This is a genomic window from Mycobacterium sp. URHD0025, assembly GCF_000426065.1.
In the GTDB taxonomy this organism is placed as follows: Bacteria; Actinomycetota; Actinomycetes; order Mycobacteriales; family Mycobacteriaceae; genus Mycobacterium.
The window spans coordinates 1-56014 of sequence record NZ_AUEQ01000020.1 but is presented as its reverse complement, the minus strand read 5'-3'; the positions used below and the strand labels follow the sequence as shown (position 1 = coordinate 56014).

Here is a 56014-nt window from a genome sequence, read left to right as displayed (position 1 = left end):
GCGGCGCCAAGGCATTGCGCAGTCCGATGACCGCGTTGCCCCACGCGAGGGATTGCCCGTCGAGGGCCTCTTGGATACCGAAGGAACCCGGAATCAGCGACTGGCTCAGCTCGTCGGTTGCGGCGTCGATCTTCGCTTTGGCGGACAAGATGGTGTCCAGATCGCCTTGACTTCGGATCGTCGCGTCGACGAGTCTACGCACGGATTCGGTGAGCGATGCGTAAAGCGCTTCTGGGACATCGGTTTCGCTGTGTACGGACAATGCATCACTCCGTTGTGGGATCGAGCCGTCGGCCAGCGAAGCCACCGTAATCACCCCGATAGAAAAGCAGCGGCCGCCCGCTGTGGGCTTCCAGTGCCGTGACATGGGTGACCACGATGGTGTGGTCGCCCGCGCCGTGCTCGTACTCAAGGTCGGCTTCGATGGTGGCCAACGTATCGTGCAGGCGCGGGGCACCATTCGTGGCCGGGCTCCAGTGGACCCCGGCGAACTTGTCTTCGCTCCTGCGAGCGAACTGTGCGCACAACGATTCCTGGTCGTCGGCCAGGACGTTGATACACATCCGGCCGGTGGCCCGGATCAGCGGCCAGCTCGAGGAGCTCCGGGACGGGCAGAACGAGACGTATGGCGGCTCCAGCGATACCGAGGTGACCGACTGGCAGGTAAACCCCAGCGGCCGCAGCCCGTCGTGACCAGTGATGACGGCGATGCCGGTGCAGAAGTGCCCGAGCACCGCGCGCATGTCCTGGGGTCCTGGTCGCGGAGGTGCCGTGCCGAGTATCGCAGCGTTCTCGAGTCCCATTGCGCTCCGTCCGGTGTCTGGTGTCGTGACCCAGATTCACCGAGTCGAGCACGTCGGTGCAATGCAGTCTCCCGGCCAGCGGTTCATCGAGAACGGCCTCGTGACCTGGATTGTTACCCTTGGGACATGGAAGACCCCGAGCAGACGGCCAAGCCGGCGTTGGCGGCCAACAGCTGGGCGCTGCTCGGGTTGCTGTCTTACGAACACGAACTCTCCGGCTACGACATCCGCAAATGGCTCGGCTGGAGCGTGCGTTTCTACTACGGTAGCCCCGCCTTCAGCCAGATCTACTCCGATCTGAAGAAGCTGGAGAAGCTGGGTTTGGTCACCTCCCGGGTCGATGGCACCGGCACGCGAAACCGCCGTCTCTACAAGATCACCCAATCCGGCCTGGATGCCGTCACGCGCTGGGCGCGGGAGACGCCGCCGGATCCCCCATCGTTGAAGCACCCAGCGCTCATGCGGGTGACGATGGGTCACCTCAGTGACCCCGCCACGCTGAAGCAGATGCTCCAGGAACATCTTGCCTATGTCGATGGGATGCAACGCGACGCCGCCAAGGAAGCCCGTTGGTCCGCGGCCGATCCAGCATGGGCATACGCCAAGATCGCATTGGATTGGGCGGATCGCTATTACGCGTCCGAGCGGGAACTGACCTTGCAACTGATCAAGGACCTCGACGAGGCTGAGGCCAACTTCCCGAAAGTTGGTGAAGGCGCCAAGATTCCATGGCCCGACCCTGCGTACTGGTATGAGATCGAGAAGAAAGCCGACGCCGAGGACATAGAAGGCACAGACTGACCTTCCGCCCGTTGCGCTTACCGGCCCGCTGCGTCGAGTGCGGCGATGTAGCCGTAGACCAACCCCTGTGCGATGGTGGCTCCTGCGCCCGGATAGGTGCTCCCGAAGGCGTTGGCAGCGGTGTTGCCGATGGCATATAACCCGGTGATGGCGGTGCCGTCTTCACGAAGCACCCGGGCGTGGTCGTCGGCTCGCAGGCCGCCGCAGGTCCCGAGGTCGCTGAGCACCATTTTGACCGCATAGAACGGACCTTTGACCAGTGGGCGCAGGTTCGGATTCGGGGTGATGGTGGGATCGCCGTAGTAGCGGTCGTATGCGCTGCGTCCCCGCCCGAAGTCGCGATCCTCTCCGGCGAAGGCGTTTTCGTTGAAGCGAGCCATGGTGGCAGAGAAGTTGTCCTCGGGCACTCGCATTTTGAACGCGAGCTCGGCGAAATTATCTGCCCGGACTGCGATTCCGGCGTCATACCAGGTCGGTGGGATCGGCATGCGGGGAAACAGTTCGGCGGCGAATACGTAGCTGTTGCGGTACTGCTGATCGAAGACGATCCACATGTCTTCCACCGGTGTACCAGCGGCCTCGAGGTTCAGCACGCGTTGCCCGAAGCTCATGTAGTCGGCCGATTCGTTGGCGAACCGGTGACCGTTCTGGTCGACGATGAACGATCCGGGCAACGACCGCTCAGCGAGCATCACGGCAGGAGCAGCTCCCGGCAGCGGCGCGACGGCCGGAAACCACCACGATTGGTCCATCGACGCGATATCCGCACCGACGTCCTGACCGATCCGAATGGCGTCGCCCGTATTGGATTCCGCCCCGAGGCTGAAATTGCGGCCGAGAGACTCGGATTGGAACTTCCAGCGCATGTCCATGTGGTGGTCGAAGCCGCCGGCCGCGAGTACGACACCGCGCCGGGCGGTGACGGTGAAGGTCTTGTCGCCGTGCTCGACGACGGCTCCGGTGACCCGGCCGCTGTCGGTGACCAATTCGGTAAGTGAAGTGTCGAGCCAGATCGGGATTCCAGCGCGAATCGCCCCTGCGAACAGTCCCGCCGCCAACGCCTGACCGCCTGCGGCATAACGCCTTCCGAGCACCAGACCGCCGAGGCCCTGCGCGAGCCGCTTGACGATGGTGTGCAGACCTTTGCGTGGTACCCGGCTCATCAGGTTGAGCCAGCGGTAGTCGGCCCCGGTGGTCGGCATCGGAAACTTGACTTCCATGACCCCGGGCCGCAGGTCGGGCAGATACTCACCGAGTATCGCGGTGTTGAGCGGGCGGCACTCACAGGTACGTCCCGCCGCGGATCCGCCGGGCGCCTCGGGGTGATAGTCGGAGTACTCCTTGGCCCAGAACAGCTTCATGGGTGCGGTGCGGCGCAACATTTCGACCGTCGCCGGCAGGTTGTCCAGGTACGCCGCAGAGCGCTCACGCGGCGCGGAATCACCGACGACCGACTCCAGGTAGGTGTGTGCCCGGGACACGGGGTCGTTCCCGCCGCAGTCCTCGATCACCGGGCTCGACGGCAGCCAGAGGGCACCACCGGATCGGGCTGTCGAACCGCCTACGTACGAGGACTTCTCGACGACGAGAACCGACAATCCCTGTTCGCGCGCAGCCAGGGCAGCGGCCAGGCCGGTACCGGACCCGACGACGAGAAGGTCTACTTCTGTCGCGGCAACGGTCAGGCCGACGGGGACAGTCTTGTGGCAGGTGGTGGTCACGCTCGCTGACGTTAGGGCTGTCGGCGGAAAAGTTGGTTCTCGCATCCTGTTGAGCGGAACACCGGTCTTCCCGAGCATCTGTCGGCGCAGTTCAATGGGGCCATGACTCACCCAGATACCGACGAAATTCGGTTGATCGAGGCCGGTTCGGTACCCACCAGGTTTGCCCGTGGTTGGCATTGTCTGGGGTTGGTCCGCGACTTCGCAGATGGAGAACCGCACCAGGTCAACGCTTTCGGCCAGAAGCTGGTGGTCTTCCGGGGCGAGGACGGTGCCGTCAACGTGCTCGACGGGTACTGCCGGCACATGGGGGGCGACTTGTCCCAGGGAACGGTGAAGGGCAATGAGATCGCCTGCCCATTTCATGACTGGCGCTGGGGTGGGGACGGCCGGTGCAAGATGGTGCCCTACAGCAAGCGCACTCCGCGTCTGGCTCGCACGGCGTCGTGGCCGACGTTGCAGCAGGACGGCATGCTGTTCGTGTGGAACGACCCCGAGCGCAAGGCGCCCCCGGCGGATGTCACCATTCCTCATATCGAGGGTGCGACCAGCGATGCGTGGACCGATTGGCACTGGTACACCACGGTGGTCAAGACCAATTGCCGCGAGATCATCGACAACGTCGTCGACATGGCCCACTTCTTCTACATCCACGGCTCGCTTCCGACGCACTTCAAGAACATCTTCGAACGCCATGTCGCCACTCAGTACATGAAGAGCGCGGGGCGACCCGATATCGGTGAACCCGGGGAAGCGAAGATGCTCGGTACGACCTCGCTCGCCTCATATCACGGGCCCTCGTTCATGATCGATGACCTGACCTACCACTACGAGGGTTTCGACCAGCGCACGGTGCTCATCAACTGCCACTATCCGATCGACGCCAATTCGTTTGTGCTGCAGTACGGCATCGTGGTCGAGAAGAATGCCGCCATGCCCGAGGAGCTCGCCATGCAGACGGCCGTTGCGCTCGGTGATTTCGTGAAGATGGGGTTCGAGCAGGACGTCGAGATCTGGCGGAACAAGACCCGGATCGACAACCCGCTGCTGGTCGAGGAGGACGGGCCGGTGTATCAGCTGAGGCGCTGGTACGAGCAGTTCTATGTCGACGCGGCCGACGTGACGCCGGACATGGTGGACCGCTTTGAGTTCGAGCTGGACACCACCCGCCCGTACGAAGCGTGGATGAAGGAAGTCGAAGCGAATCTGGCGGCGCGGGCCGCTGCTCCCGGGCCGGTGGGATGACGATGGCTGTCCGTACCGACAATCGTCTCGACGACGCACCGATGGTGCCCGTGCTGTGCGGGCGCTGCGGTGCGGATGTACAGGTACGCAAGAGCAGCTGGAATCAGACCAGTGTTCAGTGGACCGGTTCCGCGCTGCGGCGATGCGAGGAGCGCTGCACCGCAGAACAATTGCTCCCGCACGGGGGTAACGGACTGTTCCTGGGTTGTTCGGCGCTGCGCGGATCGATTGCCGATGCAGTGCGCTCCGGTGCCGTGCCTGTGGTCGATGAGGCTAACCCTTCAGGAGACCGACGGTACGGGTGAGCCGTTGTGACAGTTCTTCCAGCGCGATGCGCTGCTGTGCAAACGCGGCGATGTTGGTCATCCAGACGTCGGAAAGTATTTCGGCGGCGCCGATTTCCTGCGGCGCCGATGTGGCGCCTCCGACGGACTCGACGAAGATCCGGACCGTCTGCCGGCGGACAAGGTCGGCTTGGATCGCGGCCGTGCCGTCTGCGTAGAGATAGGGCCGAATCATGGCCTCGGCGAACCGTGGAGATGAGCACAGTCTGTCGGTGAGTGTCAGCGCAGCGCGCAGTAGGCGTTGGAACGGATCCGGATCGCCGGTGACGCAGTAAGTCTCCGTTTCGAAATCCCACAGCCACTCGTGAAAACATGCCAGCAGCAGATCGTCTTTGGACGGGAAGTATTGGTACACAGTGCCGGCCGCCACCCCCGCCGCTGTGGCGACGGAACGGATCTGGCAGCTGTCGTAGCCCTGGGTGGCGAGTGACATCGCCGCATCGACGATCCGGTCGCGCCGGTCGGTCCGGCCAGTCGCCTGTCTCAGGGCAGTTGTCGTCACAGCGAGAACACTAGATTCGGTTCAGGGCATTGAGCATGCATGGTCTCGCTCATCGGACGATTGTTGATTGCGGGTACAAAATCGTCTAGCTGCCAAAGATTTCCAATGGTCCCACGTAGGCGCGGTTGGCCTTGACTCGCTCGGTGATGCGCCATCGGCCGTCATCGTCTCGCCGCCAGGTGTCGTGGTAATCGCCCAGAGTGTAGAAGCGCATCGACGGGTCGGCGGCTGTGTTGAGATGAACGTCGCGGATGTAAGCCCGGCTGGTCGCGGTGTCGTCGGTGACATCCACGATGGCGTTGCCGAGCAGATGCTGGGTGGGGCCGCAATTGTCGAGATAGCCACGAATCATGTCGATGATCGCGGCGCTCCCCACCAACCGTCCGGTACCGAAGTCACCTTCGACGTCCTCGGCGAGAATCTCGGCCATCGTGTCCCAGTCACGATCGTCCATCGCACGGGCGAAGTGGTTCAGCCCGCGCTGGATCTCGCGTTCGTCCCACAAAATCCCCAAGCGATCTGAATCACGCATGTGCCCCGCCATCGACACGTATCTCGGTGCCGGTGATGAACGCACCGTCATCGGAGGCCACCATGGCGATGACAGCTGCGACAGCGCTTGGATCGCCGAGGATTTCGCTGTCTGTGCCGTGCAGCAGCGGAGTCTGTTTGCCCCACAGTCCGAGGTCATATCCCTCGGGCATCTTGTCCAGCGTGCTGTTGGCCAATGCCGTCGACACGCCACCGGGCTGGATGTTGACCGCGCGCAGGCCCTGCTTCGAGTACTCCAACGCCAGGGAGTGGGTGAAGCTGAGGATGCCGCCTTTACTGGCCGCGTATGCCGCCATGTACGGGTGGGCGAACGTCGCGGCGGTGGAGGTGAAATTCACCACGACACCCCGGCCCGATTCGAGTAACGCGGGCAGTGCTTGCCGGGTCATGAGAAAGGTGCCGGTCAAGTTCACCGCCAGGGTGCGGTTCCAGTCGTCGAGGGTGGTTTCGTGGGTGTGCGAACACGTCTGCATGGCAGCCACATTGACCAAGACCTCAAGCCCGCCGAGCTCCGTCACGGTCGTACGGACGGCGGCGGTGACATCGTCTTCGCGGGATATGTCGAGAACGGCGGTCGTGAGCCGTTTGGACGTGCCCGCATCTTCAGCAGCGGATGCTGTCGCCGCCAGGCCCTCGGCGGAGATGTCGTAAGCCACCACCGAGGCACCTTCATCGAGCAGCCGGGCCACTGTGGCCGCGCCAATACCCGACCCGGCGCCGGTGACGATGACACGGCGATCTGAGAAACGGTCCATTGGAAAAACCCCCGGAATCAAGCGAGTTGGAAGGCAGAGATAGGAGCCTCGTCCGGATAGCTGCTCGGACCACCGAGGTCGTAGGCGGCGTTCAGGGCACCGATGAACGCAGGGTCGTGCAGCGGTTCGCCGGGCACATCGAGCTTGATGCCCTTGCCCTTGAGGTCGTCGACCATCATTCCGATCGCCCGTTCGATCGTCAGGTCATCGGAGCCGTCCATGTTCTTCTTGAGTTCCTCGTAGTCGGAGAACACCTCGGCAGACCAGTGCACGAGGAACCGGAGTTCGTCGGTGTGGTGACGGGCGATGACGTCCTCGCCGTTCTTCAGCAGCCACCGATTGCGGTCGGCCGGGTCGCCGGTGAACACGGTGTCGAAGGCCAGTCCGGCCGGAACTTGTTGATCCAGCGGGCCGTTGGCCTCACCGCGGTGCATCATCATCTCGTTCTGCACGACGACGGCGCGGTTGTTGATCGGCGGCAACACCCGGGCGGGAGGCTTGAGCGGACCGTCGGGCCAGTAGGTGAAGCCCGAGCCTTCGTCGAGGGAGAACCAGGTGATCACCTGGGCCATCTTGATCAGATAGTCCGTGAACAGACCGGACTTGCCCATCACGCTGCACAACCAGGTCGGTGCGTTCTCATGGCGCACGCCGCGGAAGCTGGGGGAGTCCAGGTGACCGGGGTCGCGGTTGGCACACGGACCGTTGATGTTGAACAGCATCATTTCCGGCTTCGCGTATTCGGCATTCCAGTAGCTCTTGGCGTGCTCGATGAACGCGGAGTTGTAGAAGCAGTCGTGCAGTTCGGGGTAAAGGATGGTGCCGTAGTTGGCCAGGTAACCGCGGAAGGTCGGCGTGAGGAACAAGTCGAGCGACGGAGTGAACCCTTCGGGGAAGGCGCCGCTCATGGTGGCCATCAGCTCGTCGGCCGATGCGAAGTGCTGGGCGATGATGAGTTTCCAGGGCCCCTCGGTGCGTACGACGTCGAGGAGCCTCTGCTTCTGATCGTCGGTGTAGACGTCGGTGATCTCGCGAGGCGGGGCTGCGGGACGCAGGATGTCGGACAGCTCAAGGCGCCGTTCATCGGTGAGCATGGTGGTCTCCTTCGGTGATGAGGTGAGTGAACTTGGCGCGCAGCAGCGCGCCGATCTCGGCGATGGCCAGGCGGCCGCGTGCGGTGGCGTCCGAGCGCATCAGAAAGCCGTGGTACATACCGGGATAACGGGTGACCGTCGTCTGCACGCCCGCATCGCGCAGGCGAGCGGCGTAGCGCTCGCCCCAGTCCCGGATCGGGTCGCACTCGCCGGTGACGACGATGGCGGCCGGCAGGCCGCGCAGGTCGCCGGCGTATGCCGGAACCTGATATGGGTCACGCGGTGCTCCACCGGGATCGACCAATTCGTGCATGTAGACGATGTCTTCGTGGCGCAGCAACGGCGCGTCGGGCATCGAGGTGATCGATGCCGCTCCCATGTCGCGATCCAGGCCGGGATACAGCAGCGCCTGTGCACACAGTTGTGGTCCGGCGTGATCGCGGGCCGCCAAAGCGACTGCGGCAGCCAGTGAACCGCCCGCACTGTCGCCGGCGACCGCCAGCCGACCCGCGTCGAGGTCCAGCTCGTCGGCATGTGCGGCGATCCATTCGGTGGCCGCGTAGGAGTCGTCGAATTGGGCCGGTGGCGGCGATTCTGGTGCGAGCCGGTACTCGACGGCCGCCACCGCGGCGCCGCTGGCATGCGCGAGTTCACGGGCCAGCGGCTCGAAGGAACGGTTGGAGCCCATCACCAGGCCGCCGCCGTGCAGGTACACGAGCACGGGCAATCGATGCTCGGCGGTGGGGCGGTAGAGCCGGACGGGGATCGGCCCGGCCGGACCCGGCACCGTCACGTCTTCGATGCGCGCCATAGCCGGCATGTCGGGCAGGGGCGCCTTTTCGAGACCCTCGCGGACGGCGGCCAGGCCGCGGGCCCGCATGGGTGGGATGTCACCGAACGACGCGACTCGTGCGGCGGCGTCGGGATCCAGTGGTGGGTAGGTCATGTCAGTTCTTTGCCGGGTCGAAACGGCGCTGGGTCCGCAACCGCGGCGCCTCCTGGCTGCTCAACACGCGGGCTCGCTCCGCCATCGCCGATCCGACGTAGTCGGGCTGGGTGAGCAGATAGAAGCTGCCCTGGGCCGCCTGCTCGAACACCACCTCGGCCGCGGCCAGCGGATCCATCGCCTCGGCTTTGATGTCGAGCATCGCGGCGCGTTGTCCTTCGGCCGCACCGGCGTCCCCGGAGTCCACCCCGCCCGCTGATTCGAAGATCTCGGAAACCACAGCCCCGGGCAGGACCGCCTGGACATGCAGGTGGTGGTGATGGCCGGCGGATTGCACTTCCACATTCAGACATTCGGTCAGGGCGAGAACCGCATGCTTGCTCATGATGTAGGGCGCCTGCAGCGGCACCACGGCCACACCGCCGATCGAAGACAGGTTCCATACCCATGCCGGTGCCTCGGTGGCCATCATCTTGGGTAGGAACGCCCTGATGCCGTGGAAGACGCCGCTGATGTTGATGTCCACCACGCGTTGCCAATTGGCCACCGGGGTGTCCCACAGATATCCGAATTGTTCGATGCCGGCGTTGTTCACCAACAGCCGCACGGGGCCGAGATCGCGGTAGACGTCATCGGCCAGTGTTTGCATGGCATCGGCATCGCGCACGTCGCAGACCGCGTCCGTGGCCGCCCCTCCTGCGGCGCGGATCTCGTCACGGAGGTCCGCGATGGAATCGGCGTTGACGTCGACCAGCACCACCGTCATGCCCAAGCGACTGGCATGCCGGGCCAAGCCGGCGCCTATTCCGGCGCCGGCTCCCGTGATGACGGCGACTCCGCCGCCGAAGACTTCTCGTGCGCTCACGCGGACTGGGCGCCGGCGGAGGCCTTCGCGGTGTACTCCGCGAGCGGGATCGAGTCCTCGGCGTCGAGCACCACCCGCAGCGAGGTGAACACCAGACCGTCTTCCGACCGCCGGATCCCGGCATCCACGATGCCGCTGGAGACGGCGAACGGCACATTGTTGGTGATCTGGTTGACGTACAGATAGAAGCGGACGTTGGTGACCTCACCATCGACCCCGGTGCGGAACACGTTGGTGGCGTGATGGCGGCACGGATACGGGTTCTCGTTGCGGTGCTGGATCAGCCACGGCAGCGTTTCGTCCTTGCCGTGAAGCTCAGCCGCCAGCAGATGCTCGAACGGGCAGTTGCCGGAATCCGAGCGGCTCAGGTACTCCATCTCGGTCCCGATGCGGGTGCCCACCTCGTCGAAGTGGCCCTGGTCGTAGTGATACCAGAAGCCGGAGATGAATTCCTGGACGTCAGGCAGGGTGATCTCGTTGCTCATGGTTGGCAGTCAACCGGTGATGTGGCGCCGGTAACAGCACCGGTGACCGTTGAGCGGACACCCCGAACCGCTATCCGGCGGCGATCAACGGCCACAGGCCCTGCCCACCGGCAGCGACGGCAGCAGCGGCAACCCGGTCATCCCAAAAGCGCACCGAGCCGTATTCGGAGCGCCAGGCCAGCGCCGCGCGGGTGTACTCGTGCAGCCGATGCTCGTGGGTCGTACCGATCGCACCGTGTACCTGATGTGCGTTGCGGGTCACCACTGAGGCGGCATGTCCGGCGCAGGAGCGCGCCGTGGCGATCCGGAAGTCGAGAAGTGGTGATGTCCAGTCGGTTTCGATGGCATTGCGAAGCGCAGCCTCGGTGGCGGCGCGGGCGAGGGCGGCTTCTGCCGCGGCATCCGAGATCAGATTCTGGATGGCCTGGAACTTGGCCAGTGGTCGTCCGAATTGAACACGGGAAGCCACGTGCTCGATGGACAATGCGACGGCACGATCGAGCGCCGCGCACACCTGGATCGCCCGGATCATGGCCGACTTGCGGCCGAGCCGACTCACCAAATCCGTTGGTACGACCGTCCCGGCGAGCGCCGACGTGTCGACGTGGACTGTGTCGCGGGCCTCGCCGATCAGGTTGGTGCCTGCGGTGACGGACAGTTCCGTGGTGTCCAGATCTGCCAGCCGGTACCGGTCTTTGTCCTGCCAGAGCACGACGACGCGGTCCACGTCGCCCGCCCAGGGCGCGGGTACTGCGGCATGACCGTCGGCCGGCACGACGTACACCGTTCGGACCGCATCGTCGACCTGGAACCCGGCGGTATCCAGGAGCCAGCAGGCCAGCAGATCGTGCTCGGCCAGCGGGATGCGGACACCGTGACGCACAGCGGCACTGAGCAATTCGGCCGCTTCCAGCCAACCCGCACCGCTACCTCCGGATTCTTCTGCTCCGGTCAGGCGGACCAGTCCGAGGGAGTCGAGGCGCCGCCACAGGGCGCGGTCATACGCGATACGGGTTCCGGGAGCGGCGTCGACGTGGGTCTCACGTTGGTGGGCGAAGACATCGTCCATCATCGCCGCCAGGTCGGGATCCACCGTGTTCATCGCATGCCTAATCCCCGCGCGATGACGCCGCGCAGCACTTCGTTGGTTCCCCCGCGCAACGTGAAGCCGGGCCGCTGGTCCACCGCAGTGGCCACCAGGTCGGCCCACACCGCGTCCGGCGGCGTGTTGTCTCCGGTCTGCTGGTCGGCGAACTCGGCGATGTCACCCTCGACCGTGGTTCCGAGCACTTTGACCACCGCAGCGGACACATCGAGATTCTCGCCGCGTTGCAGCGCATCGGCCACCGCGGTCGACATGTGATGCAGACCGGCAACGCGTGCGATCAAACGCCCCAATCCCGGTTCAGCTGCCGTGTTTTCGACTGCGTGCGCCAGGAGCGGGAAGGTCGACAGGAATCGCTCGGGGCCGCTGCGCTCGAAGCTCAGTTCGGAGGTCACCTGCGCCCAGCCCTGACCGATCGTGCCGAAGACCATGGCGTCGGGAATGAACACCTCGTCGAGCACGACCTCGTTGAAGTGATGCCCGCCGTTCATCGAGATGATCGGCCGGACGTCCACCCCGGGTGCGTGCAGATCGACGATGAACTGACTCAGCCCGTCGTGCCGATGGGAAGGATCCACCGGTTCGGTGCGGGCCAGCACGATGAAGGCATGGGCCCGGTGCGCCCCCGACGTCCACACCTTCGTTCCGGTGATCGACCAGCCACCCTCGACGCGCACCGCACGGGTGCGCACGCTGGCGAGGTCCGATCCCGAATCGGGCTCACTCATCCCGATGCCGAAGAAACACTCTCCCCGCACGATGCGTGGCAGGAACTCCGACTTCTGCTGCTCGGTGCCGTAATTCAGCAGAGAGGGCACGATCTGGCGGTCGGCGATCCAATGGGCGGCCACCGGAGCCCCGGCGGCCAGCAGTTCCTCGGTGACGACGAACCGTTCGTGAAACGACCGGCCGTGGCCGCCGTACCGCACGGGAACCGTCATACCCAGCCAGCCGCGTCGCGCCAGGGCGGCCGTGAAGTCCTCATCCCACCCGCACAACCATGAATCGACCGACGGCCTGAACGCGCCGGCAGCCAACTGGCCGGCCAGGAATTCGCGGACCTCGGCGCGGAGCAGCCCCAGGTCCGGCCCGCTCACGTTGTCCGCCACTTCGCGATGCGCCGTTGATGCTCGACGTCGTGGTGCGCCAGCGGCTGCATGGCCGCCGCCATGGACAGCGTGGATTCCAATGAGCCCGTCACAGATTCCTGCAACAGTCGTTTGGCCATCCGCAACGCTCGCGGCGGGTTGACCGCGATTCGGTCGGCCAATGCTTGCGCTTCGCTCAGGAGGTCGTCGTGGGGTACCACCCGGCTGACCAGTCCCCACTCCAACGCGGTGGCAGCATCGATCCGTTCGCCGGTGAAGGTGAGCTCGGCGGCGCGGGCGTAGCCGATGGCCCGAGGCAGAAACCACGTGCCACCGTCGCCGGGGATGAGCCCGAGTTGCACGAAGCTCTCGGCGAAAGACGCACGCTCGGAGGCGATCCGGATATCGCACATCATCGCCAGGTCGCACCCGGCGCCGATAGCGGCGCCGTTGACGGCGGCGATCAGCGGCACTTCGAGACGGCCGAGTGCACGAGGAATCCGTTGGATGCCATCGATGTAGGCCCGCCGCTGGTCGATGGCCTCCAGGCCGAACATGCCCTGGCGGTCGGCCATCTCCTTGACGTTGCCGCCGGCGGAGAAGATCTTGCCGGCACCGGTGAGGATGACCGCTCCGACCGCGTTGTCAGCGTTGACCGCATCCACGTTGTCCTCGAACGCCGTGATGATGTCCTTGCCGGTGATGGCGTTACCGACGTCGGGCAGGGTGATCGTCCAGACCTGAACCGGTCCGTCGCTCTGGACGTGCAGCGGGGCCGTCACGCGCGCTCCTTGAGCTGGAGGGACTTGGTCTGCAGGTATTCCTCGAACCCGAAACGCCCCAGTTCGCGGCCGATTCCGGATTTCTTGTATCCACCGAATGGAGCGGCGGGGTTGTAGGCGCCGCCGTTGATGTCGAGCTGGCCGGTCTGGACCCTGCGCGCGAAGTCGATCGCTTCCTCGTCGGTGGCGGCCCAGACCGCGCCGGAGAGCCCGTAAGGGGTGCCGTTGGCAATCTCCAGCGCATCGTCGGTGTCGGTGTAGGGGATCACCGCGAGTACGGGACCGAACACTTCTTCCTGGCCGAGTTCGGAGCCAGGATCGACGTCGGCAAAAACCGTTGGTGCGACGAAGAACCCGGCGTCCCGGACAGGCTCGGCGCCGCCGGTCAGCAGGCGCGCCCCGTCGCGCTGGGCGCGCTCGATGAATCCGCGCACCGTGTCGAACTGCGACCTCGAGGCCAACGGTCCGAGGCGGGTGGCCGGGTCGCGCGGATCCCCGACGGTGTAGCGGGCCACAGCGGCTTCGATCAGCTCCAGCGTCTCGTCGTAACGGCTCTGCGGCACCAGCATCCGGGTCCACGCCATGCAGGTCTGCCCGCTGTTGAGAAACGCGTTGCCGACGCCGACCTTGACCGCGGTGGCCAGATCGGCACCGTCGAGAATCACGTTGGCGGACTTGCCGCCCAGCTCCAGGGCGACCTTCTTGATCGACCGGCCGGCCAGTTCTCCGACCCGGGCACCCACGCCGGTCGACCCGGTGAACGACACGAAATCGATGTCGGGGTGCTCGGCGAGGCGTTCGCCGATCACTCGGCCCGGGCCTGAGACGAGGTTGACCGTTCCGGGTGGCAGGCCGGCATCCTCGCAGGCTTCGATGAAGGCGAACACCGAAAGCGGGGCTTCGTTACTGGGTTTGAGCACGACGGGACATCCGGCAGCAATCGCCGGCAGCACCTTGGCGAGGACTTGGTAGAGCGGATAGTTCCACGGTGTGATGGCCGCGACGACACCATAGGGTTCACGCACGATCAGCGAATTACCGATTCGCTCTTCGAATTCGAAGGTCTCCAGCACATCGGCGAAACCGTTGGCCACCGCCAGCGGTACCTGGGTCTGTACCGTCTGCGCGATACGTGCGGGCGCCCCCATCTCGGCGGTGATGAGTTCGGCGATGTCGGGCAGCCGCTTCTCCATCGCGGCGATGACCCGCTGCACCCGACCCCGGCGCTCGGCAACATCGATCAGGGGGTCGAAGGCCCGCCGGGCGGCGGCCGCGGCGGCATCGACGTCGGCGGCGTCCCCGTTGGGGACGTGGCCGATCACGGCTTCGGTCGCCGGGTCGACGACGTGGATCACGCCGGCCCCCGATGGTGCGGTCCATCGGCCGTCGATGAAGAGTTCGGTGTGTTCGTAATTGGGCATGGTGGTCCTCGCTGTGGTCAGGGCGCTCAGGGAATCAGGCTGGCGCGGACGTCACGCTTGCCGTCGGCCGCGGTGAACGCATCATTGATGTCATCGAGCGAATACGTTGCCGCGGAAAGCCGCTCGAACGGGACCTGGTGCCGATGACGCTCCAGGAACGTCAGTGCGCGGGAGAGCACCGCCGGGTCGTACAGCGAGACACCGACCATGGTCTTGTTGGTGAAGACGAATCGGGAGGGGTCGAACTCGAAAGTCTTGCCGATGTTGATGTTGCCGATCTCGACATAACGACCGAACTGCGCGAGCATCTGCAGGCCCTCGTCGATGGCCGACGGGTGGCCGACGACCTCGACCACCACGTCGGCGCCCTGGCCGTCGGTCAGCTTGCGCACTGCCTTGGCACGGTCCTTGGGGGTGGCGACCTCGTTGAGGTCGATCACGGTGTCGGCGCCGAATGCTTTTGCCAACTCGAGCCGTTCGGGTACGCCGTCGATGGCGATGACATTGGCGGCGCCGCGTGCCTTGGCCACCGCCACCGCATACAGACCCAGCGCCCCGGCGCCCTGGACCACGACGTGCTCACCCAGTTGCAGGTCGACTCGTTCGAGCCCGTACATGACCTGTGAGAGCGCGCAGTTGGCGCCGGCAGCGATGTCGTCGCTGACGGTGTCGGGAACTGTGTAGACCACCGCGCCGGCGGGGACCAGGTAGTAATCGCCGTAGCCGCCGACAAAGTACGGCGGCTCGTCGGCGCGGCCGAGCATCGCCATCTTCAGGTTCAAACAGGCGTTGCGTCGCCCGGCGAGGCAATTGCGGCAGGTGTGGCAGCAGTAGAAGTACGGAAACACCACGCGGGTGCCCTGGGTCAGCGGTTTGCCGTTGGAGTCGGTGGTCACTCCGTCACCCAGCACCTCGACGGCTCCGACCATCTCATGGCCCAACACGGTGGGCAACTGCCCGCCCAAACCACGGGTGGCGAAGGTGCCGTGCCAGGCGTGGACGTCCGATCCGCAGATGTTCGCGCGGAGCACCCGTATCAGGATCTCGCCCGACCCGACCTCGGGCAAGGTGACCGTTTCGATCTGGAACGGTTTGCCGGGTTCGTCGAAGCGCGCAATGCGGCCCGTCCGAGAGTTGTTGGTCACCGAAATCCCTTCAGTTGCTGGTGGGTTCGAGGCTGAACTGCTGTCGCAGATCGCGTTTGAGCAGTTTGCCGCTGGGATTCTTCGGCAGTGAGTCGACGAAGAACACCTGTTTGGGCGTCTTGAACCCGGCGAGATGGTCACGGCAGTGACGCAGGACATCGCTCTCGGTCACGTCGGCGCCGGCACGAAGAACCACTGCGGCGACCACCGCCTCCACCCATACCGGGTGTGCGACACCGAACACCGCGGCTTCCTCGATGGCGTCGTGGCGATAGAGAACTTCTTCGACCTCACGGCTGGCGACGTTCTCCCCGCCGGTCTTGATCATGTCCTTCTTGCGGTCCACCACGTGAAGCAAGCCGTGCTCGTCGTAGAACCCCAGATCGCCGGAGTGGAACCAGCCGCCGGCGAAGGCTTGCGCGGTCTTGTCCTCGTCATCGAGGTAACCGAGCATCAAATGCGGGCTGCGGTGCGCGATTTCGCCGACGGTCCCCGGCGCCACCGGAACGTCGTTCTCATCGAGGATGACGGTCTCGACGTTGACCACCGGTCGTCCGGCCGCTCCCGCGTGGGCGTCCTGTTCATCGGGTCCGAGGGCGGAAGCCAGCGGAGCCATTTCCGTCTGGCCGTAGAAGTTCCACAGCCGGAGATTGGGCAGGCGCCGCCGTATCTCGTGCAGGATCTCGGTCGGCATCGCGGAGGCACCGTAGTACCCCTTGCGGAGGCTGGTCAGGTCCACCTCGTCGAACACCGGGCTCCGAAGCAGGCTGATCCAGACAGTAGGCGGCGCAAAGTAGTTGGTGACGCCGTAGCGTTCGATGGTGCGCAGCACCAGTTCCGGTTCGGGGCGGGGCAGGATGATGCTGGTCGCTCCCAGATAGATGTCGGTGGCCAGGAAGTTGTCCAGTTGCGCACAGTGATACAGCGGCAGGGAGTGGATTTCGACGTCGTCACCCGACATCGAACCGGCGACGACGGTGCTGATGTACTGCCACATCAAGCTGCGGCTGCTGTGCATGACACCTTTGGGCCGCGACTCGGTGCCGCTGGTGTACATCACCCGCAGTAGTTGATCGTCGTCGATATGGCAGTCGGGAACATCGGCTGTGGTGGTGAGCCATTCGTCGAAATCGGGCCAGCCGCTGGGCGCGGGCTGACCGGCGGGGACAAGTGCTGCCTTGGCGCGGACCGTCGTGCCGCGTGCCATGGCCTGCTGTGCGACCGCGATCAACTCGGCCTCGACGATGAAGCCTGCGGCCTGACTGTGGCCGAGGATGTATGAGATCTCGTCAGGTGTCAGCATGAAATTGATCGGCACCAGTACGACTCCGGCACGGGCCGTCGCGAAGGTCAGGACGGCGTATTGCCAGCAGTTGCGGGACAACAGCGCGACGCGGTCGCCGGGAAGCAACCCGTTGTCGTGCAAGGCAGCGGCCGCACGGTCCACCAGGTGATCGAACTCGGCGAAGCTCAGGGCGACATCGCCATCGATGATGGCGATCTTGTCGGGCTGTTTGCGTGCCGACCGGCGGGGGATGTCGGCGAGGCTGTGACTGCGGGCCCGGGCTATGACGGCGGCGAGGTCGTCGGAGTGCATAGACGGCAGAGTAGGCAGGTCGACTGTCGCCGCGGTGGTTCGTCTCCCGCTCAGTAGACAGGGTGGGGGCGGTGAGGGCCCGGTCCCTTCGATACTCGTTCCATGACCGCCACCACCGAATCCTCGTCGCTCGCGGATCGCGCTTCAGACCCTGACGTCCTGCGTGCTCATCTCCTGGAGGCTGATCCGGGAGTCCTCGTCGCGGTGTTGGCGCAGATGACCGGCGACGCGTCGGTGATCGATCGGTATGCACCGAAGATCGGTCACGTCCCGGACCCACCCGAGCGGGCCGGAAAAACCGACCCCCAAACCGCTGAGGCGCTGGCCGACGAGATCATTGCCGCCCTTGGTCATTCCCGTCCGGCCGGGGCGCTTCCCGTCGATGACCGGGAGTTCTTCATTCGACTGTTGCCGATCGCACTGGGCAGCGCCGTCGACGACGAACACGTCGACCTACTGCTCGAGCAGGGCGGTTTCCGCCCGTCGCAACCCACACTGCCGCGCACCACACCGATTCCCCAGGCCACCACCGTGGCGATCATCGGTGCCGGTATCGCCGGCCTGGCGGTGGCCTTGGCCGCGGCTGAAGAAGGCGTGCACTTCGAGATCTTCGACCGCAACGAGGAGGTCGGGGGAACGTGGCTGACCACGACCTATCCGGGCATCGGTGTCGACACCCCGTCGGCGTACTACTCGCTGTCGCGCGAGGTCAACCCGGACTGGTCGAACTACTACCCGCAGGGCGCGGAGTACCAGGCCTATCTGGTCTCGTTGGCCGACAAACACGATCTCCGTCGGCACATCCGCTTCGGCACCGAGGTCGAGGCGTTGTGGTGGGACGAGCAGCGCGGGCAGTGGGAGATCCATTCTCGCTCGGCCGACGGCACCCAGAGCATCGACCATGCCAGCGTCGTCGTCACTGCGGCCGGCTACTTGAATCGCCCGCGATTCCCGGACATCAAGGGACGAGACACCTTCGCCGGCACCAGCATTCACTCGGCCCGGTGGGACTCCTCGCTGGATCTGGCTGGCAAGAAGGTCGCGGTGATCGGTGCGGGCTGCACCGCGGTGCAGATCGTCGATGCCTGCGTGAACGAAATTGAGCACCTGACGGTGTTCCAGCGCCAACCGCACTGGGTGGCCCCCCGCAAACGTCTCACCGACGAGGTCCCTGAGCATCGTCGCTACCTGGGCCGGGCGCTGCCCTTCTATGCGAAATGGCACCGGCTCAAGTCGTACTGGGGCACGGCCGACAACAACTACCCGATCATCTTGCGAGACCCCGAGTGGTCCGAGACGCACCTGTCCATCTCGCCGACCAACGATGTGCTGCTGCAGATGTGCCTGGACTACATCGACCGGATGTTCGGCGCCGGAACCGAATTGGCACAGAAGGTGACTCCGGACTTCGCGCCGTACGGTAAGCGCATCATCCGCGATCCGGGCGGCTACTACGCCGCGCTGACGCGCGACCACGTGGACGTGGAGGCCAGCGAACCCGCGGCGATCAACGAGCGCGGTATCGTCACGGCCGACGGCCGCCAGATCGACCTCGATGTCATCATCTACGCCACCGGCTACCACCTGGATTTCCTGTCCACGGTCGATATCCGTGGCCGCGACGGCAAGACCCTGGCCAAGGAATGGGGCGACAGCCCGCGCGCATATCGAGGCGGTACGGTGCCGGGGTTCCCGAACCTGTTCATCACCTCGGCCCCGAATTACAGCCCCGGACATGGTGCCGGAGCCAACTTCTCGATGGAGGTGTTGGCGCACTACATCTTGGAGTGCCTGCAATTGATGGCATTGCGCGGGGCGTCCACGATGGAGGTGACGCAGCAGGCCTACGACGACTACGTCGCGGGGATCGACGAGGCGATGCAGGGCACGGTCTGGTGTCATACGCCCAATGCCCACACCTACTACCGCTCAGGGTCCGGCCGGGTGGTGGTGGCCACGCCGTATCGGCTCGTCGACCTCTGGCAGCAGCACCGCGCCCCGGTCGAAGAGGACTTCGTCCTCCGATGAGCCAGATACTTTCCGGCAGAACGGCATTGGTCACCGGCAGCAGCCGCGGGATCGGGCGTGCGATCGCGCAGCGGCTGGCGGCCGAAGGCGCGACCGTGGCAGTGACCGCACGTGCCTACACCCCGACGCCGTCCACGCGCGCCGGGGTCACCGAGGCGATCCCCGGCACGATCGAGGAGACCATCGCTCTCATCGAAGACGCCGGCGGATCGGCCTTCGGGGTCGCCGCCGATCTCGAAGACAGCGCCGCCCGCGACGGACTCGTCGAGGCTGTGCTCGAGCGCACCGGCCGGATCGACATCCTGGTCAACAACGCGGGCTACGCCGACTACTCCGTCGTCGAGGACATGCCGGTGGAGACCTTCGACCGCACCGTGGAGCATTATCTGAAGACGCCCTTTGCGCTGACGAAAGCCGCTGTGCCGCATATGCGTAAGCACGGAGCGGGGTGGATCGTCAACATCGGTTCGGTAACCGGCGTGCCTCCGGTCCGGCCGTACCGGGATTACAACAAGACCGCGGGTGACGTGATCTACGCGTCGTGCAAGGCCGCGCTGCACCGATTCACCCAAGGTGTGGCCGCTGAGCTGCTCGACGCCAACATCGCGGTGAACTGCGTCGGGCCGTCGACCGCGGTGCGCACTCCGGGCGCCGCGGCCCTGATCCCGGACAGCTTTCCGACCGAACCCGTCGAGTACCTGGCCGAGACGGTCCTGGCGATGTGCCATCTGCCCGCCGCGGAACGGACCGGGCTGGTGGCGTTCAGCCTGCACTATCCGTGGTCACAACGACTTCCGGTGCACTCACTCGACGGCGCTACGGTGTTGCCGCCGCTGGAGCCGCCGGGTTCGGCGAACCCGAACATCCTGGCTGGCGGGATCTAGCGGCGATCCTCGGCGCCGTGCCCCATCGAGATTGAAGCCAGGGACAGCATCGGCGCCGATCCTGTCCCTGGCTTCAATCTCGAGGTGGATAGGGCGCACGACGACGCTTGGCAGACATTGCCTAGTCGAGAATCGGGGCAGCCAATTCGCAGAAGCTGTGGCACACCCGGTCACGAACGATCATGTCGGTGGTCTCGGGGTCGAACCAGCGATCGACCACCGCCCAGTGGATCGGGTGCATGAGGTAGGGGCCCATCAGACCATCGACGTCGGTGAATTCCTGTTCGAAGACGTGGGTCCACTGGCTGGTGCCGATGGCCGTGTCTACTCGGCTCAGCTGCCAGGCGGCGATGGTCGGGACATATCGCGGCATCATCGCGAGCTCGCGCTCGAATGCCGCGACGGTCGCGGCCTCGACCTCGACGGGCACCCGCAGCAGCAGCGTGCGATACACGGTGCCGCTGTCCCTGCGGGCCGGCGTCCCGTGGTAGGTCGCTCCGTTGACGTGAGAGATCGCCGGGTCGGCCAACACGGCATCGAATTGGCTTCTTTCCCAAGCCTCTTGGTCGGCGAACCGCAGATGCAACAAAATGTCACCACCGTTGCGCGATCCCGGCAGCGTGGGTTGCACCAGTGATCTCAACGCGCCGCTGCGCTCGGCGGCATCGCGCAGTGCCTCCAGGACTCGATTGTGTTCGGACTCGGCTACGTCGACAAGTCGAGTGACCCCGAAGGTGGGGGCGCCGGACGACACGCCGGGCAGCGTGGCCGATTCTGGGGCGTCGACGTCATCGGCGGCGGAAGCGACACTGCGGTCGCGTTCGACGATCAGATCCGCGACGCCCGCCCACCACCGGGCCACGGATGGATCCGGACGACCCTGCCACGTCATCTCCCACCAGGCCTGGGCGCTGGGCAGTGTCCAGGTGATCGTGACGACGTTGGACCTGTCGTCGAACCAGATGGGTGGACTGACCATGACGTCTCGCAAGGCCATGCCGCGCTCACGGGCGCCGGGGGCATAACCGGACAGATACGCGTCGACGAACTTCTGCGCGCGGCCCGGTGCGGTGACCACCCGGTCGATGACGAAAACCTCGGCCATCACGCGAGATTACGGCGCGACGCCTCACGGGGATCGATGCATTCCCGGCCACCGGGAACCCACCGTTGACCCCTCCGTGCGCCACGACGATGGTGGTCGGATGACCGATCCGTCCAGTCCAGATCCGTTCGCTCCGGCCCAACTCGGCCCGGTGCGGTTGCGGAATCGCGTGATCAAGGCCGCCACATCGGAGGGCCGCTCACCCGACGGGCTGGTCACCGATGACCTCATCGACTTCCATCGCAGCTTCGCCAAGGGCGGCGTCGGGATGACCACCGTCGCCTACTGCTGTGTATCGCCCCAAGGTGCGAGCGCACCGGGTCAGATCGTCATGGACGCCACGGCGGTACCGGGTCTGCGCCGGCTCACCGACGCGGTACACGATGCGGGCGCGGCTATTTCGGCACAGCTGGGGCATGCCGGGGTGGTGGCGCAGAAGAGGCTGACCGGCGTGACCGCCGTGGCGCCGAGCCGATTCGTCAACCCGACCTCGTTCGCCTATTGCCGCGAGATCACCCGCACCGAAATCGACACGGTGATCACTCAGTTCGGTGATGCGGCCCGAGTCGCGGTCGACGCTGGGTTCGACGCGGTCGAACTGCACTTCGGCCATCTCTACCTGCCCAGCTCGTTCCTGAGTCCGCTGATCAACCGTCGCAAGGACGAGTACGGCGGATCCATCGACAATCGATCACGGCTGGTCCGTGAGATCGCCCAACACGTTCGTGGCGTCGTGGGCGATCAGATCGCGGTGATCGCGAAACTCGACATGGACGACGGCCTTCCGGGCAGCATCTGGATCGACGAGGCACTGAGAACGGCCCAGCTCCTCGACACCGACGCGACCCTCGATGCCATCGAACTGACTCAAGGGTCCTCGGTGTACAAGCCGATGTACCTGTTCCGTGGCGACGTACCGGTCAAGGAGTTCGCGAAGGTGATGCCGCCGGCATTGCGCCCGGCCATCAGGCTCTTCGGAAAGCAGACCATGGGCGTCTACCCGTACCGGGATCTCTACATGCTGGAGGCGGCGCGGCAGTTCGTCCCCGTCATGCGCAACACCAAACTCATTCTGCTGGGCGGCATCGCCGACCGCGAGCACCTGGAGACGGGGTTGCGGGAAGGGTTCGATTTCCTGGCCATGGGGCGGGCATTGCTGCGCGAGCCGGACCGGGTCAACACCATGATGGCCGCACCGGCGTCGCGCAGCCGCTGCAACCACAACAACAAGTGCATGGTGACGGTGTTCGGCCGCACGCACTGCGTGCTCGATCCCGAGCAGCGTTATGGGGCTGCCCTAGCCGCCGAGAAGGTCACCTAGCGCGCGGCTGGCCTCTCGCCGGGCCCGGTGTGCGATATCGAGCATCGGCATCGTCATGAAACCGTGGATACCACCCTCGAAGGCGCACCGAGTAATTGGCACTCCCGCCGCCTCCAAGGCGTCGGCGTAGGCGATGCCCTCGTCGCGCAGCGGATCGTGGCCCGCGAGCACGACGACGGCGGGCGGCAACCCGGTGAGTTCCCCCCGCAACGGCGATGCGTGCGGGTGCTGTCGATCGGCGAGGCTGGGGACGTACTGGTCCCAGTACCACTGCAGCGCCGGCCGCGGGTTGTAGAAGCCCCTGCCGAACAACCAGTAGGAATCGGTGTCGAAATCCGCGGCGATCACCGGATAGAGCAGAAGCTGCGCTGCCAGTGCTGGTCCGCCACGGTCGCGGGCCAGCAGCGTGGTCACCGCGGCGAGGTTCCCACCCGCACTGTCACCGCCCACCGCGACGCGTGACGGGTCGGCACCGAAATCGGCGGCGTGCTCGACGGCCCAACTGGCGGCAGCGTAGACGTCTTCGGCTGCTGTCGGCCAACGGTGCTCGGGTGCCAATCGGTAGTCGACCGAAACAACCACAGCCGGAATGAGATTGGCAAGGTTGCGGCACAACCCGTCGTGGCTGTCGAGATCGCAGAACACGAAGCCGCCACCATGGGCGTAGACCAGCAAGGGTAGGGGTGCGGCCGCGTCGGGGCGGTAGACCCGGACGCCGACGGATCCGTTGTCGATCGGCACTTGGTGGTCGGTGACCGAGGCGACCGGCTCAGGATGAGGGTTCGCGACGAAGCGTGCGCGGATCTCGGCGCGGGCTTGCGCGCCGGTCATCGTGTGGACCGGCGGGAAGCCTGAGTCGAGGGCCTCGATCAGACCCGCGATCTGAGGATCGAGGTTCATGCCGGCAGCAGAGCAGCTCGAGAACCTGCTGGGCTGCCGACACGGAGCGGCCGCAGCGGCTGCAAGGTCGGCGCCACTCGGTGAGGCCCGCCTTCGGCATTGCGCCAGATGCCCATCGCCGTCATTCGCACCGGTGCGATCAACCGCTGATCGAATGACATCCGGCTCATCGGACCACACACCGACACCGCGGCAACCGCAGCGCCTACGGGCCCGATAGGCGCTGCCACACAACCGAATCCGGCCAGCGATTCTTCCCGCTCGAACGCCACACCATGGGCGCGGACTTTCGCCAGCTCGGCGTCCAGCTGCCGTTCCGAGCCGATCGAGAACCGCGTCATCCGCGAGGAAAGGTTGACCTCGACCGAAGCATTGTCGGCCAGGATCGCCTTGCCGACGGCCGTACAGTGCGCGGGCTGGCGTCCCCCGATGCGCGTAGGAATGGCCGTCACCATCTGACCGCCGATCTTCTCCAGATACACCACGTCGGACCCGTCGAGGACCGCCAGGTGCACCACCAGTCCGGTGGCCCGATGCAGATCACGCAACAAGGGAATCGCTGCTCTATGGATGCGGTCCTGATGCAGAGCCAGCGAGCCCAGCTCGACCAGCCGCATACCCAACTCGTAGTCGCGGCCGTCGCGGCGGAGCCACCGCAGGTGCACGAGGCGCTCCAGGATGCGGTGAGCCGACGACCGGGGCAGCCCGGTGCGACGCACGATCTCGGCCAGCGTCAGACGCGCGCATCCGTCGAACACATCGAGGACCAGGGAAACCCGGTCGATCACAGCGTTCGGCGTCTCGACGGTCGCCTTTTTGTCGGTGGTCACAGGCTGTTCGATGATCGCGGTCATTGGGTCCTCCGGGCTACGGGTACTACCAGTCGCATATGACTAATAGTCATATGACTACCACAAGTATGTGTCGGCTGTCACTTTTCTGCGTGACCGTGAGCGTGACCGCTGCTCAGCCGCGGAATCACCTCGTCCGTGAACAGCTGAACCGACTTCCATGCCTCGTCGATCGGCATCCCGCCGATCAACGGGTGAAAGACCATCGCCCCGTAGTCAGGGCAACCTTCGGCCTCGGTGACCAGCTCGTCGGGCGTCAGGAATCGATACCGGCCCGACGCCCTGACCTCCTCGAGCGTCTGGACGCCGGGCAGATGCATCGACGACAGCGGTACGCCGTCGACCCAGCCGCCGTACGTCACCGCCTCCCAGAGGATGTGCCGACCCAGCTCGGCCCACGCCTTCTCGGGGTCCTCATGCAGAAAGACCATTCCTCGGTTGACGGCGGCCGGCATGATCAGGGCCGGTGCCACGTCCGCCTCCCGGCACAGATCGAGGTAATACCGGGCGAGTTCGGGAAGATGCGCCGGCAGGCTCAGCCCCAACTTGAACCGCACCGCGCGTCGGGCACTCGCCCGCACTCCGCCACCGACGAACAACGGTGGATGGGGTTGCGACCAGGTGCCGGCACCGATACGCGCGCCTGAGTCGCCATCCGCCGACCACACGGCGAGCATCGTCTCGAGCAGCCGGTCCATGACTGCGCCCCGGCGGTGGAAATCGACACCGAACCCGTCGTATTCCACCGTCCGGTACCCCAAACCGATGGTCGTCGAGAGTCGTCCGGCGCTCACGAGGTCGACGAAGCGAATGTCTTCGGCCAGTCGCAGCGGATCCCACAGCGGACCGAGCGCGCAGTCGATACTCACCATGAGATTGCTGGTCTTCTGTAAGACCAACGCTGCCGCCATGACCGGATTGGAGCTCCAGCCATGGCCGGTCAAGTGGTGTTCGTCGATGCTCACCGCGGCCACGCCTCGCGTATCGCCCCACGTGGCCATGTCGACCGCGGCCTGAATCGACTCCCGCTGCGTCGCCGGCTCCCCATTGGGCGAGGCGAAGTTGAACCTGAGTACGGGCAGCGCCATGTCAGCGGTTCCGATCGGCGTAGTGGGTCGCGGCAGTCGGGACATGTTGCACGATCAGGGAACTGGCCTTCTCGGCGAACTCGACGACACTGGTGCCGACGCCCCGTACTTCCTCGTGGGTCAGCCGCTTGTACGGCTGCGCGGACACCGACATCACCACATTGCCGTGCCCGTCGAAGATCGGCGCCGAGATCGTCGCGAGCGGGCAGTCGTCGATCTTGCTCAACTCGCCGGGCAGGACGTCGATGATCGTTAGATCGGCGACGGCCCCGGCCAGTCTCGCCGCCACGGGATCCGGCGTAGTGGCGTCGTCGAGGGCCATCAGCGCCGCGAACACCGTGAGCAGCGGGTCACTGAGTCGTTCGATGCCGTAGCCGCGTTTCTGGATCTCTTTGAGCACCTTGGGCATTCGTGCCCGATAGACGTCGTTGACAGGGCCCGCGGCGGCCATCCACTCATCGCCCACTGCCGCAGGCGCCCACGCGACGAACTCGCGGCCGAACGGCGCTACGAAGGGCAGGCGGACGCCGGCTTCCACGGGCGGCCGGTTGGCGCCAGGAGAGGCTGACTCGATCACCGCGATGGAGCCGTTCCTGAGCTCGGAGATGCATGCGGCCATACCGATGGCTGAACACAGTGCCCGCAGCGGCTCGCGCAGCATTCTCGACAGCGGCGCCGCGGATGGCGACGCCGTGGGCAGGCCCGCGCCGAGACTGTATCTCCCGCTGAGTGGGTCACGCAGCACCCAGTCGCACGAGCAGAGCGTGGTCAGGATCGCGTGTCCGGTGGATCGACTGATGCCCAGCTCGCGGCAGATTTCCGCGAGAGTCAGGGCGGTGTCTGCCCGGTCGGCGAGCAATTCGACGACCCCGACGACGCGACGGGTGGGCGGCGAAGGGTCTTGACCCTGCTCGTCGGACTGGCCTAGCTTGGCGTTCATATATTCGGACACTACATCGAATATTCGTCATTACAAGCCACTTAAGGAGCAGCGTGCCGGACAGCGCACTCGGCATCGAGGATTTGACCGTCCCCGTACTCAACCCGATGCAACAAGAGGTTCTCGCGCAACTGGAGAGCCTGATGGTGGACCTGAATCCTGAGCTTCTGATCGGTGAGGCGATCGAGAAGACGGGATTGGAGGACTTCGGGCCCGCCGATTTCCATCCACGGCTACAGGCATACGCCGAGGCTGTCGAGTCTGACAGTGGCAACACGAATCTCAACCGTCTGATCCTGCGCAACCGCATCGTCCGGTTGCTCTCACAGCGGTTGTTGTTCACAGACCTGTTGCGCCGCTATCCCGAGATCCATGACATCGAGATCGAGAGGCCGATCATCGTCGTCGGTCTACCACGCTCGGGGACAACGCATCTGGTCAACCTCATCGCCTCCGATACCAGGAGACGGGCGCTGCCCTATTGGGAGAGCCAGGAGCCCTTCCCGCAGCGTGGTGAAGGTCCCGACGTCAACGGTGTGGATCCACGGTTCGCCCGCAGTGTTTCCGAGCACGAGTCGTCGAAGGCGATGACTCCGCTGATACAGAACATGCACGACCGGTTTCCCCAGGCGATCGAGGAAGAAGTCGAGATCCTCGACCTCGACTTCGCCAGCTATGTGCTGGAGTGGCATGGCCGGGTGCCGCAATGGCGCGACTACTACCTCGGGCTGAACCAGGACCAGCACTATGGGTACCTCCGCACGGTGCTCAAGGCCCTGACCTTTCTGCGCGGCCCACGCCAGTGGGTGCTCAAGTCCCCGCAACACTGTGAGCAACTCGGACCGCTGATACGAACGTTCCGGGACGCCACTGTGGCGTTCACGCACCGAGATCCCGTCGCCGTCATCCAATCCGCCGTGACGATGCTGGCCTACGGAGACCGTATGCGGCGCAAGGAGATCGACCCCGAAGGCCTCGTCGAGTACTGGGTCGATCGCATCGAGCGGCTGCTGCGCGCCTGTGTCCGTGACCGGGAGCTGATCGGTTCCGACCGAAGTGTGGACATCGGCTTCCATCAGCTCAACGGAAACGAGATGTCGATTCTCGAGACGTTGTACGGCTACAACGGCACCACGTTGACCGATGGTGCCCGCGCGGCGTTCCGCGGTTACCTCGACGACAATCCGCGCGGGAAACACGGCCGAATGAGGTATGACCTCGAACGCCACTTCGGCCGCTCACCGGACGAGGTCCGGTCGCGCTTCGGCTTCTATTTCGACCGATTCGATGTACGGGAGGAATCATGACCAGCTATCAACCCGCCTACCTGAGCCGCCCCGGGGCCGACGACATCGTCGGTGCGGGTGCCCCGGCAGAGGAAGTCAGCCCCGGCATCTGGCTCTCCCCGGGTCTGTCGAATTCGTTCATGCTGACGACCGATGCCGGCCGCATCGTGCTGAACACCGGCATGGGCTTCGAGGGTCCGGTCCACCGGGCCAACTATGACGCGATAGACACCGCGCCGATCCGCTACGTCATCCTCACCCAGGGGCATGTCGACCACGTCGGCGGTATCGACACCTTCGCCGACCCCGACAGCGAGATCGTCGCCCAGGCCAACTGGGAAACGTGGCGGCGGGACAACGAACTGCTGGCAGAGTTCCGGGCCAGAAACTCCGCGTTCGCGTGGGTGGGCAAGGTGATGGACACCATCGAACGCAACGCTGCACGATTCGGTCCACCGCCACCGCAGAGTGTGCCGACCCCGACAGTGGTCGTCGACGACGAGCTCGTGATCGAACTCGGCGGGCGCCGGCTGGAGCTCTACGCCACCCCCGGCGGGGAGACCACCGACAGTCTGGTGGTGTGGTTGCCGGAGGAAGGTGTCTGCCTGTGCGGCAACGTGTTCGGGGCGCTGTTCGGCCACATCCCGAACCTGGTGACGGTGCGCGGCGACCGCTACCGCGATGCGCTGACGGTGGTGGAATCGATCGACCGGGTCCGTGCGCTGGGTGCCGAAACGTTGCTCACGGGGCACTTCGGACCGATCGTCGGCAAGGACCGCATCGAATGGGAGCTGACCCGACTGCGCGATGCGGTGACCTACATTCACGACCAGACCGTCGCGGGGATGAATGCCGGCAAGGACGTTCACACCTTGATGCGTGAGGTGGTGCTGCCGCCCGAGCTGGAGGTCGGTCAGGGCTACGGGATGGTGCGCTGGAACGTGCGCGCGATCTGGGAGAACTACGCGGGCTGGTTCCATCACCGCTCGACGGCCGAACTCTATGCCGAAAGCCCTGACGCGACCGAGGGCGATCTGCTCGAACTCGCCGGCGCAGCAGTGGTTCTCGAGAGGGCGCGCACACTGCTTGGCGCCGGAGAACCGGTGCGTGCAATCCGATTGGCCGAGATCGTGAACCGTGCCGAACCCGACGACCTGGAGGCCAAGCAGGTGTTGATCGCCGCCCACGAAGAGCTGCTGCGGGGAAGTACCAATTTCTGGGAAGCAGCCTGGCTGCGCGAGCAGATCAAGGAGCTGTCATGACAAACCGTGTGCTGTTCGACTTCACCGGTACCAACGCGCTGGTCACCGGAGGCACGAGCGGTATCGGTCACGCGACGGCATCGCTTTTGAGAGACAGCGGCGCGACGGTCACGATCACCGGCACGAGAGCCGGACCTCAGGACTATGACGTCGATCTGTCGGGACTGCACTATCGGCAGTTGGCGCTGACCGACTCGGACGGCATCGAGGCGCTGGCGGACTCGTTCACGGATCTTGACATCCTCATCAACAACGCCGGGGCCAACTTCCCGGGCGGGCTCGACGAATCGACCCCGGAGGGTTTCAGCGCGTCGGTAGACGTGAACCTGTTGGCGCCCTTCAGATTGACCGAGCGTTTACACGGCGCGCTGAAGGCCTCGAACGCTGTCGGGGGTGCCAGCGTGGTGATGCTCGCCTCCATGGCGGCGATCCGATCCGTACCTGTGGTGCCCGGCTACGGATCGGCGAAGGCCGGAGTGCTCGCCCTCACCCGTAACCTCGCGGCGAAATGGGCCGGCGACGGCATCCGGATCAACGCCGTCGTCCCGGGAGTCGTCGCCACGCGCATGACTGCGCCCATGGACTACGTGCCCGAGATCAAACAGGAACAGGTAGACCACATTCCGCTCGGGCGGTTCGCCACGCCGGACGAGATAGCCAGTCCAATCCTGTACCTGTGCAGCGGAAATGCCTCGTACAGCACCGGATCGGCGCTCGTCGTCGACGGTGGCTACAGCGTGCTTTGAGGAAATCGGACATCGAGGAGAGGGAAAACCCAAGTGAGAGCAGCCATCATCACCGCTCCGGAGAAAACGGAGATCCTAGACGTGCCAATGCCCACCGTGGGCGCCGGCGACGTTCTGGTGAGAATTCGAGCGTGCGGGATCTGCGGTTCCGACACCCTCTATATCTCCATCGGGGGTTTGCCGCCACGGCACGGCAGTATGCCGATCGGCCACGAGCCGGCCGGTGAAGTGGTGGAGGTCGGCCGCGACGTGCGCGGCGTAGCGGTCGGGGATCGCGTCGTGATCAATCCGATGGCGATAGCCGATGACATCATCGGCAACGGCGGTTCGACCGGTGCACTCGCTGACTACCTGCTCATCAAGGATGCGGTTCGCGGCCAGAGCCTCGAGGTCGTGCCCGATCACATTCCCTACGAGGTCGCGGCACTCAACGAGCCCATGGCCGTTGCCGCCCACGCGGTCAACCAGGTGGCTCCACGGCAGAGCGACCAGGTGCTGGTGCTCGGTGCCGGCCCTATCGGACTTGGTATCACCATCGCCTTGAAATCGCGAGGCGTCAAACACGTTGTGGTGGCCGACATCCTGCCTGCCCGGCTGGACAAAGCGCTGGAGGTCGGCGCGGACGCGGTGATCAACTCCAAGGACGAGGACGTCATCGCGCGATTGATCGAGCTGCACGGGCCCGGGGAGTCGATGTGGCCGAACAAGGCGGGCACGGACGTGTTCCTGGATGCCGCCGGCGTTCCTGCGGCCGTCGACACGGCTCTCGGTGCCGCCAAACGGGGCGCCAAGCTGGGCGTCGTCGCCGTCCACAAGGAGCCCATCAGCCTCGACTTGATGAATGTGATGAGTAATGAACTGACGATCGTCGGGTCAATGGGCTATCCGAGCGAGATCTTCGAGGTGACGAAAGACATCGTCGACAACTGGGAGACCTACCAGAAGATCATCAGTCACACTTTCGATTTCGACGACCTGGGGGAGGCGCTGCAGTGCGTCGCCACACCGGGAGCGGCCGACAAGGTGATGATCACGTTGGGTTCGAAGGCGAAGGCCGAATGATCGCCGATGTGATTCGACGCTATGTCTCGCTCCTCGCGACCGGTAGCGCAGATGATCTCCTGGAACTGTTTTCCGAGAACGCGACCGTGGAGGACCCGGTCGGGAGTGCTGTCCGCACCGGCCGGGAGCAGATCCACGAATTCTTCTCCACCTTGGAGGCAATGGACCGGCAAACGGAACTAGTCCTGCTCCGTGTCGTCGGGAACGAGGCGGCGTTCTCGTTCACCATCACCTTCAAGGTCGGTGATACCTCGATGTGCCTGCAACCGATCGATACGATGACGTTCGACGCCAACGGTAAGATCACCTCTGTGCGAAGCTATTTCGCGCCTGAGGACCTTGCCGAGTCATAGCGTCAGGCTCGTGCGGCGGCACCACCCGCACGGCGACCGTAGAAGCTGCCGTCGCCGAGTGACACGCCGCTGGCGTAACCCCACGCTGCCAGGCCGGCGGTGCAGCGCCCGGCGGCAAAGAGCCCGGGGATCGGCTCGCCGCTGACGTGCAGCACCTCGGCGTCGAGCGTGGTGTGCAGGCCGCCGAGAGTGAAGCCGCCGGTGGATTCGCGCAGATCGATGGCGCCTACCGGACCTTTGATCGGCTTCAGCCACTGCGGCTTCTTGTGCAGCAGTGGATCTTCACCCCGAGCGGCGCCGTCGTTGTACGCAGCGATCGTCGATTGCAGTGAGCCGGTGGGTAATCCGATCTCAGCCTCCAGGTCAGCGACGGTCTCGCAGACCCACGTCGGGGGCCGCATCATCAGCTGGGGCGTCAGCGAGGCCATCGCCTCCTCCTGTGCGTCGCCGTCGATGATCAGGTACGCAGTGTTGTTCTGGTGGTACAGCGTCAGCTGACCGGCTCGGCCGGGGTAGGTGTCCTCGGCGACATAGCGCTGACCACGTTCATTCACCAGGATTCCGCGCACCAACTGCTGAGGGTCGATGAACAGGGCCACCTCGGTGGCATCCATGTGTGCGAGATCGGCACCGAGCGCTTGCGCCATCCGGATGGCCTGTCCGTCGTGCTGCTCGATCGACGCGGCGGGACGACCGGCGATGCGCGGGGCGTACCGGGCGACCATGGATTCGTTGTAGGCGAAACTGCCCGTGGCCAGGACCACTGCCCGCCGCGCCCGAATGTCCATCGTGGTGCCGTAGCGCCGGGTCCGGATACCGACGACGCGGCCGTCGGACTCCACGATCAGCGATTGCACACGCACGTCGTACAGGGCGCGTGCTCCGGCGGCGGTCGCGGTGTCGACGAGTCCCTTCATCAGCATGAAACCCGCGCTGGACTCGCCCTGCTTCTTGTTCTGCATCTGCGGCACGTGCCCACGTGGGGCCGGGGTGGCGATGGTGTTGAACGGGTAGGAATTCTCGCCGCCGCTGTACATCAGTCCCTGATCGCCCATCGGCTCCCAACCGGGCTCGCCGAAGAACTCGGCCTTGAACGGAACTCCGCAGCCCACCAGCCAGTCGAAATGCGCGACGCTGCCCTCGCAGTAATCGGCGATGCGCGCGGCATCAGCGGCGGGACCCATGGCCGCGTTGAGAAAAGCGGCCATGTTGTCCACCGAATCCTCGAAACCGCACGCCTTTTGGATCTCGGTGCCACCGCCGAGGTAGATAAAGCCGCCCGCCATCGACGCGGCCCCACCCCATGACCCGGTGCGTTCCAGCACCAGCACGTCGGCCCCTGCACGCGTGGCCTCCACTGCGGCAGCCGCACCGGCGACGCCATAGCCGGCGATCACCACATCGGCCTCGTCGGCCCACTCGGTGATCGCGCTGACCGGAATCGGACGAATATCGTTGTCCGCCGTCATGGACGCATCGCCGCCGGAAGGTCCGAGACCCACTGGTGTCCCCAGTAGCTGTCGGCGGTGATTTCCTCAGCGATGTAGTAGGTTTCGTCGACGCGCATACCCTCGGTGCCGAACTCGATATCCCAGTCGCCCGGGGTGCGTACGTAGAAGGACACCATCTTGTCGTTGGTGTGCCTGCCCAGCGTGGAAGACAGTTGGAAGCCTTCGGCGTTCACCCGGTCGAGGGCCTGTCCGACCGCATCGAGGGTGTCGACCTCCACCATCAGATGGATGAGGCCGGGATCGCGAAGCGTCTGCGCGGGGCAGATCGCGAGGCTGTGGTGACGCTGGTTGACGCCCATGAACCGCACCCGGATCGGGCCGAACTCCGGTGGTGCCGGGACCCGGAATGCGCCGCGCGACTTGAAATCCAATACCTCGGTGTAGAACTCGAAAAGGCCGTTGACGTCGAGCGCAGGCAGCACCACGTGGCCCAAACCCTGCTCGCCGGTCACGAACTTCGCGCCGTGCGGTGTGACGACGGGGGAGTGGTCGAGGACCGCGCCGTGGAACACCTCCAGCGAGGTGCCGGCGGGGTCGTCGAAGGCGATGGCCTCCTCGACCCGGCGGGCATCCGCCTCTTCGAGTGACAGCTGTTTGAACGGCACCCCGGCCGTATCCAGCGCGGCCTTCACCTGCTCCAGGTCGGCGTGGTCACGCACCTCCCAGCCGACGGTGATGATCTTGTCGACATCTCCTGGTACCACGATGATGCGGGCGGCACGCTCGTCCATCCGCAGATACAACGCGGTGTCGTCGGTTCCGCTGCCCTGCGCGAAGCCGAGCACGTCGAACGCGAAGTGCCGCCAGCGTTCGATGTCGGAGGTGGCGACGGTGACGTAGCCCAGGCTCTTGATCAATCCCATGTGTGGTGTCCTCTCAGATCATCGCCCGCAGCGGGCCCTGCGGATCCACACCGAGCGAACTCAGAGCCGATGCGTGGAAGACCGTGCCCGGGACGTGGATGGCATGTGCCTGGCCGACGTGAACATCGCGCCAATACCGTTGCAGCGGTTTGTCCATCCGGGCGGCGTTGCCGCCGCAGCGGGCGAAGATCTCGTCGACCGCTGACACCGCACGCCACACGGCACGCACCTGGGTACGCCGGCCAGCGGCCCGGTCTTCGAAGGAAACCTCTTTGCCCGAGTCCACGATGTCGTAGACGCGGTCGACGTTGGCCAGCAACTCCTGGCGCGCGGCGTTGATGTCTGCGGCGGCCTCGCCGATCGCGTACATGACGTAGGGGTCGTCCTTGATCGCCACGCCGCTCGAGTTCACGCGCTCACGCTGGTAGTCGAGCGCGGCACCCAGCGCACCCTCGGCGATGCCGATGGTCGCCGAGCTGATGCCGAGCGGGAACATCGTCGACCACGGCATCAGGTACAGCGTCTCGGTCATCCCGGCCTCGCGCTGAGCCGTACCGTCCATGACCTTCATCGCGTCCATCGTCCGGTACGACGGCACGAACGCGTCCTTGACGATGACGTCCTTGGACCCGGTTCCGCGCAGGCCCACGACATTCCACGAGTCCTCCACGATCTCGTAGTCCTTGCGCGGCAGGATCATGTGCAGCATCTGCGGCGGCATGATCGGTTTGCCATCCGCGTCTCCGAGCATCGCTCCCAGGAAGATCCAGTCGCAATGGTCGGTGCCCGAGCTGAACTGCCAGCGGCCGTTGAAGATGTAGCCGCCGTCGACCGGCTTGGCCACACCCTGGGGTGCGTAGGGGGAAGCGACCCAGGTGTCGACGTCGTCGGCCCAGATCTCTGCGGCGACCCGCGGGTCGGCATAGGCCAACTGATAGGGGTGCACGCCGACCACGCCGTTGATCCAGCCGGCCGACGGGTCGAGCGCGGCGGTCGCCATCACGGTTTCGGCGAACTCGCGCGGATGGACCTCCAAGCCGCCGTGTGCCTTTGGCTGCAGCAGGCGGATATTGCCCGCTGACTTCATCAGCTTGACCGTCTCGTCGGTGAGCTTGCCGTTCTTCTCGGCTTCGGGGCCCTGGGTGCGCAGCTGTTCGGCGATGTCGCGCACTCGGTCGATTACCCGCTCAGTCATCATTTGGTCCTATCGTCGAGGGCTGCCACTGATGGTGTACCGCTTTGATGCCCGCGGCGGAGGCGAATCCCGGTCAGTGGAAATCTGTCGGACGCACCCGGCTCAGAACTCGATGTGGATGTCATCGGAGACCGGGGTGGCCTGGCAGCCGAGGATCACCCCGTCGGAGCGATCCTCGGGCTCGAGAATGTCGCAGGTGGCCATGTCCACCTCACCGGAAACGACCGTGGCCGCACACGATCCGCACTGGCCCTCCTTGCACGAGTAGGGCACGTCGACGCCCGCGGCGACCAGTACGTCCACCAGCGTCGCGGCACGGGGCCACCGCAACCGGTGACTGGTGCCATCCAGGTCGACCCGCACATCGGCGGCATCGCCGTCGGAATCGATTGCCGTTGACGGACCGTCGTCGAAAGGATCACCGGCCAGCGACTGAAACACCTCGAGATGGATCCGCTCATGCGGCACCCCGGCCCCGGCCAAGGTCTCCTTGATGACGGCCATGAACGGTGCCGGCCCGCAGATGAACGATTCGAAGCCTGCCGGGCCAGGGAAAACGGTCTGGGTGAAGCCGCTCAACTGCGCCCGAGTCGGCAGACCCTGGATCGATTCCAGCCAGTGCAGCACGGTCAGCCGGCCCGCATGGCGTGCGGCGAGTTCTCGGAGTTCGCCGGCGAAGATCACCGACCGCTCGTCGCGGTTGGCGTAGCACAGGACCACCCGTCCGGTGCCGGCTGCCAACACCGATTTCAGGATCGACATCACCGGCGTGATACCGCTGCCCGCCGCCCACAGGAGAAAGTCGGCGTCCAGGTCGGTGGGTGTGAACACCCCGGATGGGGGCAGGACCTCGATGGTGTCGCCCGCAGTGATGTTGTCGCACAACCAATTCGACCCGTAGCCGTCGACGGTTCGCTTGACTGTCACCTTGGGCGCCGGGTCGGTATGCGGTGAGCTGGCCAGCGAGTAGCACCGGGCCACCGAACCGGTCAGATCGCTGGGCACCCGCACCGTCAAGAACTGGCCGGGGCGATATTCGAACCGCTCGCGCTGATCCTCGGGAATGGTGAAGACCAGCGAGCGCGCGTCAGGACTCTCCTCGATGACCTCGGCCACCGTGACGAGCACGCTGCGCCTGGTCTGGATGCTCGCATCGGTCATGGACGGAGATTGTGATGGGAGCAGGCGGCGGCGGCACCCGTCAGTTCCGGTGGACGGGACGCGGGGCCGGGGCGCCCGGTCACCGGGAACGTGGGCGGTACGCGACTCGGCGAGCACCTACCGTACGCCTGGTGAGCAGTGGATCAATGAGCGCCGTGGATGTCCCCGTGCTGGATGTTGTGGTGGTGGGGGCCGGCTTCGGAGGCCTGTACGCGCTGCACAAGTTCCGGTCACAAGGTCTGTCCGTGCGAGTTTTCGAGGCTGCACCGGCAGTGGGCGGAACGTGGTACTACAACCGCTATCCGGGTGCACGTTGCGACGTCGAGAGTGTGGATTACTGCTACTCGTTCTCCGACGAACTTCAACAAGAGTGGACGTGGACGGAGAAGTACGCCACCCAGGGCGAGATCCTCGAGTACATCAACTGGGTCGCCGACAAGCTCGACCTGCGCCGCGACATCACCTTCGAGACCAGGGTGACCGCCGCGGTGCTCGATGAGGCGACGCTGCGCTGGACAGTCACCACCGACACCGGCGAGACGATTGATGCGCGGTTCGTGGTCATGGCCACCGGCCCGCTGTCGGCGGCCATGACTCCCGACTTTCCGGGGCTCGATACCTTCGGCGGACAGATCTACCACACGGCGCACTGGCCACATGAAGGTGTGGACTTCACCGGCAAGCGGGTCGCCGTGATCGGCACCGGATCTTCAGGGATCCAGTCGATTCCGATCATCGCCGAGCAGGCCGAACAGCTCCATGTGTTTCAGCGAACCGCGAACTACAGCGTGCCGGCCGGCAACCGCCCGCTCACGGCCGCCGAGGTCGCCGACATCAAGGCGAACTATGCGGAGCGGCGCCGGATGTCGTGGCGCAGCGGTGGCGGGTCGCCGCACGTCGCGCATCCCAAGCTGACCATGGAAGCCACGGCGCAGGAGCGGCGCGAGGCGTTCGAGAAGCGGTGGGAACTCGGCGGCGTGCTGTTTTCGAAGACCTTCGCCGATCAGATGGTCTCGCTGGAGGCCAACGACGAAGCACGCAAGTTCTACGAGAACAAGATCCGTGCCGTCATCGACGACCCGGAGCTGGCCGAGGTGCTGATCCCCGACGACCACCCGATCGGCACCAAGCGGATCTGCACCGACACCAACTACTTTCAGACATTCAATCGCCCCAACGTCGAACTCGTGAGCGTCCGCAAGACGCCGATCGAGTCGATCGACGAATCGGGTATCAACACCACCGACGGCCACTACGCCATCGACGCGCTGGTCCTGGCCACCGGATTCGACGCGATGACCGGAACCCTGGCCAAGATCGACATCGTCGGCCGAGGTGGCGAAAAGCTGGTCGACGACTGGTCGGCCGGCCCGCGCACCTATCTGGGGTTGGGCACCGACGGCTTCCCCAATCTGTTTCTGGTGTCCGGGCCCGGGGCGCCTGCGGTACTGGCGAACATGGTGCTCCATGCCGAAGCACACGTGAACTGGATCGCCGACGCCATCACCTATCTCGACCAGCATGGTTATGCCGCAATGGAACCGACGACCGATGCGGTGGACGGCTGGATTGCCGAGTGCGCGCAGCGCGCTGAAGCCACGCTGTTCACCAAGGCGAACTCCTGGTACATGGGGGCCAACGTGCCCGGCAAGCCACGAGTGTTCATGCTGTTCATCGGCGGCTTCGGGGTGTACCTCGACATCTGCAACGAAGCAGCCGCGGCCGGGTACAAGGGTTTCGAGCTGTGCAAGGCGCTGTAGTGCCCGTTGACGCCGGAAGTACCGCAGCCGCGTGGTGCTGGAAACTCATCGGGCGATCGCGGCGCTCATCGCGGGAGCACACTGACGGTGCGCTGGGTCTGTCGCCAGGCTTCGTGATATTCAGGAGGAGCAATGAGCACCGAAGATCAGATCCTCGCCCGTCTGCAACGCCTCGAGGATGAACTGGCCATCACGAAATTGCTTGCCTCATACGGTCCGTCGGTGGACGCCGGCAACGCCGACAACGCCGCCGCACTGTGGGCCACCGACGGTACCTACGACGTCGAGGATTGGCTGATGACCGGCCGCGACGGCGTGCACCAGATGGTCAGCTCGGCCGGCCATCAGGATCTGGTCGCCACAGGGTGCAGTCACTTTCTCGGGCCCGCGGTGGTCACGGTCGACGGTGATTCCGCCGTCGCCGTGTGCGAATCACTGGTCCTGCTGCGCGACAGCGGCGTTGATTCCGGTTATCGAGTCTGGCGAGCCACAGCCAACCATTTCGCACTGGCTCGCCTCGACGGGCGATGGCAGATCACCACTCGCACCAGCCGGTTGCTGAACGGGAACGCATTCGCGCACACGCTGCTCGACTCGGGCCTGTCCGGAAGTACTGTTCCCGAGCAGATCTGAGAGGTCGGCATGTCCGCTACCGAATGCCCGCTCGTGTTCTTCTCGTTCGTCGCTCTCGGCAGCGGAGGGGCAGAGGAACACCGGCGCTACAACGAATGGCATCAGCTCGATCATCGGCCGGAGAATCTCGCGTTGCCCGGAATCGCCTGGGGCGACCGGTGGAGCCGCCCGGAGGCGTGCCGCGCAGTGTCCACCGCCGAACCCGCACAGGCCGACACCGACTATGTCGCGATGTACTGGTTCCGTTCTCCCGTCGAGCAATCGGTGCGCGAGTGGGAGCAACTCGGTGCGGACTCGTTCCAATGGGGCCGGGGACCGATGATCCCCGGTGTGCGTCGGACGGTGCTGGCATTCTTCCGGCCGGTCAAGGGCTATGCGGCTGCCTCGGCGTTGGTGTCCCCGGGTGTCATCCCGTACCGGCCCAACCGTGGGTTGCACCTGAGCATGACCCGATTCCCAGAACCCTACGGCGCCGATGCCCATGAGCACCATCAATGGGAGGACCGGGTGGCGATTCCGGCCTTACTGGGACTCAACGGGGTAGCCGGGGCGTGGACCTTCACTCTGGATCACCACCAGCACAACGGGTTGGGCCTTCGTTCGGCGGAGGCCACGGATCCACCCGGCGGGCTGCGGATCCGCCTGCTCTACCTCGATGACGATCCGGTCAGCGTCACGAGCCGGATCGCAGACTGTCTGGAACGCAACGGTTCCGATGCGGTGGGCGGAGAATGCGTCATCGACACGCCGCTGAACACGATCATCGCTTGGCAGGACTGGTGACAATGGGTACGTACGCAGTGACTGGCTCGGCATCCGGGATGGGACATGCGACGGCGCAGCGGCTGCGAGCCGACGGGCACCGCGTCATCGGTGTCGACTTGCACGATGCCGAGGTGATCGCCGATCTTTCAACACCACAAGGACGTTCGAACGCGGCAGCGGCGGTGCTCGACTTGGCCGGTGGCCGCCTCGACGGCGCGGTTCTGGCCGCCGGCGTCGGCCCGCTGCCCGGCCGCGACAACGTCAGGCTGATACTGTCGGTCAACTATTTCGGTGTGGTCGACCTGCTGCAGGCGTGGCAGCCGGCCTTCGCGGCGAGCGGCAAGGCAAAGGTGGTCGTCGTCGGGAGCAACTCGAGCACCACGATGCCGATGGTGCCGCACCGCGCGGTACGGGCGCTGTTGCGCGACGATCTCGCCCTGGCGGCCCGCGTGCTGTGCCGATATCGTTCTGCCGCTTCACCGTTCGCCTATGGAGCATCGAAGATTGCCGTCTCGCGCTGGGTGCGACGCAACGCCGTTCACAAGGACTGGGCCGGGCGGGGCATCAGGCTCAACGTGATCGCTCCCGGCGCTGTCAGGACGCCGCTGCTTGACAAACAGCTCGCGTCACCCCGTGAGGCGAAGGCGGTGCGGTCCTTTCCGGTGCCCGTCGGCGGCTTCGGCGACCCCGAGCACCTCGCCGCATGGATGGTGTTCATGCTCTCGGATGCGGCCGAGTTCCTCTGTGGCAGCGTCATCTTCGTCGACGGGGGAACAGACGCTTACTTCCGGCGCGCCGACTGGCCACGACGGGTACCCACCGCTCGGCTGCCCGTGTATGCCTTCAGGTATCTGCGCCACTAGCAGCGTGTCACCGGCCCCCCACGGCTGCCATCGTGTTCTCGGCGGGTCGATGGACCATTGCCGGAGTCACCGCGCGGTGCGCGGCTCGTGCCTGACCGAGCCCGTTGGGCGGCACCTCCGACAGAGCATGCCAAATGGCCCACGACGCGCTGCGCACGGCGGCCGCCACGGGTTCGACCCGCATCGACTTGGCCGGCCCGCACAGCGATAGTGCGAACCGGTTGCCGGTCTCCGACACGCCGATGGCCGACGCCACGACGGTGATACCCAGTTCGCATCCTTCGGCATCGACGGCAATGCCGCCGCGGGCGCGCACAGTGGCGATATTGCCCTCCAACTCCGATCGGTTCCGGATGCCGTACGGCGAGGTCACCGCGTATCGCAATGTCGGCCAGGCGGACTCGTCGAGCTGCGCCAGCAGCGCGCGACCCGCCGCACTCTGTTCCACCGGCTGCCTGAAACCGACCTGCCAACAATTGCCGGCGCTGGGCCACGACCCGATGCGTTCGACGTGCAGCACGTGGGCATCCGCGAGGACGCTCAGATGCGCCGTCAGACCGGTACGCCGGTGCAGGTCCGCCATCACCGGCAGCGCCGCCTCGGGGACCCGGCGTTGCCGCACCGCCTGGCTGCCGAGTTCGAACATCCTCATGCCGAGCGCGTACTCGGCGCCCTGCCGCTCGACCCAGCCCAGCTGGACCAGACCCTGCAGGATGCGATGAGCCGATGAGCGGGGCACGTTCGAATGCCTGCTGATCTCGGCCAGCGTAAGCGTTTGTCGTGCACCGAAAACATCCAGGAGCGCAGCCACCCGAGTGAGCATCACTATCGGAGCTCCGTCGTCATGCGACGTTGACACACCACCCTCCATACCTGTCACACTATGTATATGTGGCACAAGATGACAGGTGTGAGTCTAGACACAACGCGGTGGCGAAGTAAAGCAGGTCAGGCTCAGGTCGGCACCTTGCGGCGACAATCGTCGAATGCCCAGAGGTAACGGGCCGACGCTCACGGAGCGTCGCGCAGAGGAGTTGCGGCTCAGCATCGCCAGGACCGCGCGCGACATTTTCATCGCGGACGGCGACACCACGGCGACCGTGGAACGCATCTGCGCCGAAGTCGGCATCGCGACGCGGACGTTCTATCGCCACTTCCCGGTGAAGGAAGACGTCCTGGGGCCGCTGTTCCGGCGGAGCGAAGTTCACATGCGCAGCCTGTTGACCTGTGCCGCAGCGGATTCCGATCCGATAGACGTCCTGGTCGACATGTTCACCGTCGAGGTCCGGCGCCGGCAGGCAGTTGAGACGCCGCACCTGCAGCCGGTCGAGATGGCCCGGAAACTCATGTCGCTCGTTGCCGATACCCCGCAGTACCGCTTGCGCTGGATGGAATGGAGCGAAGGCCTCGCCGAGGCCATCACCGAATTCCTGTCAGGTCATTTCGAATTGGCTGACGACGCGTTCGCCCGGTCGCTGCCGAGCAGACTCGTGGTCCATGCCAGCAGCAACGCCTACATCTGGTGGGCCGACTCCAAGGAACCGCATGAACTCGATGAGTTGGTAGTCGCACACACTTCCGGAATCGGCATGGTGTTGGCCGGTTTACAGCCGCGCAGCGCTGGGCGGTAGCCCGGTTGGCCTAATCTGTCCGATGCAGGAACGCGGTGACCACCGACTCGAACGCGCTCTTCGCCTCGATCATCGCCCAGTGCCCACAGTTGGGGAACACGTGTAGTTCGGCGTTGGGAATGGTGCGCATCGGAATGAGAGCCATGTCCAGCGGACTGACGCGATCATCGCGGCCCCAAGTCAAAAGTGTTGGGGCGGAGACCTTGTGCATCCGTGCCCACGGCATGGGCAGATCGGATGCGGCCATCGATGCCATCATCGCGGCGAATGCGGCTTTCCCGTACATCCGGCGGGCGGCCGCCAGCGTCTCGGGATCGGTTGCCAGCGTCCAACGCTCTTCGATGAGCTGCTCGGTGACGAGCGCCTGGTCGTAGACCATGGAGCGCAGCCAGTCGACCAGACGCTGTCGGGTCGGATCCTCCGTGAACTCCTGAAGCAGGCGGATGCCTTCGCTGGGCCCGGGGGAGAAGATCGTCGTGCCGATGCCACCGATCGTGACCAGGCGACCCACCCGCTCGGGTGCATTGATCGCGGTGTTGATGCCGACACCGCCGCCCATGGAGTTGCCGACGATGTCCACGCGCTCGACATCGAGGGCATCCAGGAAGGGAGCCACGGCACCCTGCGCGGTGACCATGGGGTGCCCACCCCAGTCGTCTGAGACGCCGAAGCCCGGGAATTCCAGGACGAGACACCGGAAGCGTTCGGCGAACGTAGGTAGCACGCCTCGGAAGTTGCGCCAGCCCGTGACGCCGGGCCCCGATCCGTGCAGGAACAGCACGGTGGGACCGTCGCCGACGTCGTAGTAGCGCAAAACGCCCGCGCTCGTGTTGATCTCACGCAGCGAGTCCGCCGCGCCGGCATCGTCGATGATCGCCGCAGGATCTGACATGCATCTTCCTTCATGTTGGCGGGGTCGATGCATCCACCCTCACATGCTCTCGCAAGGCAGGCAATGGCGTGTCCCGCTCACTGGTGACGAGTCACGACGTGGGCGGCGGAGCGGTATTCCCGGTAGGTGGGACATCCAATGGTGCGCTCGGGTGTGAACTGCGATGGTTCCCGGTCTAGACGTGTTCCAGGTCATACCGGCGCCCCGGGGTGACTCTCATGCGGAAAAGGAGAGCCCGATGTTGCAGCGACAACTCGCCGGCCCACTCGAGGGGGTGGGTGGGTTGTTCGCCATGTCGGTGGATGCCGCCAGATTCGTGGTGCGCAGACCATTTCAATGGCGCGAGTTCCTTGACCAATCCTGGTTCGTGGCACGGGTATCCATGGCGCCGACCCTGTTGGTGGCGATCCCGTTCACCGTCCTGGTGTCGTTCACCTTGAACATCCTGCTTCGCGAACTGGGCGCGGCAGACCTTTCCGGGGCGGGCGCGGCATTCGGTGCGGTCACCCAGGTCGGGCCGATGGTGACGGTGTTGATCGTCGCCGGCGCCGGAGCCACGGCGATGTGTGCCGATCTGGGATCGCGCACCGTGCGTGAAGAGATCGACGCCATGGAGGTGCTGGGCATCAATCCGATCCAACGCCTGGTCACTCCGCGGATGCTCGCCTCGGGCCTGGTTGCGCTGCTACTCAACAGCGTCGTCGTGATCATCGGAATCCTTGGCGGATACCTGTTCTCGGTCTTCGTCCAAGACGTCAACCCCGGCGCATTCGCAGCCGGTATCACCCTGCTCACCGGCATTCCCGAGGTCGTCATCTCCTGTGTCAAGGCCGCACTCTTCGGCCTGATCGCGGGCCTGGTCGCGTGCTACCGCGGGCTGACCGTCTCGGGTGGCGGTGCCAAAGCGGTGGGCAACGCTGTCAACGAAACGGTCGTGTACGCCTTCATGGCATTGTTCGTGGTCAACGTGGTGGTCACCGCCATCGGTATCCAGATGACGACCCGATGACGGCGTCGACGGCGGTACTCCAGTCCACCTACCCGCGTCTGTCCCGGGCGGTTCGACGGCCCGGGGCCGTGCTGAGCGGTATCGGTGACCATGTCCTGTTCTACGGCCGAGCCCTGGCGGGCGTGCCCTTTGCGGCCGCGCACTACCGCAAGGAAGTCATTCGTCTGATCGCCGAAATCAGCATGGGCGCAGGAACGTTGGCCATGATCGGCGGCACCGTCGTCATCGTCGGGTTCCTGACGCTGGCCACCGGCGGGGTCCTGGCCATCCAGGGTTACAGCTCACTGGGCAACATTGGCATCGAAGCGCTCACCGGATTCCTCGCGGCATTCATCAACGTCCGGATCTCGGCGCCCATCGTCGCCGGCATCGGTCTGGCCGCCACCTTCGGTGCCGGTGTCACGGCGCAGCTCGGCGCGATGCGGATCAACGAAGAGGTCGACGCGTTGGAAGCGATGGCGATCCGGCCTGTCGAGTACCTGGTGTCCACCCGCATCGTGGCCGGGATGGTCGCGATCACTCCGCTGTACTCGATCGCGGTGATCCTGTCCTTCCTGGCCAGTCAGTTCACCACGGTCGTGCTGCTCGGGCAGTCGGGCGGGCTGTACGACCACTACTTCAGCACATTCCTCAACCCGATCGACCTGCTCTGGTCGTTCCTGCAGGCGCTGCTGATGGCGTTGGCGATCCTGTTGGTGCACACCTACTACGGCTTCTTCGCCACCGGCGGCCCGGCCGGTGTCGGGGTGGCGGTCGGCAACGCGGTCCGGACGTCGCTGATCGTCGTCGTCTCGATCACCCTGCTGATCTCGCTGGCCGTCTACGGCTCCAACGGCAACTTCAACCTCTCCGGCTAGAGAAGGCATCTCATGTCTCGTGACGCCAAGCGTCAACTGAGCGGATTGATCACGGTCGTGGTGATCGCCGCGATAGTCACCGGCGCCATCGTGCTGTTCCGCGGTGGGGTCGCGCCCACCGCCTCGGTGACCGTCATCTCGCCGCGCGCCGGCCTGGTGATGAACGCCGACGCCAAGGTGAAGCTGCACGGTGCGCAGGTCGGCAAGGTGGTCGCCATCGATCCGCTGCCCGACGGGCAGGCCGCGCTGCGGTTGGCGATGAATCCCGGTGATCTGCAATTGATTCCGGCGAATACCGGTGTAGAGATCGCCTCGAGCACAGTGTTCGGCGCCAAGTTCGTCCAACTGGTGCCGCCGCCGGACCCGTCGTCGAAATCGATGTACGACGGCCAGGTGCTCGACGCGACGCACACCACCGTCGAGATCAACACGGTGTTCGAACAGCTGGTGTCGGTGCTGGCGCAGATTCAACCGGAGAAGCTGAACGAGACACTCGGCGCGATGGCCCAGGCCATCGACGGCCGCGGCGACAAGCTGGGGCAGACCTTGGTCGACCTGGACGCCATGCTGGCCAAGTTCGCGCCCAGTCTGCCGACGCTCAGCCACGAGATGGCCGTCGCGCCAAAGGTGTTCAACGCCTACGCCGACGCCGGTCCGAACTTGATGGACACCGTCCGCAACGCGACACAGCTCAGCGACACCATCTCCGATCGCCGAAATGATCTGGACGCGTTGCTGATCAGCGCGATCGGCCTGGCCGATGTCGGCAACGACGTCGTTGCGACCAACAGTGCCGGGATCACCGATGCCATGCGCCTGCTGGTGCCGACCACGAACTTGCTCGGCCAGTACAACCCGGCGCTCAACTGTGCGCTCAAGGGGATGGAGCCGTTGGCCCTCGGACCGCCCCAGCCGCTGCCGGGCGTCATGCTGCTGGACTCGTTCCTGCTGGGTACCGAGCGCTACCGCTTCCCGGGCAACCTGCCGAAGGTGGCCGCCACCGGTGGCCCGCAGTGTCAGGGCCTGCCCGAGGTCGGTTTCGAGAAGCGGCCGCCGTTCGTGGTGACCGATATCGACGCCAACCCGGCGCAGTACGGCAACCAGGGAATTCTGTTGAACTCCGACGCACTCAAGCAGGCGCTGTACGGCCCGCTCGACGGCCCGCCACGCAACACCACCCAGATAGGACAACCGGGATGACGCGCAGCCGCGGGACCGCTGTCAAGTTCGGCGTGTTCGGACTGACGATGCTGCTCCTGACCGGAGCACTGTTCGCGATCATGGGCCAGTACCGCACCGGTGCGACCAACGGTTATTCGGCCGTGTTCACCGATGCGTCGAGTTTGAAGGCCGGCGACTCGGTCCGAGTGGCCGGTATCCGCGTCGGTACGGTCAACGATGTTGCCCTGCAACCGGATAACACTGTGATGGTGCGCTTCGACTCCGACCGCGAAGTCGTCATGACGACGGGCACGAAGATCGCGGTGCGCTATCTGGATCTGGTCGGCAACCGCTACCTGGAGCTGCTGGAGGGCCCGGGATCGACCAAGATCCAGCCGCCCGGTTCACAGATTCCGGTCAACCGGACCGAGCCGGCACTGGATCTCGACCTGCTCCTCGGCGGGCTCAAACCGGTCGTCCAGGGGCTCAGCGCCCAGAACGTCAACGCCTTGACCAACTCGCTGATCCAGATCCTTCAGGGACAGGGTGGAACGGTCGAATCGCTGATGGCTCATACGACTTCGTTCACCCAGGCACTCGCCGACAACGGACAGACGGTGCAGCAGCTGATCGACAACCTGAAAACCACTGTGGCAACAGTTGCCAAGGACGGCGACAAGTTCTCGGGCGCCGTCGATCAACTTCAACAACTCATCACGGGTCTGTCGCAGGAGCGCGATCCCATCGGAGAGGCCATCACCGCGCTCGACAACGGAACCGCATCGCTGGCGGACCTGATGACACAGGCCCGGCCACCGCTGTCGGGCACGGTGGATCAACTGACGCGAATGGCGCCGTTGCTCTCCAACGAGGATGACATGGCGCGTCTGGACCTGTCGTTGCAGAACGCGCCGAAGAACTACCGCAAGCTGGTCCGGCTGGGCGCGTACGGCAGCTTCATCAACCAGTACCTGTGCGGCATGAATGTCCGCGTCACCGACCTGCAGGGGCGCACCGCGTACTTCCCGTGGATCATGCAGAACACCGGACGCTGTGGGGAGCCCTGATGCTGAAATACCGTGGATCGCACCTCATCCGCAGCGGACTCATCGGCATCGTGCTGATCGCGATGGTCATCGCCGTGGGACTGCAGCCACAGGCGTTGTGGTCGTGGGCCACGTCGGTCAAGTATCAGGCACTGTTCGCCGAGGCGGGTGGTCTCACCACCGGTAACGACGTCAAGATCTCCGGGGTCACCAAGGGTCTCGTCACCGATGTCAGCCTGAGCCACGGTAAGGCGCTGGTGACCTTCACCCTCGACAGCCAGGTGCGTCTCGGTAACGACACCACTGCGCACATCCGCACCGGGACGATGCTCGGCGCCAGGATGCTCACGCTCGAACCAGCCGGGGCGGGCACGATGCGCGCCTCGGACACCATCCCCGTCACCAGGACGGCGTCACCGTATTCGCTGACCAACGCCGTCGGTGACTTCACCAACAACACGGCAGGCACCGACACCACGGCGCTCACCCAATCTCTGGATACGTTGTCGGACACCATCGATCGGATGGCACCACAGCTCGGACCGACATTCGAAGGCCTGTCCCGGTTGTCCGAAACGCTCAACAGTCGCAACGAGTCCCTGTCCAACCTGCTCAAGAGCGCCGCCGACGTGACCGGCATCCTGTCGAAGCGAAGCGAGCAGGTCAACACGCTGCTGCTGGACGCGAACGCGTTGACCGGGGTGCTCGATCAGCGCCGGTACGCGATCGTCAACCTGCTGGCCAACACCTCGGCACTGTCCCAGCAGCTGTCCGGACTCGTGCACGACAACGAAGAAGAACTCGCACCCACCCTCAAACAGCTCAACTCGGTGACCGCGATGCTGGAGAAGAACCGCGACAACATCGCAGGCGCGCTGGCCGGCCTGGCCAAATACCAAGTCACCCAGGGCGAATCGGTGAACAACGGTTGGTACTACAACGCCTTCGTCGGCAACCTCCTGCCGGCACAGACGCTTCAGCCCTTCCTCGACTATGCGTTCGGATTCCGCCGCGGCGCCAATGCCGGGCAACCACCGGACAACGCCGGTCCCCGAGCCGAATTCCCATGGCCCCACAACGGCATTCCGGGAGGAAGTCGATGATCGCCCGCAATCGGAAGCCGATCAGTCGCACCGTGCTGGTACTGCTCGCCGTGCTGGCAGTGGCCGGCGCGGTGGTGATCGTGCGGCAGACCGTCTTCAAGCCGACCACCATCACCGCGTACTTCACCTCGGCCACCGCGATCTATCCGGGCGACGAGGTTCGCGTGGCCGGGGTCAAGGTGGGCTTCATCAAGAGCATCGAACCGGTAGGTGGCCAGGCACGAATCACCCTCGCGGTCGACCACGACGTGAAAGTACCGGCCGACGCCAAGGCGATCCTCATGGCGCAGAACCTGGTTGCCGCGCGGTATGTCCAGCTGACGCCGGCCTATGAAGACGTGGGGCCGACGATGGCCGACGGCGCGCAGATCGGGGTGGAGCGCACCGCGGTGCCGGTCGAGTGGGACCAGGTCAAAGACCAGCTCATGCGGTTGGCCTCCGATCTGGGACCGCTCAACGGAGCGTCGGCCACCTCGCTGAGCCGTTTCGTCGACAGCGCCGCCGCCGCGATGAACGGCAATGGTGAGAAGTTGCACGAGGCCATCAGCCAGTTGTCCGGTGTCGCGCGCATTCTGGGTCAGGGCAGTGGCGACGTCGTCGCCATCATCAAGAATCTGCAGGTCTTCGTGACCGCGCTGCGCGACAGCAACACCCAGATCGTGGAGTTCCAGGGCCATCTCGCCAGCGTCACCAGTGTCGTCGACGGGAGTCGTTCCGACCTGGACGGCGCGCTCACCAACTTGGCGGACGCCGTCGGCAACGTCCGGCGCTTCATCGAGGGCAGCCGCGATCAGACCGCCGAGCAGCTGCAGCGGCTGAACAGCGTGACCCAGAACCTGGTGGACAACAAGAGCAAGCTCGAGAACGTTCTGCACGTCGCTCCCAACGCGATCGCCAACGGCTACAACATCTACAACCCCGACAGCGGCACCGCAGTCGGCGCCTTCGCGTTGTCGAACTTCTCCGATCCGGTCTCGGTGGTGTGCTCGGCCATCTCTGCAGTGAAGAACGCCACGGCCGCGGAATCGTCCAAGTTGTGCTCGCAGTACCTGGGACCGGCCCTGTCCTTGATCAACTTCAACTACATGCCGATGCCTTTCAACGCCTACCTGAAGAAGGCGCCCAGCCCGGAGAACCTGGTATACACCGATCCCAACCTCGCCCCGGGCGGGGCCGGCGGGCATCCGCAGCCGTATGCAGATCAACCGCCGGCGGTGTCGGCCTACACCGGTGCCGGTGACGTGCCGCCACCGGCTGGTTGGGGTGCGCCTGCCGGACCGGCTGGTGCGTACACACCGAATGGTTTTCCCGGGAATCCGGCGCCGGCGTTGTACCCCGGTGCACCGGTCCCCGAAGGGGTGCCCGCTGATGGGCCGGGGCAGGAACCAAAGACATTGCGAGACATGCTGCTTCCTGCCGAAGCTGCGCCCATCCCCGCACCGCCGGTTCCAGGAGGCACCCCATGATCACCCGGCGCTCACTGACCCGCCTGACGGCGGTAACCGCTTGTTCGGTGGCCACGCTGACAGGCTGTGCGTTCCACGGACTGAATTCGCTGCCACTGCCCGGCACAGTCGGCCGCGGGGCCGATGCGACGGTCTATCACGTTGAGCTCGCCAATATCGGTACCTTGGAAGCCAATTCACCGGTCATGATGGGTGACGTCATCGTCGGCAGTGTCTCGGACATGGTGGTCAAGGGCTGGAACGCTGACGTGGAGGTCTCGGTCAAGCCCGACGTCGTCGTCCCGGCCAATGCGGTCGCCACCGTCGGACAGACCAGCTTGCTGGGCTCCATGCACATCGCCCTCGATCCACCGCTGGGTCAGTCCCCGTCCGGGAGGCTGACTCCTGGCGCAACCCTGGCGCTCGATCGCACGTCGACCTATCCATCGACCGAGCAGACCTTGTCGTCGCTGTCGGTGCTGGTCAACGGCGGCGGCCTGGGCAAGATCGGCGACCTGGTCACCGAATTCAACGCCGCGCTCAACGGCCGCGAAGACAAGATCCGCGATCTGCTCACGCGACTCGACGACATCGTCGGAATGTTCGCCGACCAGCGAGACGACATCAACGCCTCGATCACGGCACTGAACCGGTTGGCGGGCACGCTGTCCGGACAACAGGAAGTGATCACCACGGCGCTGCAGCGGATCCCTCCGGCGCTGGACGTCCTGGTCAAGCAGCGTCCACGCATCACCACCGCGTTGGAGAAGTTCGGCAAGTTCAGCGATACCGCGACCAGTCTCGTGCACGCCACCCGAGACGACCTGCTGACCAACCTGCGCAACCTCGAACCGACCGTCAAGGCGCTGGCCGACGTCGGACCGAATCTGGGCACCGTGCTGGCATATGCGCCGACGTATCCGTACCCGCAGAACTTCATCGACCGGGCGATCCGCGGGGACTACCTCAACCAGTTCATCACCTTCGACTTCACCGTTCCGCGGCTGAAGCGGGGACTGTTCCTCGGAACCCGTTGGGGACAGGAGGGATTGCCCCTCACGCCAGCCCCTGGAGACCCCTGGTTCGCCAATTACACGAAGGACCCGCTGGGTATGCCGCTCACGCCGCCACCACCGACCGCGGTGGCCACGGTGCCACCGCTGGTCGACCCGGCTCCGGAAGATGGTCAATCCGCCGAAGCGGCTCCGGTTGCTCAGTCCGGCGAGCCAGCACCGCAGCCTGATTCGCCCGTCGCCGTGGCCCCTGCTGATCCTGTGGCACCGAATGAAGGTGGCAACTGATGCTCACCCGCTTTGTCAGAATCCAGCTGGGCATCTTCGCCGTGGCCTCGGTCATCGGCATGGCCCTGATGGGCATGGTCTATATGCAGGCCCCGACGCTGCTGGGCATCGGCCGGATGACGGTGACCCTGCAACTGCCCGGAACCGGTGGGCTCTACCAGTTCTCGAACGTCACCTATCGCGGTGTGCAGATCGGGAAGGTCACCGAGGTGAGGCCCACTCGGCAAGGCGCGGAAGCCACACTGTCACTGGACACTTCACCCAAGGTGCCGGCAGACCTGCACGCCGCGGTCCTGAGCGTGTCGGCGGTCGGCGAGCAGTACGTCGATCTGCAACCCCGCAACGACTCGGGGCCCTATCTGCACGATGGGTCGGTGATCCCGGCATCCAGCACGTCGATCCCTCAGGCCGTCGGCCCGATGCTCGATCAGGTCAGTTCGCTCATGGGCAGCATCCCCAAGGACAAGATCAGCCCGCTGCTCGACGAAACCTTCAAGGCCTTCAACGGTTCTGGTCCCGACATGGGATCGCTGCTGGACTCCTCGTCGCGACTGATCGCCGAAGCGAACGCCGCCTCCGATCAGTCGCGTGCACTCATCGACGACGGAGCGCCGCTCCTCGACGGGCAGGCCGAGTCGGTCGATGCGATCAATACGTGGGCACGCAGCATGGCCGGAATCACCAAGCAGGTCGCCGACGACGACCAGCACGTGCGCACCCTGCTCAAGGACGGGCCCGGCACCGCTGACGAAGCGTCCCGGCTGTTCAACCAGGTCAAGCCCACTCTGCCGCTGCTGCTGGCCAATCTCTCCAGCCTCGGACAGGTGGGGGTGACCTATCATCCCGCGCTTGAACAACTCCTGGTGCTTCTTCCCCCGTCCATCGCCGCCACGCAGTCATACGGTGCACCGAAGAACAATCCGACCGGAATGTCCTTGGGCGACTTCACCCTCAATGTCGGTGATCCGCCCGCGTGCACGGTCGGATTCCTCCCGCCGTCGTCGTGGCGGTCTCCGGAGGACACCAGCGATATCGACACCCCCGATGGCCTGTACTGCAAGCTGCCGCAGGATTCACCGATCGGGGTCCGCGGCGCCCGCAACTACCCGTGCATGGGCAAGCCGGGAAAGCGCGCGCCCACAGTCGAAATCTGTAACAGCGACCGGCCGTACGAGCCGTTGGCGATGCGTCCGCATGCCCTCGGGCCCTACCCGATCGACCCGAACCTGCTGGCGCAGGGCATCGCTCCGGATTCGCGCGTCGATCGCGACGCGTTCATCCACGGTCCGGTAGAGGGCACGCCAATGCCACCGGCAGCCGTGCCACCGGGGGAGACACCGGGGGAGGCACCGCCTGCTGCCCCGCCTATGGAGGCTCCGCAAGAGCCGGCGCCCGTCGCTGAGGTGCCTGGCAGCGCGAACGCTCCGACGGTGGCGCCGAGTGCTTTCGCTCCCAACGGATCTGGTGGGCCGTCGGTCGCGGTTGCGACCTACGACCCGCGGACGGGGCGGTACGCCACGCCGGACGGCAAGGTGTACCGGCAGTCCGACCTGGTGCCGCGCACCGGCGAGGAGACCTGGAAGGACCTATTCACCACCTGACCGACAAACCCCCGCAATGGAATCCATTGCGGGGGTCTGGTTGTGGTGATCGGCCAGATGAGAAGCCCTCTCGTCAGGTAGTTTTCACCAGCTTGAACGGCATGGTGATGAACACGACCTTGCTGGTACCGCATGACCCGCTGACGCCCGTCGTCGAATCCTCGCCCAGCAGGGTCGTCGACGTGGGGTCGGTTGCGGTGGCGTCCTTGTTCGAGGGGAAGAAGCGGAACACCTGTAGACCCGGGCCGGCAGTGCCGTCCCCACACGGCTGCCAGTTGTCCACGGTCTTCTTGACGAACCAGACCCCGCTCTTCTTGTAGATGGGTGCGCTCCATCCCCAGTCACTGTCGATCGTGCCGGTGCACTCGCTGGGATAGCTGCAGGTTGTGGAGATCGTCCAGGTGCTGCGAATGCTCGCTTCGTCATGGAAGATGTCGTTTGTCTTCGCCCACTCGCCATTAGAGGTGGCGGTGTAGGTGCCGTTGAGGCCCCAACTGGGGGATGCGGCGGCGATGGGGCTGCACACCCCGCCCAATGCAACGGTCGTAAGTACCCCTGCCCCAATGAATGCCGTCGACACCCGCATGACCCAGCTCCTCTGCACACTGCCGCGGGCGGTCGCCGCGGCAATGTTCACTGTCCAGCTTTTGGCGTGATTTTGCCGACGATGTCCCACCTAGTGGGCTATTGACTGGCAGATGGATTCAGCCGTGCCACAGTGTCGTTCGTGCGGATACCTATCGCAGTCACGACAGGACTGCTCGTCACGGCGTTGATCGCCCCGCCCCTGGCGAGCGCAGAACCTGTCGTATGCAGTGAGCCCGCGTGCGTCCCCGGGATCACCGGCGGCGTCGTGCTCGGCGCTCCGTGTGGGGATCCGGCGTATTACGTCTTTGGCACGACCTCCTGGGGGCGGCTGGTGTTCTGCGGCTCGCCGCGCCGTTACGAGCCCCGCTATTTCCGGTCACCGCCCTTGAAAGGCGTGCGCGACGAGAACACGCCGTGCACAGGTTTCGAGAATTCCGTCGCGCAGGCGCCCGACGGGCTGTTCCTGAGTTGCGTGTCAAGTGACGGGTCGAGCAGGTGGCAGCGTGGCGATGTTTGAGCTGGGGCATGCGGGCGTGGTCCCCGCAGTGGCCGCCGTCGCGCTGGTTTCCGGCGTTGCGTTGGCGGCGCCGGTGTATGCCGACGAGGGCCCGACGATGCACCGCGTGACGTACACGGTCACCGCCGAGCAGCCGACGACCGTCGGCATATATTTCCGCGACGTCGACCCGCCGACGTGGGCGGACTACAGCCACAACCCCTATGAGTTCAGCCCCAAGGACGATGTTGTCCTCGAGCCCGGCAAACCGTGGATCCGCGAGACCACTCTCGCCGATCCGATGAGATGGGCCATGGTGACCGTCACGACGGCCGGACTCGCTCCGCAAGACGCTCATCCACTGCGGTGCGAACTGGCCGTCGACGGAATCGTCGTGCACCGCGCCGCCGGCACCAAGGGAGCTCTGTGTTCGCTACGGAACTGGTGACGACACCAAGTTTCGCCGGCTGTGGATTTGTCCACTGGATGGGACGTCTGCCTCAACGCTGATTTCCGCGGCATTAGCGTGTGGCAGCAATCACATCGGCCATGCGACGGCAGTAACTAGTGCGTCCGCCTGGCCGAGACCAACCGGAGGTGCTCTATGCGGTTACTCAGCCGCTCCGACCAGGAAACTGAGACAGCCGTGGGCGACGAGATCGGCGACGCCGACTCGCTCCAGAGCGACGATGACGGGGAGTCGTCGGATCAGACTGACACGGACACGGACACTGACCCTGACAGCGAAGCCGACGTCTGCGATTCCGCGGATGATGACCAACCGTCTCGCGCGCGCAGATGGCGTCCGAAACTCGCGACGTTGCTCGCCGGCGTTGCCATTCTGGTGAGCGGTGCCTTGTTGACCGCCAGCGGTTACATGGTCTGGTTTCACCAGCAAGCTGATCGTGAGCAGCAGCGCCGCGCTGAATTCTCAGCGGCCGCATCGCAGGCCGCTGTCACCTTGATGTCGATCGACAGCGCCACCGCGAAGGACAACGTCCAGCAGATCATCGACAATTCGACCGGTCCGTTCAAGGAAGACATCGAGTCCACGTCCGAAGATCTGGTGAAAGCGGCGCAGGATTCGAAAGCGACGACGAAGGCGACGGCGCGAGCCTCCGCCGTCCAGTCGATAGAGGGGGACTCCGCAGTCGTCCTCGTCAGTACGTCGACCACGGTGAGCAACTCGGCCGGAGCGAATCAGCAGCCACGGAACTGGCGGTTGAGCGTCACCATGGTCAGAGACGGGGGACAGATCAAGATGTCGAAGGTGGAGTTCGTCCCATGAGCAGAACAACAGCCGAAGTCGATGTCGAGGGCACCGCGGACGACGAGTCCGTCTCTGACGAGTCAAATACTGAAAGCCCCAGTGAGATTGATGCTGAGGTTGAGAAGGCCGTCGGCGACCCGGCCTCCGAACGGTGGATTCACCGCGTTGCCCAGCGATGGCGCCCGATCGCGGTCGTCTGCGTACTGCTGGCCTCAGCGGGCTCTGCAGCGGCGCTCTATTTCGGCGTATATCGAGTGGACCATGGGAACGCCGCGGCTTCCACGACGGTGATCGACGCAGCGTCAGAAGGGTCGGTGGCGTTGTTATCTTATGCGCCAAACAGTTTGGATCAGGACTTCGCCAACGCACGCTCCCGCTTGACCGGTGATTTCTTGACGTACTACAGCGAGTTCGCCGACAAGTTCGTAGCGCCGGCGGCCAAGCAGAAAGACATCAGCGCCACCGCCACGGTCGTTCGCGCCGCGCCGCTCGATGTGCAAGCCGGCACCGCGGAGGTGCTGGTCTACCTGAACCAGGCCACGACCAGCCGTGACAACCCCGAACCGGCGCAGGCCGCCAGCGCCGTCAAAGTCGGACTCACGAAAATCGATGGCAATTGGCTGATTTCATCGTTCACTCCGATCTAGCCGGTCGAACGGTGATGTGACCCCTCGGGGTTCTGTCCCGATTGGCTCACGCGCACAATCGTTTTCCCGCGCCCACGGTGGCACGACGCTGCGGTAGGCGAGGATTCCGCGCGGCAGACTGCGCGGTGGGGCCGGCAAGCGCCGGGCTTGCGTAGGTGTCAGGGTCCGCGTGCTGGGTTGGTGGTGAGGGCGTGGTGGTCGATGGGTGGCCATGGGTCGGGGTCGTCGTATGTGGATGTGGCTTGGCCGGCTTCGGCTGGTGGTGAGGCGTGGAGCAGTTCCCAGCCGGGTGGGAGTTCGGTGCCGAGCGGCTCTGGGATGGTCGGGTCTGGTTGGAATGAGTCTGGGTTCCAGAGGTATTCCGCACTGAGTGGGGTGAATGTGGGCTGGTCGACGTCGGTGTCGAAGTCTATGTCGCACTGCGGGTTCCATTCCTGGTCCCAGTCGTCCCAGTACGGTTCGGGTACACGGTCAGGCACTAGGGCCCAGTCGGGTTCCGGATCCCCGTAAAGCGCCGGCTCGCAGCCCGGGTAGTCAGTAGCGGTGAGATCCGTGGCCGGTGCGGGGTCTGGCTCCAGCTCGGGTTGGGGGTTCCCGGCGGGTGGGGTGAGCAGTAGTTCGGGGCGGTGGTGGTAGTTGATGCGGTGTTGGCCGTGATCCAGCCCGGGTGGTGGGTGCCATTCGACGTTGCCGTCGGGGTTGATGGTGGTGGTGTAGCCACCGTCGGCGTGCACCATCCGGTTATCGGGCCCACACGCCAAGGTCATCTCATCAACATTGGTATGACCACCCTCAGCCCAATCAGCCACCGCGTGATGGACCTGGGAACCGTAAGCCCCCACGGTGCAACACGGTTTGGTGCAGCCCCCGTCGCGGGCGATCAACATGATCCGCTGCGCCGGGCTAGCGATACGCCGAGCCCGGAAATAGTTCAGCGCCGCCCCGCTGGCCTGATCGAAAACCGCCAAATGATGGTGGGCATGGGCGCCCATCCGGATCACGTCTTGGATCGGAATTTTGGTGCCCCCACCGCTGATTCCGATCCCGGCCCGCGATTCCAAATCTTGCAGGGTGGTGCGGATGATCACCGACACCGGTAACCCGTTGAGCTGACCCAGATCCCCACTCATCAACGCGAT

57 protein-coding genes and 1 pseudogene (1 of these 58 cut by a window edge) are annotated in these 56014 nt (G+C 65.1%); 28 read left to right on the top strand and 30 right to left on the bottom strand.

Annotation, left to right across the window (positions count from 1 at the left end):
- Together H977_RS34020 and H977_RS0127275 are read right to left on the bottom strand one after the other, a co-directional pair.
- Positions 1-262: the 5' end (the start) of a PaaI family thioesterase gene (locus H977_RS34020; protein ID WP_036477431.1), read on the bottom strand. Its footprint begins 371 nt before the window's first position; 262 of the gene's 633 nt are visible here — the first part of the coding sequence; the start codon lies at positions 260-262; the stop codon falls past the left edge of the window.
- Positions 263-266: 4 nt separating this feature from the next.
- Complete coding sequence (locus tag H977_RS0127275; protein ID WP_029110839.1) at positions 267-803, bottom strand: flavin reductase family protein; 537 nt, start codon at positions 801-803, stop codon at positions 267-269.
- A 126-nt stretch (positions 804-929) separates the two neighbouring features.
- Here H977_RS0127275 and H977_RS0127270 point away from each other — a divergent pair, with 126 nt between their 5' ends.
- Entirely contained in the window at positions 930-1604 is a 675-nt protein-coding gene (locus tag H977_RS0127270) for a PadR family transcriptional regulator (RefSeq protein WP_029110838.1), read from the top strand.
- A gap of 17 nt (positions 1605-1621) precedes the next feature.
- On the opposite strand, the gene H977_RS0127265 is transcribed toward H977_RS0127270, so the two are convergent.
- Positions 1622-3325, bottom strand: a complete 1704-nt coding sequence (locus H977_RS0127265; protein WP_029110837.1) for a 3-ketosteroid-delta-1-dehydrogenase — start codon at positions 3323-3325, stop codon at positions 1622-1624.
- Between the two features lie 102 nt (positions 3326-3427).
- Here H977_RS0127265 and H977_RS0127260 point away from each other — a divergent pair, with 102 nt between their 5' ends.
- Positions 3428-4570, top strand: coding sequence for a 3-ketosteroid-9-alpha-monooxygenase, oxygenase component (locus tag H977_RS0127260; RefSeq protein WP_029110836.1), 1143 nt, complete (start codon positions 3428-3430; stop codon positions 4568-4570).
- Positions 4571-4572: 2 nt separating this feature from the next.
- Positions 4573-4875 carry a ferredoxin gene (locus tag H977_RS35940; RefSeq protein ID WP_081681873.1) on the top strand — a complete coding sequence of 101 codons (303 nt, stop codon included), beginning with the start codon at positions 4573-4575 and terminating at the stop codon, positions 4873-4875.
- On the opposite strand, the gene H977_RS0127255 is transcribed toward H977_RS35940, so the two are convergent.
- The 13 genes from H977_RS0127255 to H977_RS0127195 form a co-directional block, all read right to left on the bottom strand.
- Positions 4844-5416: a TetR/AcrR family transcriptional regulator gene (locus H977_RS0127255; protein WP_029110835.1), complete on the bottom strand. Its 573-nt coding sequence runs from the start codon at positions 5414-5416 to the stop codon at positions 4844-4846. The two genes, H977_RS35940 and H977_RS0127255, sit on opposite strands and share 32 nt — an antisense overlap.
- Before the next feature lie 85 nt (positions 5417-5501).
- Entirely contained in the window at positions 5502-5948 is a 447-nt protein-coding gene (locus H977_RS0127250) for a nuclear transport factor 2 family protein (RefSeq protein ID WP_029110834.1), read from the bottom strand.
- Positions 5941-6723: an SDR family NAD(P)-dependent oxidoreductase gene (locus tag H977_RS0127245; protein WP_029110833.1), complete on the bottom strand. Its 783-nt coding sequence runs from the start codon at positions 6721-6723 to the stop codon at positions 5941-5943. Before H977_RS0127245 ends, H977_RS0127250 begins: the two co-directional genes overlap by 8 nt.
- A 17-nt stretch (positions 6724-6740) precedes the next feature.
- Entirely contained in the window at positions 6741-7817 is a 1077-nt protein-coding gene (locus H977_RS0127240) for a hypothetical protein (protein ID WP_029110832.1), read from the bottom strand.
- Positions 7804-8763: an alpha/beta hydrolase gene (locus H977_RS0127235; protein WP_029110831.1), complete on the bottom strand. Its 960-nt coding sequence runs from the start codon at positions 8761-8763 to the stop codon at positions 7804-7806. The genes H977_RS0127240 and H977_RS0127235 overlap by 14 nt, the downstream gene beginning before the upstream one ends.
- A 1-nt stretch (position 8764) precedes the next feature.
- Complete coding sequence (locus H977_RS0127230) at positions 8765-9628, bottom strand: SDR family NAD(P)-dependent oxidoreductase (protein WP_029110830.1); 864 nt, start codon at positions 9626-9628, stop codon at positions 8765-8767.
- Positions 9625-10113: a polyketide cyclase gene (locus tag H977_RS0127225; RefSeq protein WP_029110829.1), complete on the bottom strand. Its 489-nt coding sequence runs from the start codon at positions 10111-10113 to the stop codon at positions 9625-9627. The genes H977_RS0127230 and H977_RS0127225 overlap by 4 nt, the downstream gene beginning before the upstream one ends.
- A gap of 70 nt (positions 10114-10183) precedes the next feature.
- Positions 10184-11215, bottom strand: coding sequence for an acyl-CoA dehydrogenase family protein (locus H977_RS0127220; protein WP_036477407.1), 1032 nt, complete (start codon positions 11213-11215; stop codon positions 10184-10186).
- Positions 11212-12315 carry an acyl-CoA dehydrogenase family protein gene (locus tag H977_RS0127215; protein WP_029110828.1) on the bottom strand — a complete coding sequence of 368 codons (1104 nt, stop codon included), beginning with the start codon at positions 12313-12315 and terminating at the stop codon, positions 11212-11214. The genes H977_RS0127220 and H977_RS0127215 overlap by 4 nt, the downstream gene beginning before the upstream one ends.
- The gene (locus tag H977_RS0127210; RefSeq protein WP_029110827.1) at positions 12312-13088 is read right to left on the bottom strand and encodes a crotonase/enoyl-CoA hydratase family protein; all 777 of its coding nucleotides are present in this window, start codon (positions 13086-13088) and stop codon (positions 12312-12314) included. Before H977_RS0127210 ends, H977_RS0127215 begins: the two co-directional genes overlap by 4 nt.
- Positions 13085-14509 carry an aldehyde dehydrogenase family protein gene (locus tag H977_RS0127205; RefSeq protein WP_029110826.1) on the bottom strand — a complete coding sequence of 475 codons (1425 nt, stop codon included), beginning with the start codon at positions 14507-14509 and terminating at the stop codon, positions 13085-13087. Before H977_RS0127205 ends, H977_RS0127210 begins: the two co-directional genes overlap by 4 nt.
- A 26-nt stretch (positions 14510-14535) precedes the next feature.
- Complete coding sequence (locus tag H977_RS0127200) at positions 14536-15654, bottom strand: zinc-binding dehydrogenase (protein ID WP_029110825.1); 1119 nt, start codon at positions 15652-15654, stop codon at positions 14536-14538.
- A 10-nt stretch (positions 15655-15664) separates the two neighbouring features.
- Positions 15665-17251, bottom strand: coding sequence for an acyl-CoA synthetase (locus H977_RS0127195; protein ID WP_029110824.1), 1587 nt, complete (start codon positions 17249-17251; stop codon positions 15665-15667).
- Positions 17252-17353: 102 nt separating this feature from the next.
- On the opposite strand from H977_RS0127195, the gene H977_RS0127190 reads away from it, so the two are divergent.
- Positions 17354-19279, top strand: coding sequence for a flavin-containing monooxygenase (locus H977_RS0127190; RefSeq protein WP_029110823.1), 1926 nt, complete (start codon positions 17354-17356; stop codon positions 19277-19279).
- On the top strand, positions 19276-20163 hold the full coding sequence (locus H977_RS0127185; protein ID WP_029110822.1) for an SDR family NAD(P)-dependent oxidoreductase: 888 nt from the start codon (positions 19276-19278) through the stop codon (positions 20161-20163). The genes H977_RS0127190 and H977_RS0127185 overlap by 4 nt, the downstream gene beginning before the upstream one ends.
- A 121-nt stretch (positions 20164-20284) precedes the next feature.
- Here H977_RS0127185 and H977_RS36175 read toward each other — a convergent pair whose 3' ends face one another.
- Entirely contained in the window at positions 20285-20917 is a 633-nt protein-coding gene (locus tag H977_RS36175; RefSeq protein WP_036477425.1) for a Dabb family protein, read from the bottom strand.
- Between the two features lie 27 nt (positions 20918-20944).
- Positions 20945-21268 (bottom strand): annotated as a pseudogene (locus H977_RS36170) (Dabb family protein); the annotation flags it as partial.
- Between the two features lie 100 nt (positions 21269-21368).
- On the opposite strand from H977_RS36170, the gene H977_RS0127175 reads away from it, so the two are divergent.
- Positions 21369-22589, top strand: a complete 1221-nt coding sequence (locus H977_RS0127175; RefSeq protein WP_029110820.1) for an NADH:flavin oxidoreductase — start codon at positions 21369-21371, stop codon at positions 22587-22589.
- On the opposite strand, the gene lipP1 is transcribed toward H977_RS0127175, so the two are convergent.
- The 4 genes from lipP1 to H977_RS35035 all read right to left on the bottom strand — a co-directional run bounded on the left by lipP1 (position 22566) and on the right by H977_RS35035 (position 26368).
- Positions 22566-23489 carry a LipP1 family hormone-sensitive lipase gene (lipP1, locus tag H977_RS0127170; RefSeq protein WP_029110819.1) on the bottom strand — a complete coding sequence of 308 codons (924 nt, stop codon included), beginning with the start codon at positions 23487-23489 and terminating at the stop codon, positions 22566-22568. The genes H977_RS0127175 and lipP1 overlap by 24 nt on opposite strands.
- Positions 23486-24343, bottom strand: coding sequence for an IclR family transcriptional regulator (locus H977_RS34015; RefSeq protein WP_051289139.1), 858 nt, complete (start codon positions 24341-24343; stop codon positions 23486-23488). The genes lipP1 and H977_RS34015 overlap by 4 nt, the downstream gene beginning before the upstream one ends.
- 77 nt (positions 24344-24420) lie before the next feature.
- Positions 24421-25428 (bottom strand): LLM class flavin-dependent oxidoreductase, encoded by a 1008-nt coding sequence (locus H977_RS0127160; protein ID WP_029110818.1) that lies wholly within the window; start codon positions 25426-25428, stop codon positions 24421-24423.
- Between the two features lies 1 nt (position 25429).
- Complete coding sequence (locus H977_RS35035) at positions 25430-26368, bottom strand: IclR family transcriptional regulator (protein ID WP_081681869.1); 939 nt, start codon at positions 26366-26368, stop codon at positions 25430-25432.
- A 107-nt stretch (positions 26369-26475) separates the two neighbouring features.
- On the opposite strand from H977_RS35035, the gene H977_RS0127150 reads away from it, so the two are divergent.
- The 5 genes from H977_RS0127150 to H977_RS0127130 all read left to right on the top strand — a co-directional run bounded on the left by H977_RS0127150 (position 26476) and on the right by H977_RS0127130 (position 31077).
- Positions 26476-27675 carry a sulfotransferase family protein gene (locus H977_RS0127150; protein WP_502691220.1) on the top strand — a complete coding sequence of 400 codons (1200 nt, stop codon included), beginning with the start codon at positions 26476-26478 and terminating at the stop codon, positions 27673-27675.
- Positions 27672-28916, top strand: coding sequence for an alkyl sulfatase dimerization domain-containing protein (locus H977_RS0127145; protein WP_029110816.1), 1245 nt, complete (start codon positions 27672-27674; stop codon positions 28914-28916). Before H977_RS0127150 ends, H977_RS0127145 begins: the two co-directional genes overlap by 4 nt.
- A complete protein-coding gene (locus H977_RS0127140; protein WP_029110815.1) occupies positions 28913-29662 on the top strand; it encodes an SDR family NAD(P)-dependent oxidoreductase in 750 nt (249 codons plus the stop codon). Before H977_RS0127145 ends, H977_RS0127140 begins: the two co-directional genes overlap by 4 nt.
- Positions 29663-29749: 87 nt before the next feature.
- Positions 29750-30724: a zinc-dependent alcohol dehydrogenase gene (locus tag H977_RS0127135; RefSeq protein ID WP_502691219.1), complete on the top strand. Its 975-nt coding sequence runs from the start codon at positions 29750-29752 to the stop codon at positions 30722-30724.
- Complete coding sequence (locus H977_RS0127130) at positions 30721-31077, top strand: nuclear transport factor 2 family protein (protein ID WP_029110813.1); 357 nt, start codon at positions 30721-30723, stop codon at positions 31075-31077. Before H977_RS0127135 ends, H977_RS0127130 begins: the two co-directional genes overlap by 4 nt.
- Positions 31078-31079: 2 nt before the next feature.
- Here the strand turns inward: H977_RS0127130 and H977_RS0127125 are convergent, their stop codons facing one another.
- The 4 genes from H977_RS0127125 to H977_RS0127110 all read right to left on the bottom strand — a co-directional run bounded on the left by H977_RS0127125 (position 31080) and on the right by H977_RS0127110 (position 35807).
- A complete protein-coding gene (locus H977_RS0127125; RefSeq protein WP_029110812.1) occupies positions 31080-32546 on the bottom strand; it encodes an FAD-dependent oxidoreductase in 1467 nt (488 codons plus the stop codon).
- Positions 32543-33451 carry a biphenyl-2,3-diol 1,2-dioxygenase gene (gene bphC, locus H977_RS0127120; RefSeq protein ID WP_029110811.1) on the bottom strand — a complete coding sequence of 303 codons (909 nt, stop codon included), beginning with the start codon at positions 33449-33451 and terminating at the stop codon, positions 32543-32545. The genes H977_RS0127125 and bphC overlap by 4 nt, the downstream gene beginning before the upstream one ends.
- A gap of 13 nt (positions 33452-33464) precedes the next feature.
- On the bottom strand, positions 33465-34646 hold the full coding sequence (locus H977_RS0127115; RefSeq protein WP_029110810.1) for an acyl-CoA dehydrogenase family protein: 1182 nt from the start codon (positions 34644-34646) through the stop codon (positions 33465-33467).
- A gap of 102 nt (positions 34647-34748) precedes the next feature.
- A complete protein-coding gene (locus tag H977_RS0127110) occupies positions 34749-35807 on the bottom strand; it encodes a ferredoxin--NADP reductase (RefSeq protein WP_029110809.1) in 1059 nt (352 codons plus the stop codon).
- Between the two features lie 146 nt (positions 35808-35953).
- On the opposite strand from H977_RS0127110, the gene H977_RS0127105 reads away from it, so the two are divergent.
- The 4 genes from H977_RS0127105 to H977_RS0127090 all read left to right on the top strand — a co-directional run bounded on the left by H977_RS0127105 (position 35954) and on the right by H977_RS0127090 (position 39828).
- Positions 35954-37567, top strand: a complete 1614-nt coding sequence (locus H977_RS0127105; RefSeq protein WP_036477399.1) for a flavin-containing monooxygenase — start codon at positions 35954-35956, stop codon at positions 37565-37567.
- A gap of 132 nt (positions 37568-37699) precedes the next feature.
- On the top strand, positions 37700-38200 hold the full coding sequence (locus H977_RS0127100; protein WP_029110807.1) for a nuclear transport factor 2 family protein: 501 nt from the start codon (positions 37700-37702) through the stop codon (positions 38198-38200).
- A gap of 9 nt (positions 38201-38209) precedes the next feature.
- A complete protein-coding gene (locus H977_RS0127095) occupies positions 38210-38983 on the top strand; it encodes a hypothetical protein (protein ID WP_029110806.1) in 774 nt (257 codons plus the stop codon).
- A 2-nt stretch (positions 38984-38985) separates the two neighbouring features.
- Positions 38986-39828 (top strand): SDR family oxidoreductase, encoded by an 843-nt coding sequence (locus H977_RS0127090; RefSeq protein ID WP_029110805.1) that lies wholly within the window; start codon positions 38986-38988, stop codon positions 39826-39828.
- Between the two features lie 7 nt (positions 39829-39835).
- Here H977_RS0127090 and H977_RS0127085 read toward each other — a convergent pair whose 3' ends face one another.
- Positions 39836-40639, bottom strand: a complete 804-nt coding sequence (locus H977_RS0127085; protein WP_231396067.1) for an IclR family transcriptional regulator — start codon at positions 40637-40639, stop codon at positions 39836-39838.
- A gap of 175 nt (positions 40640-40814) precedes the next feature.
- On the opposite strand from H977_RS0127085, the gene H977_RS0127080 reads away from it, so the two are divergent.
- Positions 40815-41459, top strand: coding sequence for a TetR/AcrR family transcriptional regulator (locus tag H977_RS0127080; RefSeq protein WP_029110803.1), 645 nt, complete (start codon positions 40815-40817; stop codon positions 41457-41459).
- Positions 41460-41469: 10 nt separating this feature from the next.
- Here H977_RS0127080 and H977_RS0127075 read toward each other — a convergent pair whose 3' ends face one another.
- Positions 41470-42351, bottom strand: coding sequence for an alpha/beta fold hydrolase (locus H977_RS0127075; RefSeq protein WP_051289137.1), 882 nt, complete (start codon positions 42349-42351; stop codon positions 41470-41472).
- 238 nt (positions 42352-42589) lie between these two features.
- Here H977_RS0127075 and H977_RS0127070 point away from each other — a divergent pair, with 238 nt between their 5' ends.
- The 8 genes from H977_RS0127070 to H977_RS0127035 are packed head-to-tail and all read left to right on the top strand — an operon-like array spanning position 42590 to position 51874.
- Positions 42590-43360, top strand: a complete 771-nt coding sequence (locus H977_RS0127070) for an MlaE family ABC transporter permease (protein ID WP_029110801.1) — start codon at positions 42590-42592, stop codon at positions 43358-43360.
- Positions 43357-44217 carry an MlaE family ABC transporter permease gene (locus H977_RS0127065; RefSeq protein ID WP_029110800.1) on the top strand — a complete coding sequence of 287 codons (861 nt, stop codon included), beginning with the start codon at positions 43357-43359 and terminating at the stop codon, positions 44215-44217. Before H977_RS0127070 ends, H977_RS0127065 begins: the two co-directional genes overlap by 4 nt.
- Positions 44218-44229: 12 nt before the next feature.
- Positions 44230-45417 carry an MCE family protein gene (locus H977_RS0127060; RefSeq protein WP_029110799.1) on the top strand — a complete coding sequence of 396 codons (1188 nt, stop codon included), beginning with the start codon at positions 44230-44232 and terminating at the stop codon, positions 45415-45417.
- Positions 45414-46445, top strand: a complete 1032-nt coding sequence (locus H977_RS0127055; protein ID WP_029110798.1) for an MCE family protein — start codon at positions 45414-45416, stop codon at positions 46443-46445. Before H977_RS0127060 ends, H977_RS0127055 begins: the two co-directional genes overlap by 4 nt.
- Positions 46445-47527, top strand: coding sequence for an MCE family protein (locus H977_RS0127050; protein WP_029110797.1), 1083 nt, complete (start codon positions 46445-46447; stop codon positions 47525-47527). The genes H977_RS0127055 and H977_RS0127050 overlap by 1 nt, the downstream gene beginning before the upstream one ends.
- The gene (locus H977_RS0127045; protein ID WP_029110796.1) at positions 47524-48993 is read left to right on the top strand and encodes an MCE family protein; all 1470 of its coding nucleotides are present in this window, start codon (positions 47524-47526) and stop codon (positions 48991-48993) included. The genes H977_RS0127050 and H977_RS0127045 overlap by 4 nt, the downstream gene beginning before the upstream one ends.
- The gene (locus tag H977_RS0127040) at positions 48990-50273 is read left to right on the top strand and encodes an MCE family protein (RefSeq protein ID WP_029110795.1); all 1284 of its coding nucleotides are present in this window, start codon (positions 48990-48992) and stop codon (positions 50271-50273) included. The genes H977_RS0127045 and H977_RS0127040 overlap by 4 nt, the downstream gene beginning before the upstream one ends.
- Positions 50273-51874 (top strand): MCE family protein, encoded by a 1602-nt coding sequence (locus H977_RS0127035; protein WP_029110794.1) that lies wholly within the window; start codon positions 50273-50275, stop codon positions 51872-51874. Before H977_RS0127040 ends, H977_RS0127035 begins: the two co-directional genes overlap by 1 nt.
- A gap of 73 nt (positions 51875-51947) precedes the next feature.
- On the opposite strand, the gene H977_RS0127030 is transcribed toward H977_RS0127035, so the two are convergent.
- Positions 51948-52460 (bottom strand): Rv2253/PknI dimerization domain-containing protein, encoded by a 513-nt coding sequence (locus H977_RS0127030; RefSeq protein ID WP_029110793.1) that lies wholly within the window; start codon positions 52458-52460, stop codon positions 51948-51950.
- Positions 52461-52601: 141 nt separating this feature from the next.
- On the opposite strand from H977_RS0127030, the gene H977_RS35935 reads away from it, so the two are divergent.
- From H977_RS35935 to H977_RS35930, 4 genes are all read left to right on the top strand, one after another.
- Positions 52602-52979 carry a hypothetical protein gene (locus H977_RS35935; RefSeq protein WP_029110792.1) on the top strand — a complete coding sequence of 126 codons (378 nt, stop codon included), beginning with the start codon at positions 52602-52604 and terminating at the stop codon, positions 52977-52979.
- Positions 52972-53406 (top strand): Rv2576c family protein, encoded by a 435-nt coding sequence (locus H977_RS0127020; RefSeq protein ID WP_051289144.1) that lies wholly within the window; start codon positions 52972-52974, stop codon positions 53404-53406. Before H977_RS35935 ends, H977_RS0127020 begins: the two co-directional genes overlap by 8 nt.
- Before the next feature lie 156 nt (positions 53407-53562).
- Positions 53563-54246, top strand: coding sequence for an Rv1363c family protein (locus H977_RS0127015; protein ID WP_029110790.1), 684 nt, complete (start codon positions 53563-53565; stop codon positions 54244-54246).
- Positions 54247-54515: 269 nt separating this feature from the next.
- Positions 54516-54875, top strand: a complete 360-nt coding sequence (locus tag H977_RS35930) for a hypothetical protein (RefSeq protein ID WP_231396066.1) — start codon at positions 54516-54518, stop codon at positions 54873-54875.
- Positions 54876-55033: 158 nt separating this feature from the next.
- Here H977_RS35930 and H977_RS35030 read toward each other — a convergent pair.
- Positions 55034-56014: DUF222 domain-containing protein (locus tag H977_RS35030; protein WP_155946857.1), on the bottom strand; the 981-nt coding region annotated here is incomplete at its 5' end.

What these genes read in the sequence shown, in the direction of transcription:
- H977_RS0127275 (WP_029110839.1), bottom strand. Translation starts at nt 803, where the DNA reads ATGGGACTCGAGAACGCTGCGATACTCGGCACGGCACCTCCGCGACCA.
- H977_RS0127270 (WP_029110838.1), top strand. Translation starts at nt 930, where the DNA reads ATGGAAGACCCCGAGCAGACGGCCAAGCCGGCGTTGGCGGCCAACAGC.
- H977_RS0127260 (WP_029110836.1), top strand. Translation starts at nt 3,428, where the DNA reads ATGACTCACCCAGATACCGACGAAATTCGGTTGATCGAGGCCGGTTCG.
- H977_RS35940 (WP_081681873.1), top strand. Translation starts at nt 4,573, where the DNA reads ATGGCTGTCCGTACCGACAATCGTCTCGACGACGCACCGATGGTGCCC.
- H977_RS0127250 (WP_029110834.1), bottom strand. Translation starts at nt 5,948, where the DNA reads ATGCGTGATTCAGATCGCTTGGGGATTTTGTGGGACGAACGCGAGATC.
- H977_RS0127245 (WP_029110833.1), bottom strand. Translation starts at nt 6,723, where the DNA reads ATGGACCGTTTCTCAGATCGCCGTGTCATCGTCACCGGCGCCGGGTCG.
- H977_RS0127240 (WP_029110832.1), bottom strand. Translation starts at nt 7,817, where the DNA reads ATGCTCACCGATGAACGGCGCCTTGAGCTGTCCGACATCCTGCGTCCC.
- H977_RS0127235 (WP_029110831.1), bottom strand. Translation starts at nt 8,763, where the DNA reads ATGACCTACCCACCACTGGATCCCGACGCCGCCGCACGAGTCGCGTCG.
- H977_RS0127225 (WP_029110829.1), bottom strand. Translation starts at nt 10,113, where the DNA reads ATGAGCAACGAGATCACCCTGCCTGACGTCCAGGAATTCATCTCCGGC.
- H977_RS0127220 (WP_036477407.1), bottom strand. Translation starts at nt 11,215, where the DNA reads ATGAACACGGTGGATCCCGACCTGGCGGCGATGATGGACGATGTCTTC.
- H977_RS0127205 (WP_029110826.1), bottom strand. Translation starts at nt 14,509, where the DNA reads ATGCCCAATTACGAACACACCGAACTCTTCATCGACGGCCGATGGACC.
- H977_RS0127195 (WP_029110824.1), bottom strand. Translation starts at nt 17,251, where the DNA reads ATGCACTCCGACGACCTCGCCGCCGTCATAGCCCGGGCCCGCAGTCAC.
- H977_RS0127190 (WP_029110823.1), top strand. Translation starts at nt 17,354, where the DNA reads ATGACCGCCACCACCGAATCCTCGTCGCTCGCGGATCGCGCTTCAGAC.
- H977_RS0127185 (WP_029110822.1), top strand. Translation starts at nt 19,276, where the DNA reads ATGAGCCAGATACTTTCCGGCAGAACGGCATTGGTCACCGGCAGCAGC.
- H977_RS0127175 (WP_029110820.1), top strand. Translation starts at nt 21,369, where the DNA reads ATGACCGATCCGTCCAGTCCAGATCCGTTCGCTCCGGCCCAACTCGGC.
- lipP1 (WP_029110819.1), bottom strand. Translation starts at nt 23,489, where the DNA reads ATGAACCTCGATCCTCAGATCGCGGGTCTGATCGAGGCCCTCGACTCA.
- H977_RS34015 (WP_051289139.1), bottom strand. Translation starts at nt 24,343, where the DNA reads ATGACCGCGATCATCGAACAGCCTGTGACCACCGACAAAAAGGCGACC.
- H977_RS0127160 (WP_029110818.1), bottom strand. Translation starts at nt 25,428, where the DNA reads ATGGCGCTGCCCGTACTCAGGTTCAACTTCGCCTCGCCCAATGGGGAG.
- H977_RS35035 (WP_081681869.1), bottom strand. Translation starts at nt 26,368, where the DNA reads ATGAACGCCAAGCTAGGCCAGTCCGACGAGCAGGGTCAAGACCCTTCG.
- H977_RS0127150 (WP_502691220.1), top strand. Translation starts at nt 26,476, where the DNA reads ATGCAACAAGAGGTTCTCGCGCAACTGGAGAGCCTGATGGTGGACCTG.
- H977_RS0127145 (WP_029110816.1), top strand. Translation starts at nt 27,672, where the DNA reads ATGACCAGCTATCAACCCGCCTACCTGAGCCGCCCCGGGGCCGACGAC.
- H977_RS0127140 (WP_029110815.1), top strand. Translation starts at nt 28,913, where the DNA reads ATGACAAACCGTGTGCTGTTCGACTTCACCGGTACCAACGCGCTGGTC.
- H977_RS0127135 (WP_502691219.1), top strand. Translation starts at nt 29,750, where the DNA reads ATGCCCACCGTGGGCGCCGGCGACGTTCTGGTGAGAATTCGAGCGTGC.
- H977_RS0127130 (WP_029110813.1), top strand. Translation starts at nt 30,721, where the DNA reads ATGATCGCCGATGTGATTCGACGCTATGTCTCGCTCCTCGCGACCGGT.
- H977_RS0127125 (WP_029110812.1), bottom strand. Translation starts at nt 32,546, where the DNA reads ATGACGGCGGACAACGATATTCGTCCGATTCCGGTCAGCGCGATCACC.
- bphC (WP_029110811.1), bottom strand. Translation starts at nt 33,451, where the DNA reads ATGGGATTGATCAAGAGCCTGGGCTACGTCACCGTCGCCACCTCCGAC.
- H977_RS0127115 (WP_029110810.1), bottom strand. Translation starts at nt 34,646, where the DNA reads ATGACTGAGCGGGTAATCGACCGAGTGCGCGACATCGCCGAACAGCTG.
- H977_RS0127110 (WP_029110809.1), bottom strand. Translation starts at nt 35,807, where the DNA reads ATGACCGATGCGAGCATCCAGACCAGGCGCAGCGTGCTCGTCACGGTG.
- H977_RS0127105 (WP_036477399.1), top strand. Translation starts at nt 35,954, where the DNA reads ATGAGCGCCGTGGATGTCCCCGTGCTGGATGTTGTGGTGGTGGGGGCC.
- H977_RS0127100 (WP_029110807.1), top strand. Translation starts at nt 37,700, where the DNA reads ATGAGCACCGAAGATCAGATCCTCGCCCGTCTGCAACGCCTCGAGGAT.
- H977_RS0127095 (WP_029110806.1), top strand. Translation starts at nt 38,210, where the DNA reads ATGTCCGCTACCGAATGCCCGCTCGTGTTCTTCTCGTTCGTCGCTCTC.
- H977_RS0127090 (WP_029110805.1), top strand. Translation starts at nt 38,986, where the DNA reads ATGGGTACGTACGCAGTGACTGGCTCGGCATCCGGGATGGGACATGCG.
- H977_RS0127080 (WP_029110803.1), top strand. Translation starts at nt 40,815, where the DNA reads ATGCCCAGAGGTAACGGGCCGACGCTCACGGAGCGTCGCGCAGAGGAG.
- H977_RS0127075 (WP_051289137.1), bottom strand. Translation starts at nt 42,351, where the DNA reads ATGTCAGATCCTGCGGCGATCATCGACGATGCCGGCGCGGCGGACTCG.
- H977_RS0127070 (WP_029110801.1), top strand. Translation starts at nt 42,590, where the DNA reads ATGTTGCAGCGACAACTCGCCGGCCCACTCGAGGGGGTGGGTGGGTTG.
- H977_RS0127065 (WP_029110800.1), top strand. Translation starts at nt 43,357, where the DNA reads ATGACGGCGTCGACGGCGGTACTCCAGTCCACCTACCCGCGTCTGTCC.
- H977_RS0127060 (WP_029110799.1), top strand. Translation starts at nt 44,230, where the DNA reads ATGTCTCGTGACGCCAAGCGTCAACTGAGCGGATTGATCACGGTCGTG.
- H977_RS0127055 (WP_029110798.1), top strand. Translation starts at nt 45,414, where the DNA reads ATGACGCGCAGCCGCGGGACCGCTGTCAAGTTCGGCGTGTTCGGACTG.
- H977_RS0127050 (WP_029110797.1), top strand. Translation starts at nt 46,445, where the DNA reads ATGCTGAAATACCGTGGATCGCACCTCATCCGCAGCGGACTCATCGGC.
- H977_RS0127045 (WP_029110796.1), top strand. Translation starts at nt 47,524, where the DNA reads ATGATCGCCCGCAATCGGAAGCCGATCAGTCGCACCGTGCTGGTACTG.
- H977_RS0127040 (WP_029110795.1), top strand. Translation starts at nt 48,990, where the DNA reads ATGATCACCCGGCGCTCACTGACCCGCCTGACGGCGGTAACCGCTTGT.
- H977_RS0127035 (WP_029110794.1), top strand. Translation starts at nt 50,273, where the DNA reads ATGCTCACCCGCTTTGTCAGAATCCAGCTGGGCATCTTCGCCGTGGCC.
- H977_RS0127030 (WP_029110793.1), bottom strand. Translation starts at nt 52,460, where the DNA reads ATGCGGGTGTCGACGGCATTCATTGGGGCAGGGGTACTTACGACCGTT.
- H977_RS0127020 (WP_051289144.1), top strand. Translation starts at nt 52,972, where the DNA reads ATGTTTGAGCTGGGGCATGCGGGCGTGGTCCCCGCAGTGGCCGCCGTC.
- H977_RS0127015 (WP_029110790.1), top strand. Translation starts at nt 53,563, where the DNA reads ATGCGGTTACTCAGCCGCTCCGACCAGGAAACTGAGACAGCCGTGGGC.